The organism is Streptomyces sp. NPDC104367 (assembly GCF_055583825.1).
On sequence record NZ_JBVJND010000006.1, the window covers coordinates 1 to 57,295 of the forward strand.

At 72.6% G+C, this 57,295-nt stretch carries 52 protein-coding genes, 1 rRNA gene and 1 pseudogene; 41 read left to right on the forward strand and 13 right to left on the reverse strand.

Translation table 11 applies throughout. The features are described from left to right. Window positions 1–177: 177 nt before the first annotated feature. The 3 genes from rrf (at window position 178) to ACZ619_RS10625 (ending at window position 2,624) form a co-directional block, all read left to right on the forward strand. Window positions 178–294, forward strand: a 5S ribosomal RNA gene (rrf, locus tag ACZ619_RS10615). A 150-nt stretch (window positions 295–444) separates the two neighbouring features. Then, a complete protein-coding gene (locus ACZ619_RS10620) occupies window positions 445–1,791 on the forward strand; it encodes a hypothetical protein (RefSeq protein ID WP_469597532.1) in 1,347 nt (448 codons plus the stop codon). Then, window positions 1,683–2,624 carry a tetratricopeptide repeat protein gene (locus ACZ619_RS10625; protein ID WP_469597492.1) on the forward strand — a complete coding sequence of 314 codons (942 nt, stop codon included), beginning with the start codon at window positions 1,683–1,685 and terminating at the stop codon, window positions 2,622–2,624. Before ACZ619_RS10620 ends, ACZ619_RS10625 begins: the two co-directional genes overlap by 109 nt. Window positions 2,625–2,707: 83 nt before the next feature. Here the strand turns inward: ACZ619_RS10625 and ACZ619_RS10630 are convergent, their stop codons facing one another. Continuing rightward, window positions 2,708–3,991, reverse strand: coding sequence for a DUF1015 family protein (locus tag ACZ619_RS10630; RefSeq protein WP_469596780.1), 1,284 nt, complete (start codon window positions 3,989–3,991; stop codon window positions 2,708–2,710). A gap of 85 nt (window positions 3,992–4,076) precedes the next feature. Here ACZ619_RS10630 and ACZ619_RS10635 point away from each other — a divergent pair, with 85 nt between their 5' ends. From ACZ619_RS10635 to ACZ619_RS10650, 4 genes are all read left to right on the forward strand, one after another. Beyond that, window positions 4,077–5,105, forward strand: a complete 1,029-nt coding sequence (locus ACZ619_RS10635) for an HAD-IIA family hydrolase (protein ID WP_469596782.1) — start codon at window positions 4,077–4,079, stop codon at window positions 5,103–5,105. A 63-nt stretch (window positions 5,106–5,168) separates the two neighbouring features. Then, window positions 5,169–6,212 carry a FecCD family ABC transporter permease gene (locus ACZ619_RS10640; RefSeq protein ID WP_469596785.1) on the forward strand — a complete coding sequence of 348 codons (1,044 nt, stop codon included), beginning with the start codon at window positions 5,169–5,171 and terminating at the stop codon, window positions 6,210–6,212. Beyond that, window positions 6,209–7,246, forward strand: coding sequence for a FecCD family ABC transporter permease (locus ACZ619_RS10645; RefSeq protein ID WP_469596787.1), 1,038 nt, complete (start codon window positions 6,209–6,211; stop codon window positions 7,244–7,246). Before ACZ619_RS10640 ends, ACZ619_RS10645 begins: the two co-directional genes overlap by 4 nt. Further along, a complete protein-coding gene (locus ACZ619_RS10650; RefSeq protein ID WP_469596789.1) occupies window positions 7,243–8,097 on the forward strand; it encodes an ABC transporter ATP-binding protein in 855 nt (284 codons plus the stop codon). The genes ACZ619_RS10645 and ACZ619_RS10650 overlap by 4 nt, the downstream gene beginning before the upstream one ends. 7 nt (window positions 8,098–8,104) lie before the next feature. On the opposite strand, the gene ACZ619_RS10655 is transcribed toward ACZ619_RS10650, so the two are convergent. Then, the gene (locus ACZ619_RS10655; protein ID WP_469596791.1) at window positions 8,105–8,452 is read right to left on the reverse strand and encodes an SCP2 sterol-binding domain-containing protein; all 348 of its coding nucleotides are present in this window, start codon (window positions 8,450–8,452) and stop codon (window positions 8,105–8,107) included. Window positions 8,453–8,494: 42 nt separating this feature from the next. Here ACZ619_RS10655 and ACZ619_RS10660 point away from each other — a divergent pair, with 42 nt between their 5' ends. The 5 genes from ACZ619_RS10660 (at window position 8,495) to ACZ619_RS10680 (ending at window position 13,742) form a co-directional block, all read left to right on the forward strand. Continuing rightward, window positions 8,495–8,818: a hypothetical protein gene (locus ACZ619_RS10660; protein ID WP_469596794.1), complete on the forward strand. Its 324-nt coding sequence runs from the start codon at window positions 8,495–8,497 to the stop codon at window positions 8,816–8,818. A 7-nt stretch (window positions 8,819–8,825) separates the two neighbouring features. After that, window positions 8,826–9,641, forward strand: a complete 816-nt coding sequence (locus ACZ619_RS10665) for a TlyA family RNA methyltransferase (RefSeq protein ID WP_469596796.1) — start codon at window positions 8,826–8,828, stop codon at window positions 9,639–9,641. Further along, entirely contained in the window at window positions 9,638–10,543 is a 906-nt protein-coding gene (locus ACZ619_RS10670; protein ID WP_469596798.1) for an NAD kinase, read from the forward strand. Before ACZ619_RS10665 ends, ACZ619_RS10670 begins: the two co-directional genes overlap by 4 nt. A 164-nt stretch (window positions 10,544–10,707) precedes the next feature. Beyond that, window positions 10,708–12,426: a DNA repair protein RecN gene (gene recN / locus ACZ619_RS10675; RefSeq protein WP_469597495.1), complete on the forward strand. Its 1,719-nt coding sequence runs from the start codon at window positions 10,708–10,710 to the stop codon at window positions 12,424–12,426. A 179-nt stretch (window positions 12,427–12,605) separates the two neighbouring features. Further along, complete coding sequence (locus tag ACZ619_RS10680) at window positions 12,606–13,742, forward strand: glycosyltransferase family 4 protein (RefSeq protein ID WP_469596801.1); 1,137 nt, start codon at window positions 12,606–12,608, stop codon at window positions 13,740–13,742. A gap of 12 nt (window positions 13,743–13,754) precedes the next feature. Here the strand turns inward: ACZ619_RS10680 and ACZ619_RS10685 are convergent, their stop codons facing one another. From ACZ619_RS10685 to ACZ619_RS10695, 3 genes are all read right to left on the reverse strand, one after another. Beyond that, window positions 13,755–15,395 carry a PucR family transcriptional regulator gene (locus ACZ619_RS10685; RefSeq protein WP_469596804.1) on the reverse strand — a complete coding sequence of 547 codons (1,641 nt, stop codon included), beginning with the start codon at window positions 15,393–15,395 and terminating at the stop codon, window positions 13,755–13,757. Between the two features lie 43 nt (window positions 15,396–15,438). After that, a complete protein-coding gene (locus tag ACZ619_RS10690) occupies window positions 15,439–16,821 on the reverse strand; it encodes an FAD-binding oxidoreductase (protein WP_469596806.1) in 1,383 nt (460 codons plus the stop codon). A 119-nt stretch (window positions 16,822–16,940) separates the two neighbouring features. Continuing rightward, window positions 16,941–18,743, reverse strand: coding sequence for a glycoside hydrolase family 15 protein (locus ACZ619_RS10695; protein ID WP_469597498.1), 1,803 nt, complete (start codon window positions 18,741–18,743; stop codon window positions 16,941–16,943). A 514-nt stretch (window positions 18,744–19,257) separates the two neighbouring features. On the opposite strand from ACZ619_RS10695, the gene ACZ619_RS10700 reads away from it, so the two are divergent. The 12 genes from ACZ619_RS10700 to ACZ619_RS10755 all read left to right on the forward strand — a co-directional run bounded on the left by ACZ619_RS10700 (window position 19,258) and on the right by ACZ619_RS10755 (window position 32,808). Next, window positions 19,258–20,946 (forward strand): CTP synthase, encoded by a 1,689-nt coding sequence (locus ACZ619_RS10700; RefSeq protein ID WP_469597500.1) that lies wholly within the window; start codon window positions 19,258–19,260, stop codon window positions 20,944–20,946. Between the two features lie 118 nt (window positions 20,947–21,064). After that, window positions 21,065–21,691, forward strand: coding sequence for an NUDIX domain-containing protein (locus ACZ619_RS10705; RefSeq protein ID WP_469596808.1), 627 nt, complete (start codon window positions 21,065–21,067; stop codon window positions 21,689–21,691). Window positions 21,692–21,865: 174 nt separating this feature from the next. Next, window positions 21,866–23,932, forward strand: coding sequence for a tetratricopeptide repeat protein (locus ACZ619_RS10710; protein ID WP_469596810.1), 2,067 nt, complete (start codon window positions 21,866–21,868; stop codon window positions 23,930–23,932). Window positions 23,933–24,075: 143 nt separating this feature from the next. Then, window positions 24,076–25,191: an alanine dehydrogenase gene (gene ald, locus ACZ619_RS10715; protein ID WP_469597502.1), complete on the forward strand. Its 1,116-nt coding sequence runs from the start codon at window positions 24,076–24,078 to the stop codon at window positions 25,189–25,191. Between the two features lie 409 nt (window positions 25,192–25,600). Next, the gene (locus tag ACZ619_RS10720) at window positions 25,601–26,728 is read left to right on the forward strand and encodes a ParA family protein (RefSeq protein ID WP_469596812.1); all 1,128 of its coding nucleotides are present in this window, start codon (window positions 25,601–25,603) and stop codon (window positions 26,726–26,728) included. Continuing rightward, window positions 26,713–27,321 carry a hypothetical protein gene (locus ACZ619_RS10725; protein WP_469596815.1) on the forward strand — a complete coding sequence of 203 codons (609 nt, stop codon included), beginning with the start codon at window positions 26,713–26,715 and terminating at the stop codon, window positions 27,319–27,321. The genes ACZ619_RS10720 and ACZ619_RS10725 overlap by 16 nt, the downstream gene beginning before the upstream one ends. An 18-nt stretch (window positions 27,322–27,339) precedes the next feature. After that, window positions 27,340–28,362 (forward strand): segregation and condensation protein A, encoded by a 1,023-nt coding sequence (locus ACZ619_RS10730; RefSeq protein WP_469596817.1) that lies wholly within the window; start codon window positions 27,340–27,342, stop codon window positions 28,360–28,362. Next, window positions 28,359–29,012, forward strand: coding sequence for an SMC-Scp complex subunit ScpB (gene scpB, locus ACZ619_RS10735; RefSeq protein WP_469596820.1), 654 nt, complete (start codon window positions 28,359–28,361; stop codon window positions 29,010–29,012). Before ACZ619_RS10730 ends, scpB begins: the two co-directional genes overlap by 4 nt. Continuing rightward, window positions 29,012–30,133 carry a pseudouridine synthase gene (locus ACZ619_RS10740; protein WP_469596822.1) on the forward strand — a complete coding sequence of 374 codons (1,122 nt, stop codon included), beginning with the start codon at window positions 29,012–29,014 and terminating at the stop codon, window positions 30,131–30,133. Before scpB ends, ACZ619_RS10740 begins: the two co-directional genes overlap by 1 nt. Before the next feature lie 179 nt (window positions 30,134–30,312). Beyond that, window positions 30,313–31,032, forward strand: a complete 720-nt coding sequence (locus ACZ619_RS10745; RefSeq protein ID WP_469597504.1) for an NUDIX hydrolase — start codon at window positions 30,313–30,315, stop codon at window positions 31,030–31,032. Beyond that, window positions 31,029–32,051 carry an ADP-ribosylglycohydrolase family protein gene (locus tag ACZ619_RS10750; protein ID WP_469596824.1) on the forward strand — a complete coding sequence of 341 codons (1,023 nt, stop codon included), beginning with the start codon at window positions 31,029–31,031 and terminating at the stop codon, window positions 32,049–32,051. Before ACZ619_RS10745 ends, ACZ619_RS10750 begins: the two co-directional genes overlap by 4 nt. 4 nt (window positions 32,052–32,055) lie before the next feature. Further along, the gene (locus ACZ619_RS10755; protein ID WP_469596827.1) at window positions 32,056–32,808 is read left to right on the forward strand and encodes a nucleotidyltransferase domain-containing protein; all 753 of its coding nucleotides are present in this window, start codon (window positions 32,056–32,058) and stop codon (window positions 32,806–32,808) included. Here ACZ619_RS10755 and ACZ619_RS10760 read toward each other — a convergent pair. From ACZ619_RS10760 to ACZ619_RS10770, 3 genes and pseudogenes are all read right to left on the reverse strand, one after another. Further along, window positions 32,734–33,477: a nucleotidyltransferase domain-containing protein gene (locus ACZ619_RS10760; protein WP_469596830.1), complete on the reverse strand. Its 744-nt coding sequence runs from the start codon at window positions 33,475–33,477 to the stop codon at window positions 32,734–32,736. The two genes, ACZ619_RS10755 and ACZ619_RS10760, sit on opposite strands and share 75 nt — an antisense overlap. Window positions 33,478–33,499: 22 nt before the next feature. After that, on the reverse strand, window positions 33,500–33,946 hold the full coding sequence (locus tag ACZ619_RS10765) for a Rieske (2Fe-2S) protein (protein WP_469596833.1): 447 nt from the start codon (window positions 33,944–33,946) through the stop codon (window positions 33,500–33,502). Between the two features lie 43 nt (window positions 33,947–33,989). Further along, a pseudogene (locus tag ACZ619_RS10770) lies at window positions 33,990–34,085 on the reverse strand (DUF6529 family protein); the annotation flags it as partial. A gap of 93 nt (window positions 34,086–34,178) precedes the next feature. Here ACZ619_RS10770 and ACZ619_RS10775 point away from each other — a divergent pair. The 6 genes from ACZ619_RS10775 to der all read left to right on the forward strand — a co-directional run bounded on the left by ACZ619_RS10775 (window position 34,179) and on the right by der (window position 39,098). Next, a complete protein-coding gene (locus tag ACZ619_RS10775) occupies window positions 34,179–34,574 on the forward strand; it encodes a YidB family protein (protein ID WP_469596836.1) in 396 nt (131 codons plus the stop codon). Window positions 34,575–34,670: 96 nt separating this feature from the next. Next, window positions 34,671–35,033 (forward strand): chorismate mutase, encoded by a 363-nt coding sequence (aroH, locus tag ACZ619_RS10780; RefSeq protein WP_469596838.1) that lies wholly within the window; start codon window positions 34,671–34,673, stop codon window positions 35,031–35,033. Next, on the forward strand, window positions 35,030–36,115 hold the full coding sequence (locus ACZ619_RS10785) for a prephenate dehydrogenase (RefSeq protein ID WP_469596840.1): 1,086 nt from the start codon (window positions 35,030–35,032) through the stop codon (window positions 36,113–36,115). Before aroH ends, ACZ619_RS10785 begins: the two co-directional genes overlap by 4 nt. A gap of 96 nt (window positions 36,116–36,211) precedes the next feature. Then, a complete protein-coding gene (gene cmk / locus ACZ619_RS10790) occupies window positions 36,212–36,898 on the forward strand; it encodes a (d)CMP kinase (RefSeq protein ID WP_469596841.1) in 687 nt (228 codons plus the stop codon). Beyond that, complete coding sequence (locus ACZ619_RS10795) at window positions 36,856–37,539, forward strand: lysophospholipid acyltransferase family protein (RefSeq protein ID WP_469596843.1); 684 nt, start codon at window positions 36,856–36,858, stop codon at window positions 37,537–37,539. The genes cmk and ACZ619_RS10795 overlap by 43 nt, the downstream gene beginning before the upstream one ends. Window positions 37,540–37,616: 77 nt before the next feature. Then, entirely contained in the window at window positions 37,617–39,098 is a 1,482-nt protein-coding gene (gene der / locus ACZ619_RS10800; RefSeq protein ID WP_469596845.1) for a ribosome biogenesis GTPase Der, read from the forward strand. Window positions 39,099–39,151: 53 nt separating this feature from the next. Here der and ACZ619_RS10805 read toward each other — a convergent pair whose 3' ends face one another. Both ACZ619_RS10805 and ACZ619_RS10810 read right to left on the reverse strand, forming a co-directional pair. Beyond that, window positions 39,152–39,529: a hypothetical protein gene (locus tag ACZ619_RS10805; RefSeq protein WP_469596847.1), complete on the reverse strand. Its 378-nt coding sequence runs from the start codon at window positions 39,527–39,529 to the stop codon at window positions 39,152–39,154. Window positions 39,530–39,690: 161 nt separating this feature from the next. Further along, complete coding sequence (locus ACZ619_RS10810) at window positions 39,691–40,473, reverse strand: hypothetical protein (protein ID WP_469596849.1); 783 nt, start codon at window positions 40,471–40,473, stop codon at window positions 39,691–39,693. Between the two features lie 541 nt (window positions 40,474–41,014). Between ACZ619_RS10810 and ACZ619_RS10815 the strand changes: the two genes are divergently transcribed. Together ACZ619_RS10815 and ACZ619_RS10820 are read left to right on the forward strand one after the other, a co-directional pair. After that, window positions 41,015–41,689: a transglycosylase family protein gene (locus tag ACZ619_RS10815; protein ID WP_469596851.1), complete on the forward strand. Its 675-nt coding sequence runs from the start codon at window positions 41,015–41,017 to the stop codon at window positions 41,687–41,689. A gap of 427 nt (window positions 41,690–42,116) precedes the next feature. Continuing rightward, on the forward strand, window positions 42,117–42,332 hold the full coding sequence (locus ACZ619_RS10820; RefSeq protein WP_469596854.1) for an I78 family peptidase inhibitor: 216 nt from the start codon (window positions 42,117–42,119) through the stop codon (window positions 42,330–42,332). 98 nt (window positions 42,333–42,430) lie between these two features. On the opposite strand, the gene ACZ619_RS10825 is transcribed toward ACZ619_RS10820, so the two are convergent. Then, a complete protein-coding gene (locus tag ACZ619_RS10825) occupies window positions 42,431–43,462 on the reverse strand; it encodes a phosphatase PAP2 family protein (RefSeq protein ID WP_469596856.1) in 1,032 nt (343 codons plus the stop codon). A 238-nt stretch (window positions 43,463–43,700) separates the two neighbouring features. Then, the gene (locus ACZ619_RS10830; protein WP_469596858.1) at window positions 43,701–45,017 is read right to left on the reverse strand and encodes a hypothetical protein; all 1,317 of its coding nucleotides are present in this window, start codon (window positions 45,015–45,017) and stop codon (window positions 43,701–43,703) included. Between the two features lie 261 nt (window positions 45,018–45,278). On the opposite strand from ACZ619_RS10830, the gene ACZ619_RS10835 reads away from it, so the two are divergent. Beyond that, window positions 45,279–46,886 carry an MFS transporter gene (locus ACZ619_RS10835; protein WP_469596859.1) on the forward strand — a complete coding sequence of 536 codons (1,608 nt, stop codon included), beginning with the start codon at window positions 45,279–45,281 and terminating at the stop codon, window positions 46,884–46,886. A gap of 220 nt (window positions 46,887–47,106) precedes the next feature. Further along, complete coding sequence (locus ACZ619_RS10840) at window positions 47,107–48,300, forward strand: acyl-CoA dehydrogenase family protein (protein ID WP_469596861.1); 1,194 nt, start codon at window positions 47,107–47,109, stop codon at window positions 48,298–48,300. 37 nt (window positions 48,301–48,337) lie between these two features. Here the strand turns inward: ACZ619_RS10840 and ACZ619_RS10845 are convergent, their stop codons facing one another. Next, a complete protein-coding gene (locus ACZ619_RS10845) occupies window positions 48,338–48,778 on the reverse strand; it encodes a cell division protein SepF (protein WP_469596863.1) in 441 nt (146 codons plus the stop codon). A gap of 254 nt (window positions 48,779–49,032) precedes the next feature. Between ACZ619_RS10845 and ACZ619_RS10850 the strand changes: the two genes are divergently transcribed. From ACZ619_RS10850 to ACZ619_RS10880, 7 genes are all read left to right on the forward strand, one after another. Next, complete coding sequence (locus tag ACZ619_RS10850) at window positions 49,033–50,139, forward strand: DUF5685 family protein (RefSeq protein ID WP_469596866.1); 1,107 nt, start codon at window positions 49,033–49,035, stop codon at window positions 50,137–50,139. Window positions 50,140–50,388: 249 nt separating this feature from the next. Next, on the forward strand, window positions 50,389–52,647 hold the full coding sequence (locus ACZ619_RS10855) for a sensor histidine kinase (RefSeq protein ID WP_469596869.1): 2,259 nt from the start codon (window positions 50,389–50,391) through the stop codon (window positions 52,645–52,647). Between the two features lie 24 nt (window positions 52,648–52,671). Further along, window positions 52,672–53,100: a roadblock/LC7 domain-containing protein gene (locus ACZ619_RS10860; protein WP_469596871.1), complete on the forward strand. Its 429-nt coding sequence runs from the start codon at window positions 52,672–52,674 to the stop codon at window positions 53,098–53,100. After that, window positions 53,097–53,474 (forward strand): DUF742 domain-containing protein, encoded by a 378-nt coding sequence (locus tag ACZ619_RS10865; RefSeq protein WP_469596873.1) that lies wholly within the window; start codon window positions 53,097–53,099, stop codon window positions 53,472–53,474. The genes ACZ619_RS10860 and ACZ619_RS10865 overlap by 4 nt, the downstream gene beginning before the upstream one ends. Beyond that, window positions 53,458–54,054, forward strand: a complete 597-nt coding sequence (locus tag ACZ619_RS10870; protein WP_469596876.1) for a GTP-binding protein — start codon at window positions 53,458–53,460, stop codon at window positions 54,052–54,054. The genes ACZ619_RS10865 and ACZ619_RS10870 overlap by 17 nt, the downstream gene beginning before the upstream one ends. 573 nt (window positions 54,055–54,627) lie before the next feature. Then, entirely contained in the window at window positions 54,628–56,388 is a 1,761-nt protein-coding gene (locus ACZ619_RS10875; RefSeq protein ID WP_469596879.1) for an FAD/NAD(P)-binding protein, read from the forward strand. 67 nt (window positions 56,389–56,455) lie between these two features. After that, entirely contained in the window at window positions 56,456–57,259 is an 804-nt protein-coding gene (locus ACZ619_RS10880; RefSeq protein ID WP_469596881.1) for an LLM class flavin-dependent oxidoreductase, read from the forward strand. Window positions 57,260–57,295: the final 36 nt, after the last annotated feature.

Here is a 57,295-nt window from a genome sequence, read left to right on the forward strand (position 1 = left end):
GTTGATAGGCCGGATCTGGAAGCCCAGTAATGGGTGGAGGTGACCGGTACTAATAGGCCGAGGGCTTGTCCTCAGTTGCTCGCGTCCACTGTGTTAGTTCTGAGGCAACGACCGTTGCCGGCTTAGAGCTGAACACACAATTGAAGAGTGTGCTTGTTCGCTCGAAACCATTAGGGTTTCGGTGGTCATAGCGTGAGGGAAACGCCCGGTTACATTCCGAACCCGGAAGCTAAGCCTCACAGCGCCGATGGTACTGCAGGGGGGACCCTGTGGGAGAGTAGGACGCCGCCGAACAATCTTTGGAGGACCCCTGGTCCCAGCGTTCAGCTGGGACCAGGGGTCCTTTTGTTTTTACAATGCTTGCGGTACCGAAGACAGGAGTCACCATGTCCACCAACTCGCCCGACGACCGACCGGAGCGCGACCAGCGTCGACGGGACAGTGGTGACCGCGGTGACCGTGGCGGATACCGCGGCGACCGCGACCGCAACGACCGTGGAGACCGCGGCGGTTACGGCCGCCGTGACGACAGCCGCGGCGGTGACAGCCGTGGTGGTGGCGGTGGCTACGGCCGTCGCGACGACAACCGCGGTGGAGGCGGCGGTTACGGTCGCCGTGATGACAACCGTGGCGGCGGCGGTGGCGGCGGTTATGGCCGTCGCGACGACCGGCGTGACGACAACCGCGGCGGTGACAACCGTGGTGGTGGCGGTGGCTACGGTCGCCGTGATGACAACCGTGGTTCCCGTCCGGGCTACCAGCGTGACGACCGCGGTGGTGACCGGGGCGGTTACGGCGGCCGGCGTGACGATCGTGACCGTGGTCCTCGTCGTGATGACCGTGGTGAGCGTCCTCCGTTCCGTCGTGACGACCGCAGGGACGACCGGCGCGATGACCGCCGTGACGATCGCCGTGACGACCGTGGTGGTGACCGTGGTGGTGACCGTCCCGCTTACCGTCGTGACGACCGGGACGACCGTGGTGGCTACCGCCGCGACGACAACCGCGACAACCGCGGCGGTGACAACCGTGGTGGTGACAGCCGTGGTGGCGGCGGTGGCTACGGCCGTCGCGACGACAACCGTGGCTCCCGTCCGGGCTACCAGCGTGACGATCGTGACCGTGGTCCTCGTCGTGATGACCGTGGTGAGCGTCCTCCGTTCCGTCGTGATGACCGTGGTGAGCGTCCTCCGTTCCGTCGTGACGACCGCAGGGACGACCGGCGCGATGACCGCCGTGACGATCGCCGTGACGACCGTGGTGGTGACCGTCCCGCTTACCGTCGTGACGACCGGGACGACCGTGGTGGCTACCGCCGCGACGACAACCGCGACAACCGCGGCGGTGACAACCGTGGTGGTGACAGCCGTGGTGGCGGCGGTGGCTACGGCCGTCGCGACGACAACCGTGGCTCCCGTCCGGGCTACCAGCGTGACGACCGCGGTGGTGACCGGGGCGGTTACGGCGGCCGGCGCGACGACCGCGACCGAGGCCCCCGTCGTGACGACAACCGCGGTGGTGGCGGTGGCTACGGCCGCCGGGACGACAACCGGGGCGGCGGCTACCGTGGCCGCGACGACCGGCGGGACGACCGCGGCGGTTACCGCGACGACCGGCGTGGTGGCGGCTACCGCGGACGCGACGACCGGGAGCGCGACCGTGACCGTGAGCCGATCAAGCGGCTGCCGATCCCGGAGGACGTCACCGGCGACGAGATCGACAAGGACGTACGGCAGGAGCTCCAGAGCCTGCCCAAGACGCTCGCGGAGGACGTCGCCAAGAACCTGGTGATGGTCGCCCGGCTCATCGACGAGGACCCCGAGGGCGCCTACGGCTACTCCAAGGTGGCCCTGCGTCTGGCGTCCCGTGTCGCCGCCGTACGCGAGGCCGGCGGGTTCGCCGCGTACGCGAACCAGAAGTACGCCGAGGCGCTCGCCGAGTTCCGGGCCGCGCGGCGCATGACCGGCAGCGTGGAGCTGTGGCCGGTGATGGCCGACTGCGAGCGTGGGCTCGGTCGGCCGGAGAAGGCGCTGGACATGGCCGGTGCCCCCGAGGTGCACAAGCTCGACAAGGCCGGCCAGGTCGAGATGCGGCTCGTCGCCGCCGGTGCCCGCCGTGACATGGGCCAGCTCGACGCGGCGATCGTGACGCTCCAGAGCCCCGAGCTGGCCTCCAGCTCCGTCCAGCCGTGGACCGCGCGGCTGCGGTACGCGTACGCCGACGCCCTGCTGGCCGCCGGCCGTGCCGACCAGGCCCGTGAGTGGTTCGCGAAGGCCGTCGAGGCCGACCGGGACGGCAGCACTGACGCCTCCGACCGGCTGGCCGAGCTGGACGGCGTCGAGTTCGTCGACGCGCTCGACGAGGACGAGCCGGAGAAGGCCACCGCCGAGGCAGCCGTGGCCGAGCCCACGGACGAGGCCGAGGACGAGGACGACGAGCCGGAAGACGACGAAGACGACGAAGATGTCGAGGACGTCGAGGACGACGAGGCTGACGACGAGGCTGACGACGAGGTCGCCGGTGACCGTGTCGGCGCCGACGTTGATGCCGAAGCCGAAGCCGAAGCCGACGTCGAAGCCGATTCCAAGGGCGAGGCCGGTCCCGAGGCCGGCAAGAAGGACTGACGACTGACGTCGGTCAACGACAGAGGGCGGGCTCCACGCGGAGCCCGCCCTCTGTCGTTCTCGGGGTCTTTCCGAGAGGTGCCTCAGCCGTCCAGCGCCCGCAGCACCAGCCCCGACGCCGGCTTCGGGCCGAAGGACGTCGACTTGCGGGGCATGGTCACGCCCTGGCGGGCCAGGTCCCGGACGACGTCCTCGTGGACCGGGTGCAGCAGGACCGCCGTACCGCCGTCGCGCTCGGCCTTCGCGACGGTCGCCGCGGCGTCGTGGATGTACGCGATGTGCGCGGGCGAGTCCTCGGGGACGCGCCAGACGTGGTCGAGGAGCGCGGCGTGCAGGACCGTGGCGTCCAGGGTGCGCCAGACGGCCGGGCGGTCGGCGGGCACGGTGCGGTCCAGGAGGGCCGGGTCCGGGCGGTCGATGAGGTGGAACGCGCCGTCGCCGGCCAGCAGGAAGGCGTTCCCGGCGCGGGCCGCGTCCGCGAGCGCCTCCTGGGCCCGGGGCAGCGGCAGGTCGAGCCGGCGCACCCGGAAGTGGTCCTTCACGGCGGTCAGGGCGTCCCCCACCGGCAGGCCGTGCAGCAGACGGTGGATGGCGCGGACGCGCAGCGGGTAGCGGGCGGTGTCGACGAGCAGGACCAGACCGTAGTCCCAGGGGCTGGGGGAGGGGTGCTCCGCGCGTAGACACAGGTAGGTGGCCCAGCGGTGGTGGCCGTCGGCGATCAGGGCCTGGCGCTGGGCGAGGTCGGACTGGACGCGGGCCACCTCGGCGGGGTCGGTGACCGCCCAGATGCGGTGCCGGTAGCCGTCCTCCGTGGTGGTGGCCAGGAGCGGTGTCCGGTCGGCCGCCGCCTCGACGACCTCGGCGGCCCCTCCGTTGCCCCGGTAGGTCAGCAGCAGCGGTTCGAGGTTCGCGGAGGTGGCGCGCATCAGGGCCGCGCGGTCGGCGACGACCGGGGGCATGACCTCCTCGTGCGGAAGCACCACGCCCTCCGACGGCTCCGAGAGGCGCAGGGCGCCGATGACGCCGCGCTGGAGCATACTGTTGCCGTCGTGCTGCTCGTACACGTACAGGGCCGGCTCGGGATCCATGGTGAGGATGCCCTCGGCCTGCCAGCGGTGCAGGGTGTCGGCCGCCTGTTCGGTTCCGGCGCTGGTGGAGCCGGCCTGCGGAAGGATCAGCCGGACGATGTTGTACGGGTCGGCGGACTGGAGGTGGTGTACGCCGTCGGGGCGTACGACGACGTCGTACGGCGGTGAGGTGACGGCTGCGAGGCTGCCGACCCGGTCGGGGTCGTAGCGAAGGCCGCGGAACGGGGTGAGTTCCAGGCCTCGGCGCTCCGTTGCTTCCGAGTGACCTGCAGTGTTCATCCCGGCATCGTACGTGTGTCAGTGGCGTGCGGGATGATCGATGGAGAAAGGCCGGACAACGCGAGTCGACGAGGAGCGAGAGCGAATGAGCCAGAGCGTCAGGACTGGTCCAGAGGGCAGCGGACAGGCCCTGAGCGAGGCGTACGACACGGCACTGCTCGATCTGGACGGTGTGGTGTACGCGGGAGGCAGTGCCATCGCGCACGCCGTCGAGTCGCTGGCGGTGGCCCGCGCGGGCGGGATGCACCTGGCGTACGTCACCAACAACGCGCTGCGGACGCCGGACACGGTGGCCGGGCATCTCACCGAGCTGGGCATCCCCACGGGCGCCGACGACGTCATCACCTCGGCGCAGGCGGTGGCGCGGCTGATCAGCGAGCAGGTGCCGGCGGGCGCGCGGGTGCTGGTGATCGGCGGCGAGGGGCTGCGGGTCGCGCTGCGGGAGCGGGGGCTGGAGCCGGTCGAGTCGGCCGACGACGACCCGGCGGCCGTCGTACAGGGGTACGGCGGGCCGGATCTGACCTGGGGACGGTTCGCCGAGGCGTCGTACGCCGTCGCGCGCGGGGTGCCGTGGTTCGCGTCCAACACCGACCTGACGATCCCGAGCGGGCGCGGGATCGCGCCGGGCAACGGCGCGGCGGTGGAGGTCGTACGGATCGCGACGGGTGCCGAGCCGCAGGTGGCCGGCAAGCCGCTGCCGCCGATGCACAAGGAGACGATCCTGCGGACGGGCGCGCAGCGGCCGTTGGTGGTCGGGGACCGGCTGGACACCGACATCGAGGGCGCGTTCAACGGCGGGGTCGACTCGCTGCTCGTGCTGACCGGGGTGACCGACGGGCCGCAGCTGCTGGCCGCGCCGCCGCAGCACCGGCCGACGTACGTGGACGCGGATCTGCGCGGGCTGCTCACCGGGCAGCCCGAGGTCGCGGCGGACGGCGACGGGTTCCGGTGCGGTGGCTGGACGGCCGTGGCGGGCGCCGACCGGCTGGAGCTGGACGGGGACGGCGAGCCGCTCGACGGGCTGCGGGCGCTGTGCGCGGCGGCCTGGACGGCGGCCGGGGAGGGCTCCTGCGAGCTGGACGGGGGCAAGGCGCTGGCGCGGCTGGGGTTCTGAGCCCGGCTGTTCGCGGGGGACAGGGCATCGAGACCGAATGCGAGGGTAGGCTAACCTAACCACGTGTTGGTCGACAGTCCCCCAGAACAGCGCGCGGAGACCGCTCCCGCGCCCCCGAGCCGTCGGGCGATACGGGCCTTCGGGCTCCTCGTCTCCGTCGTGATCCTGATGCTCGTCGCTCTGGCGAGCATCGCCATCGGGGCGAAAGAACTGCCGCTGGACCAGGTGTGGCACGGCCTGTTCCACGACACGGGGACGTACGGCGACGTCGTCGTCGACGAGCGCTTGTCGCGGACCGCGCTGGGCCTGCTGGCCGGCGCGGCCCTCGGCCTGTCCGGGGCGGTGCTCCAGGCGCTCACCCGCAACCCGCTCGCCGACCCCGGGCTGCTCGGCATCAACGCGGGCGCGTCGGCCGCCGTCGTCACCGCGATCACCTTCTTCGGTGTCACCAGCCTCGACGGCTATGTGTGGTTCGCCTTCTTCGGGGCGGCCGCGGTGGGCGCGCTGGTGTGGTTCCTGGGCGGCAGCCGGGGCGCCACACCGGTGCGGCTCGCGCTCGCCGGTACGGCGATCAGCGCCGCGCTCTACGGCTACCTCCAGGCCGTGATGATCACGGACGACGCGGCGCTCAACAAGCTGCGGTTCTGGACGGTGGGTTCGCTGGCCTCGGCGAGCGACGCGACGATCGCGCAGGTGCTGCCGTTCATCGCGGCCGGCACCCTGCTCGCGCTCGGCCTCGCCCGGCCGCTGAACGCGGTGGCGATGGGCGACGACACCGCCCGCGCGCTGGGCGCCGACCTGGGCCGTACCCGGGCGCTGGCCATGCTGGCCGCCACCGTGCTGTGCGGCGCGGCCACCGCGGCCTGCGGCCCGATCGTCTTCGTCGGCCTGATGGTGCCGCACGTGGTGCGCTCCTTCACCGGCCCCGACCTGCGCTGGATCCTGCCGTACGCGACGGTTCTGTCGCCCGTGCTGCTGCTCGGCGCCGATGTCGTCGGCCGGATCGTGGCCCGCCCCTCGGAGCTCCAGGTCGGCATCGTCACCGCGATCATCGGCGGGCCGGTCTTCATTCTTCTGGTACGACGGCGGAGGACGGCCCAGCTGTGAGGAACACCCGTATCCTGCGCACCCCCGGCGGGCTCTCCCTGCGGGCGGACGTGCGCGCGCTGACCGTGGTGGGCGCGCTGCTGCTGGCCGCGTCCGCCGCGAGCGTCGTGCTGATCGGCACCGGCGACTTCCCGATCTCCTTCGGGGACGTGGTCAGGACGCTGTTCGGCGGCGGCACCGCCGGGCAGGACTTCGTCGTCAACGAGCTGCGGCTGCCGCGGGTCCTGGTCGGGCTGCTGGTCGGGGCCTCGCTGGGCCTCGGCGGCGCGCTGTTCCAGGCCATCTCCCGCAACCCGCTGGGCAGTCCGGACGTCCTGGGCCTCTCCCAGGGCGCCACGTCCGGCGCGCTCGTCGTGATCGTGCTGATGTCGGGCAGCGCCGCCCAGGTCACCCTCGGCGCCCTGGCCGGCGGCCTGGTGACCGGCCTCGCCATCTATCTGCTCGCCTGGAAGCGGGGCGTGCACGGCTACCGGCTGGTCCTGGTCGGCATCGGCGTCTCCGCGATCGTCACCGCGGTCAACGGCTACCTGCTCACCAAGGCCGACATCGTGGACGCGACCCGCGCGGTTGTGTGGATGACCGGCTCCCTCAACGGCCGGGACTGGAGCCAGGTCCGGCCGCTGCTCGCGCTGTGCGCCGTCCTCGTCCCGCTGGTCCTCGCCAACGCGCGCGGCCTGCGCATGATGGAGATGGGCGACGACGTGTCGTACGCCCTCGGGGTGCGGGTCGAGCGGGTGCGGCTGCTGTTGCTGGTGGCCGCCGTGCTGCTGACCGCGGCTGCCACCGCCGCCGCCGGACCCGTCAGCTTCGTGGCGCTCACCGCGCCCCAGCTCGCCCGCCGCCTCACCCGCTCGCCCGGCCCCAACCTGGTGGCCTCCCTGTGCATGGGCGCCACCCTGCTGGTCGCCGCCGACTGGGCCTCCCAGCGCGCCTTCGGCGCCGACCAGCTGCCGGTGGGCGTGGTCACCGGTGTCCTCGGCGGTGTCTACCTGCTGTGGCTTCTCGTCACCGAGCGCAAGGCGGGCCGGATATGAGCGCGACCCCCCAGCCGCACCGCGAGTCAGACAGCAAGAGGAGCACTGTGAACCGCCTGTCCGCCGAGAACGTCACCCTCGCCTACGACCAGCGGGTCATCGCCGAGCAGCTGTCGGTGGAGATCCCCGACAACTCGTTCACGGTGATCGTCGGTCCCAACGCCTGCGGCAAGTCGACGCTCCTGCGGGCGCTGTCCCGGATGCTCAGGCCCAGCGAGGGCCGGGTGCTGCTCGACGGGCAGGTCATCCAGTCGATGCCCGCGAAGAAGGTCGCCCGCACCCTCGGCCTGCTCCCGCAGTCGTCCGTCGCGCCCGACGGCATCACCGTCGGCGACCTGGTCGGCCGCGGCCGCTACCCGCACCAGGGCATCCTGCGCCAGTGGTCGGCGCAGGACGAGCGGGTGGTCCAGGAGTCGATGGCGCGGACCGGGGTCGCCGAACTCGCCGACCGGTACGTCGACGAACTCTCCGGCGGCCAGCGCCAGCGCGTCTGGATCGCGATGGCGCTCGCTCAGCAGACCCCGCTGCTGCTCCTCGACGAGCCGACCACCTATCTGGACATCCAGCACCAGATCGACGTCCTGGACCTGTGCGCCGAACTCCACGAGGAGCAGGGGCGGACGCTGGTGGCCGTGCTGCACGACCTCAACCACGCGGCCCGCTACGCCACCCACCTCGTCGCCCTGCGCGGCGGCGAGGTGATCGCCGAGGGCGCCCCCGCCGACATCGTCACCGCCGAGCTGGTCGAGAAGGTGTTCGGGCTGAGCTGCCAGGTCATCGACGACCCGGAGACGGGGACCCCGCTGGTGGTGCCGGCGGCCCGCAAGGCGCGGCTGCGGGCGGCCTCCTGAAGGCCCGCTAGAGCAGCTTCCTGAGCCGGAACAGGTCCAGCAGGTTCGCCTCCAGCTTCACCCGGCCCGAGCCCCAGGCCCCGGCGAAGTTCAGCTCGCCGTCCACCAGGGCCACCAGGTCGTCGCCGGCCATGGCCAGTCTGATCTGCGCCTTCTCCGGCGGTGGCCCGGGCAGGGTGTCCGTCACCTCGATCCGGCCGCCGGTGAGACGGCCGGCGAAGGTGACGTCCAGGTCGGTGATGTGACAGCTCACCGAGCGGTCCATCGCTGCGGCCGCGCGGACGTCCCCCTCGGCGCTGCCCATGGTGTGCGAGAGCTTGTCGAGTGCGGCGCGGCACTCCTCGATCGTGGCCATCGCGATCGACGGTACCCCAGCGGTTCGGGGTAGCGTCGGGGCATGACCGACTCTGTGCCCGGGGCCCCGGTGCCGGAGGCGGAGGAGAACACCGAGGTCGAACCCGAGTACGACCCGGCTGCCCCCGCCCCGCTCGCCGTCCCCCGCACCCCCACCGGCAACGCCGAGGTCGACGCCCGGCTCGACCGGCTGGGCGACGCCGACCACCTCGCCACCGACGGGCATCTGGAGGTGTACGAGGATGTACACGGGGGGCTGCGCGACGCGCTCACCGCGCTCGACGTCCGCCCCGGACCTCCGGCACCCGCACCGCCGTCGTACGGCGACCGGGCGCCGTCACCGTCGTACCACCAGAGCAGGAGCTGAACCCACCGTGGCAGGAGTCGCACGTCGCCGTCTGGACGCGGAGCTGGTCCGCCGGAAGCTGGCGCGCTCGCGCGAGCACGCCAGCCAGCTGATCGCCGCCGGGCGGGTCAGCGTCGGCAAGACCGTCGCGACCAAGCCGGCCACGCAGGTGGAGACCGCCGCGGCCATCGTCGTCCAGTCCGACGAGGGCGATCCCGAGTACGTCTCCCGGGGCGGCCACAAGCTCGCGGGCGCGCTGGCGGCCTTCGTGCCGCGGGGGCTGACGGTCCGGGGACGGCGGGCGCTGGACGCCGGGGCGTCCACGGGCGGGTTCACCGATGTGCTGCTGCGGGAGGGGGCCGCGCACGTCGTCGCGGTCGACGTCGGATACGGACAACTCGCCTGGTCTCTTCAGAGCGATGAACGCGTCACCGTCAAGGACCGTACGAACGTACGCGAGTTGACGCTTGAAGCGATCGATGGGGAGCCTGTGGATCTTGTCGTGGGTGATCTGTCCTTCATCCCGCTCGGGTTGGTGCTGCCGGCCCTGGCGCGGTGCGTGAAGCCGGACGCCGACCTGGTCATGATGGTCAAGCCGCAGTTCGAGGTGGGCAAGGAGCGACTGGGCAGCGGGGGAGTCGTACGGAGTCCGCAGCTGCGGGCGGAGGCCGTGCGGGGGGTTGCCGAGAGGGCGTGGGAGCTGGGACTCGGGGTGAACGGTGTCACCGCCAGTCCGCTGCCCGGGCCGTCCGGCAATGTCGAGTACTTTCTGTGGCTGCGGGCCGGGGCACCGGAACTGGACCCGGCCGATGTTGACCGTGCAGTGGCGGAGGGGCCGCGTTGACACAGAACCGAGGTCGTACTGTTTTCCTGCTCGCCCACACCGGGCGGCCCGCTGCGATCCGCAGCGCCGAACTGGTGGTCAAGGGGCTGCTGGCGGCCGGGGTCGGGGTGCGGGTGCTGGAGTACGAGGCGCACGACCTGCCACTGCCCGACGAGGTCGAACTCGTCGAGGAGGCCTCGCCGCACAGCCTCGACGGCTGCGAGCTGCTGATCGTGCTCGGCGGCGACGGCACGCTGCTGCGCGGCGCCGAGTTCGCGCGGGCGTCCGGGGTGCCGATGCTCGGCGTCAACCTGGGGAGCGTCGGGTTCCTCGCCGAGGCCGAGCGCGACGACCTCGACAAGGTCGTCGACCGGGTGGTGAGCAAGGCGTACGAGGTCGAGGAGCGGATGACCGTCGACGTCGTCGTGCACCGCAACGGGGACATCGTGCACACGGACTGGGCGCTGAACGAGGCGGCGGTGCAGAAGGCGGGCGCCGAGAAGCTGCTGGAAGTCGTGCTGGAGATCGACGGGCGGCCGGTGACGGGGTTCGGGTGCGACGGCATCGTGCTGTCGACGCCGACCGGGTCCACGGCGTACGCGTTCTCGGCCGGCGGGCCGGTGGTGTGGCCGGAGGTGGAGGCGCTGCTGATGGTGCCGATCTCCGCGCACGCGCTGTTCGCGAAGCCGCTGGTCACGTCGCCGGACTCGGTGCTCGCGGTGGAGGTGCTGCCGCACATCCAGCCCGGGGTGCTGTGGTGCGACGGGCGCCGGACCGTCGAGCTGCCGCCGGGGGCGCGGGTCGAGGTGCGGCGGGGAGCCGTGCCGGTGCGGCTGGCCCGGCTGCACCACGCGTCGTTCACGGACCGGCTGGTCGCGAAGTTCGCGCTGCCGGTCTCCGGGTGGCGGGGGGCGCCGCACTAGCGGTGCGTGGGGGCCGGCCGCGGTGCGTCGGCGGCTGCGGTGCGTGGGGGGCCGCTCGGGCGGTTCCCCGCGCCCCCGTGGGGCGCAGCTCCACTCGGGTGGGTGACAGGGTGCCTCGCGCTTCGCCCGCCCCACCTCGTAAGGTCTTCCCCGTGCTGGAAGAAATGCGGATACGGTCGCTCGGGGTCATCGACGACGCCGTCGTCGAGTTGTCGCCGGGGTTCACCGCCGTCACCGGTGAGACCGGTGCGGGCAAGACCATGGTGGTCACCAGCCTGGGGCTGCTGCTCGGCGGGCGGGCTGATCCCGCGCTCGTGCGGATCGGCGCCGAGAAGGCGGTCGTCGAGGGGCGGCTCACCGTCCCCGAGGGCGCCTCGGCGGGCGTACGGGCCGAGGAGGCCGGTGCCGAACTGGACGACGGGGCGCTGCTGATCAGCCGTACCGTTTCCGCCGAGGGGCGCTCCCGGGCGCACCTGGGCGGGCGGAGCGTGCCCGTCGGGCTGCTCGCCGAACTCGCCGACGACCTGGTGGCCGTGCACGGGCAGACCGACCAGCAGGGGCTGCTGAAGCTGTCCCGGCAGCGGCAGGCCCTCGACCGGTACGCGGGCGACGGGGTGGCCGTACCGCTCGACAAGTACGGCGAGGCCTACCGGCGGCTGCGGGCCGTCGCGGTCGAGCTGGAGGAGATCGTCACCCGCGCGCGTGAACGGGCCCAGGAGGCCGACCTGCTGCGCTACGGGCTCGACGAGATCGCGGGTGTGGAGCCGAGGGCCGGCGAGGACGTCGAACTCGCCGAGGAGGCCGAGCGGCTCGGGCACGCCGAGGCGCTGTCGTCGGCCGCGACCGCCGCGCACTCCGCGCTCGCCGGCAACCCCGAGGACCCCGAGGGCATCGACGCGGCCACCCTGGTCGCGGGCGCCCACCGGGCCCTGGAGACCGTCCGGTCGCACGACCCGGCGCTGGCCGCGCTCGCCGACCGGATCGGCGAGGTCGGCATCCTGCTGGGCGACGTGGCGGGCGAACTGGCCGGGTACGCCGACGACCTGGACGCCGATCCGCTGCGGCTGGCGGCCGTGGAGGAGCGGCGCGCCGCGCTCACCGCGCTCACCCGCAAGTACGGCGAGGACATCGGCGCCGTGCTGGCCTGGGCCGAGCAGAGCGCCGTCCGGCTGACCCAGCTCGACGGCGACGACGAGCGGATCGAGGAGCTGACCGCCGAGCGGGACGCCCTCCGCGCGGAACTGGGCGGACTCGCCCAGGCGTTGACGGACGCGCGCGCCGAGGCCGCCGAGCGGTTCGCGGCCGCCGTCACCGCGGAGCTGGGCTCCCTGGCGATGCCGCACGCGCGCGTGTCCTTCGCGATCCGGCAGACCGAGGACCCGGAGGGCGTGGAGGTCGGCGGCCGGGCGGTGGCGTACGGGCCGTCCGGTGCCGACGAGGTCGAGCTGCTGCTGGCGCCGCACCCCGGTGCCCCGCCGCGGCCGATCGCCAAGGGTGCGTCGGGCGGTGAGCTGTCCCGCGTGATGCTGGCCGTGGAGGTCGTCTTCGCGGGCACCGACCCGGTCCCGACCTACCTCTTCGACGAGGTCGACGCGGGCGTGGGCGGCAAGGCGGCGGTGGAGATCGGCCGACGCCTCGCGAAGCTCGCCAGGTCGGCCCAGGTGGTGGTGGTCACCCACCTTCCGCAGGTCGCCGCCTTCGCCGACCGGCAGCTGCTGGTGGAGAAGACCAACGACGGCACGGTGACACGGTCGGGCGTGAAGGTCCTGGAGGGCGAGGAGAGGGTCCGCGAGCTGTCGCGGATGCTGGCAGGACAGGAGGACTCGGAGACGGCGCGGGCACACGCGGAGGAGCTGCTGGCGGCGGCCCGGGCCGACGGCTGACGGCGGGGGCCCGGCGCCCGTCCGGGGAGATTCATCACCCTCACGAGTGACATGCTCCGGCGCATGCCCCGCCCCGCCCCGGTATGCCCCACCCCGGAGCCGCACACCGTGCCCCTCGGCCCGATACCTTCTGTAGGTACCCTCGTTACCGCCCGACGCCGAACCAGGAGCACGGCCGCGTGAGCCCCGTGAGCAGCAACGCACCGCTCGGTCAGTCGCCCCTGCGCACCGTACAGGTGCTCGGCGGCGGCAACGCCGGAAGCAGCGCGCACGTGCGTTCGCTGGCCGCCGGCCTCGTCGCACGGGGCGTACGCGTCACCGTGTGCGCCCCCACCGAGGCCGACCACGTCTACGACTTCTCCGGTGCCGGCGCCGGCCATGTGCACGTACCGCGCAGCAGCGACCCGGGGTCGGTCGCCGCGCTCCGCGCCGCCTGCACGGACGCCGACCTGGTGCACGCGCACGGCCTGCACGCCTCCTTCCGCGCGGCGCTGGCGCTGAGCGGCCGCAGCACCCCGCTCGTCGTCACCTGGCACAGCCGGGCCCATGCCGAGGGCGCGCGGGCCCATCTGCTGAGGATGCTGGAGCGGCGGGTGGTGAAGGCCGCCTCGGTGGTGCTGGGCACGACCTCCGACCTCGTCGACCGCGCCCGCCGCACCGGCGCCCGGGACGCCCGGCTGGCCGCGGTCGCGCTGCCCGGCCCGCGGCCCCCGGCGGACCAGGACGAGCCGGACGGGCTGCGGTCCAAGGTGCGGGCCGAACTCGGCGTCATGGGAAGGCCGTTGCTCATGGCCGTCGGCTCCCTGGACCGGCACCGCGGCTACGACGTCCTGCTGGACGCGGCGCACGCCTGGTGCCGCCTCGACCCGGTGCCGCTGCTCGTCATCGCGGGGGAGGGGCCGCTGCGCCCCGAGTTGCAGCGGCGGATCGAGCACGAGGAACTGCCCGCCCGGCTCATCGGCAGCCGCGACGACGTCCCGGAACTGCTCGCCGCCGCCGATCTGGCGCTGCTGCCCAGCCGTTGGGAGTCCCGCTCCGTCCTCGCCCAGGAGGCCCTGCACGCGCGTGTGCCGCTGGTCGCGACCGCCGTCGGCGGGATCCCCGACCTGGTCGGCGACGCGGCCGAACTCGTCCCGTACGGCGACGCGCCGGCCCTCGCCGACGCCGTCGTGCGGCTGCTCGACGATCCCGGGCGCTGCGAGGAACTGCGGGACAGGGGCACCCGGCAGGCGGCGAGCTGGCCCACCGAGGACGAGACCGTGGCCCAGGTCCTGAGCGTCTACGACGAGTTGACCCAGCCCCGGCCGCTTCCCTAGCGGCTCGGGGGGCTAGGGGGTGTGCCGGCGGGCTCGCAGGGCCAGGCTCAACGCCAGTACCACCTGCGGGTCGTCGAGGTCCGTGCCCAGCAACTCCCCGATGCGGGCGAGGCGGTTGTAGAGGGTCTGCCGGTTGAGGTGGAGTTCGCGGGCCGTCTCCGCCTTGCGGCCCGCGTGCGCCAGGTAGGTCTCCAGGGTGGGCAGCAGCGGCGGCCTGGAGCGGTTGTCGTGGTCGCGGAGCGGGCCGATCGCCCGGTCCACGAAGGCCGCCAGGTCGGGATGGTCGCGCAGCCGCCACAGCAGCAGGTCGATGTCGAGGCGGCGGGCGTCGTACCAGGGGCGGTCGGACAGGCCCTGGGCCGCCGTCGCCGTCTCCGCGGCGTGCCGCAGGCCCGCCGAGGCCGCCGCCCAGCCGCCCGCCACTCCGACCACCACGACGGGCGGTGCCGCTCCCGGGCGCTGCATCCCGGCGCGTTCCACCCCGGCCCGCAGCGCCGCCGCGACCCGGTCCGCGACCGACGTGCGCTCCGCCTCCGAGCGCAGGCCCAGCAGCAGCGGCACCCGGCCCTCGACGGGCCGCACACCCAGCAGCACCGGCACCCCCACGGCCGCCAGCTCCTCACCGACCGCGCGGGCCAGCACCGCCCAACCCCCGCCCGGGGAAAGGGAGTCGCCGACCCGCATGACCACCGGCAGCAGCGGGCTGGTGCCGGGCTTGAAGCCGAGGACGCGTGCCTGGGCCGGGGCGTCCTCCGCGGTGATGCGGCCCTCGGCGAGGTCGGTCAGGAAGTCGCCGCGTCCGCGCGCCGCCAGCTCCTCCTCCTGGCGGGCCTGCATCAGCACGACGGCCAGGATGCCCGCGGCGCGCTCGGTGGCGATCCGGTGGACGGGCGCGAGGGGGCCGCGCACGGGCAGCAGCACCAGCCGGGCGCGCACCGCCCCCGTCCCCGGCCCGCCGCCCGGCACGTCCACCAGGACCGCCCCGGTCGGCGGCGCGTCCTTGTGCTGGCCGCGCAGCCCCTCCCACACCTGGAGCGGGTCCGCGCCCTCGGGCCCCGACCCGGCGGCGTACAGGAGCTGGCCGTCGGCCGTCTCCAGGAAGACCGGGTTGCCGCTGAAGTCGGCCAGGATGGCCAGCACCTGGGGCACCCCGCCGCCGCCCAGCAGGGCCTCGGTACATCGGCGGTGCACCTCCTCCGCCCGCTGGAGCAGCGTGTAGTGGTGGTTGACGATCTCGGTGTGGATCTCCTCGGTCACCGCCACGAAGGGCACCTCGCGGTGCAGCGCGACGAGCGGCAGCCCGGTCGCCCGGGCGGTGTCGACGAGGGTGGCGGGCAGCCGGGCGAAGCGCGGGCCCAGCTCCACCACCAGGGCGGCGATGCCCCGCTCGGCGAGGGTGCGGACGAAGGCCCGCTGGTCGCCCGGCCGGGTGCCCAGGCCGTAGCCGGTGGTGAGCAGCAGCTCGCCGCCCTTCAGCAGCGAGGCGATGTTCGGCACCTCGCCCGCGTGCACCCAGCGCACGGTGCGGCCCAGCCGGTCGGAGCCCGCGAGGATCTCCGGGAGTCCGCTGCGCAGCCCGGGCAGCTCCAGCGCCCGCTGCACGGTGATCCCGGCGCCCTGGGTGTCGTATCCGCTGCCCGTACCGCTGTCCATGGAGCGGACGCTACCTGGGAGAACGCCCTCACGGCACCTTCGGTCACACCGGTTCGACGTTGTGGTTGAAGCGGAACACGTTGTCCGGGTCCCAGCGCCGCTTCACCTTGGCGAGCCGCAGCGCGTTGCCCACGCCGAGCCCGGCCCGCACCCGCCCGGGGCCCTCGTCGCCGATGAGGCTGAGGCAGACCGCGCCGGTGGACCACGGCCGGACCGCGGCGCGGACGTTCCCCACCCAGGCGGTCCCCCGCTCGTCCCCGGCCGGGTCCGCCCAGCTGCCGAAGGGGTGCACCACCCAGGCCGCGTCGCGGTGCGCCACCGGGTACCGCGCCGGCCCCGAGGCGATCGCCCCGCCCTGCGGGTACAGCAGGAGCCGGGTGCCGCCCGGCCCCGGCATGCCGTCCGCGGCGGCGCACCAGGCGTCCACCGCCGCGTCGGGCAGTGCGGCCAGGCACTCGGCCGACGAGTGGATCCTGAGCCCGGCCGGCGGGTCGAGCAGGCGCTGTGCCTCGGTGTACGGCAGCGGGCCGACGACCGCCGCCGCGTGCGGCAGCGCGAGCACCGGCGCGGCGAGCCCGCGCAGGTCCTGCTCGCCGCCCACGCAGGTGACCAGCGCGGCGCACAGCGGCCTGCCCACCAGGTGCCCGGGTACGAAATCCGCGGGCGGGCCGGTCATGTACAGGACCGCGCCGCCGATCTCGTCGGGGCCGGTGCCGATCACCTCACGGAAGGCGCGGACGACGTCGGGGCCGAGGGACGGCGGGTACAGCAGCAGCGCGGCACAGAACAGCGGCAGCTCGTGCAGCGCGAGGGTGAGCGCGGTGGCCACGCCGAAGTTCCCGCCGCCGCCGTGCAGGGCCCAGAACAGCTCGGGGTTCTCGTCGGCACCGGCGTGCACACGCTCGCCGTCGGCGGTGACCAGCTCGACGCCGGCCAGGTCGTCGACGGCCGGCCCGAAGGCCCGGTCCAGCCAGCCGGAGCCGCCGCCGAGCACGAACCCGCCGACCCCGGTGGTGGAGACCCGGCCCCCGGCGCAGGCCAGTTTGTACGGCCGGGTCGCCCGGTCCAGCCGGCCGACGGTCGCCCCGCCCCGTACCCGGACGACCTCCGCCGCCGGGTCGACGGCCACCCCCTGCATCCGGCGCAGATCCACCACGAGCGCGCCGTCGGCGACCGCGGAGCCCGCGAGGCCGTGGCCGCCGCCGCGCACCGCGATCCGCAGGTCCAGCTCCCGCCCGAACCGCACGGCACGCACCACGTCGGCGTCGTCCACGCACTGGGCGATCACGGCGGGCCGCCGGTCGACCGTGCCGTCGAAGACGGCGCGGGCTCCGTCGTACCCCGGGTCTCCCGGGGCGAACACATCGCCGACCAGGTCCTCACGGAGCACGGCGAGGGCCGCGTGCGCCTTGGAGGGGGCACCCATGACCACGAGCCTAGGCCGCAGCGCGCTCCGACGGGGTGCGGGGCCGTGCCGGATGCGCGGCTGTTGCCGCGTGGGCGCGACCAGCCCCCACGCACCCGCGGACGACCGACGCGCGGCCTCTACCCGCCGTACGCGCCCGACGCGGTCAGCCGCAGCGCCGTGTCGATCAACGGCACATGGCTGAACGCCTGCGGGAAGTTGCCCACCTGCCGCTTCAGCCGCGGGTCCCACTCCTCCGCCAGCAGCCCCAGGTCGTTCCGCAGGGCGAGCAGCTTCTCGAACAGCTTGCGCGCCTCGTCGACGCGGCCGATCATCGCGAGGTCGTCGGCCATCCAGAACGAGCACGCCAGGAAGGCGCCCTCGTCGCCGGGGAGGCCGTCCACGCCCTCGTCGCCGCCCGAGGTCGGGTAGCGCAGGATGAAGCCGTCCGACGTGGACAGCTCCCGCTGGATCGCCTCGATGGTGCCGATGACCCGCTTGTCGTCCGGCGGCAGGAACCCCATCTGGGGGATCAGCAGCAGCGACGCGTCCAGCTCCTGCGAGCCGTAGGACTGCGTGAACGTGTTGCGTTCCTTGTCGTAGCCCTTCTCGCAGACGTCCCGGTGGATGTCGTCGCGCAGTTCCTTCCAGCGCTCCAGCGGGCCGTCCGCGTCCCCGGACTCGATCAGCTTGATGGTGCGGTCCACGGCGACCCAGGCCATCACCTTGGAGTGCACGAAGTGCCGCCGCGGGCCGCGGACCTCCCAGATGCCCTCGTCGGGCTCGTCCCAGTGGTCCTCCAGGTAGCGGATGAGCTTGAGCTGGAGCAGGGAGGCGTAGTCGTTGCGGGCGAGGCCGGTCATGTGGGCCAGGTGCAGGGCCTCGGTGACCTCGCCGTAGACGTCCAGCTGGAGCTGGTGGGCGGCGCCGTTGCCGACCCGGACCGGGGCTGAGTTCTCGTAGCCGGGCAGCCAGTCCAGCTCGGCCTCGCCCAGCTCGCGCTCGCCCGCGATGCCGTACATGATCTGAAGGTTCTCGGGGTCGCCGGCGACCGCCCGCAGCAGCCACTCGCGCCAGGCGCGGGCCTCCTCGCGGTAGCCGGTGCGCAGCAGCGAGGACAGGGTGATGGCCGCGTCGCGCAGCCAGGTGTAGCGGTAGTCCCAGTTGCGGACGCCGCCGATGTCCTCGGGGAGCGAGGTGGTGGGCGCGGCGACGATGCCGCCCGTGGGGGCGTAGGTCAGGGCCTTCAGCGTGATCAGGGAGCGGACCACCGCCTCACGGTAGGGGCCGTGGTACGTACAGTGCTCGACCCACTCGCGCCAGAACTCCTCGGTCGCCTCCAGCGACTGCTCGGGCTCCGGCAGCGGCGGCGGCTCCTTGTGCGAGGGCTGCCACGAGACGGTGAACGCGATCCGGTCGCCGGGGGCCACGGTGAAGTCCGCGTAGGTGGTCAGCGACTTGCCGTAGGTCTCCGCCGAGGTGTCGAACCACACCGAGTCGGGGCCCGCGACGGCGACCGTACGGCCGTCGTGCTTGTGCACCCAGGGCACGACCCGGCCGTAGGAGAAGCGCATGCGCAGGACCGAGCGCATCGGGACGCGGCCGGTGACGCCCTCGACGATGCGGATCAGCTGGGGGGCGCCGTCACGCGGCGGCATGAAGTCGGTCACCCGGACCGTGCCGCGCGGGGTGTCCCACTCGGACTCCAGGATCAGTGAGTCGCCCCGGTAGCTGCGGCGGGCCGCGGTCGGGGGCGGGGAGTCGGCCGCGTGCGCCGGGCCGAGCCGCCAGAAGCCGTGTTCCTCGGTGCCGAGCAGACCGGCGAAGATGGCGTGCGAGTCGAAGCGGGGCAGGCACAGCCAGTCCACTGTGCCGTCCCGGCAGACCAGGGCGGCGGTCTGCATGTCTCCGATGAGTGCGTAATCTTCGATGCGCCCGGCCACGTGCAACTCCAGTCGAACGGCCACGTCACCCCCCAGGCAGAGGGGGGCTGTCGCTAGTGCGGTCAAGGGGGTTGTTGTTGTGCTGCGTTGAGCGGTGAAGCAAAGCAGTCCGTCGCGCCCTGAGGCAAAACGGCGGTCATAGCTCAACGAACTGCCGAGCTCTCGTTGTTCCGGGAGTGACGGGCGGGGGTGTGCCGTGTTCTCCGGCCTGGCTCGGCAGCGAGTGTCCGAGCAGGATACGACGCACGTAGATGATCTGCGTGCCGCTCCGGGCAACCCGTGTGGGCCGAACGAGTGAGCCGCGGGTGAGATGTACGTAAACGTGAGCGTCCGCGTGTCGACGTGCGTGCGGAGCGTGGCCGGAAGCCATCTCTCCGAGGCGCTGATACCCTGGTAGCCCGTGGACCGGTGGGCACGAAACCCCCGAACCGCAGCGACGGCACGACCCCCGGAAACGCCCGGACGGCAGCCGTACCGCACGACAGATCGCGACCACGGGAGCCCCCTCTTGGCCATGCCGCCGCATGCTTTTAAGAACAGCGCAGCCACGACGACCAAGCACATCTTCGTCACCGGGGGTGTCGCCTCCTCGCTCGGCAAGGGCCTGACGGCCTCCAGCCTGGGCATGCTGCTCAAGGCCCGGGGTCTGCGCGTCGTGATGCAGAAGCTCGACCCGTACCTGAACGTCGACCCGGGCACGATGAACCCCTTCCAGCACGGTGAGGTGTTCGTCACCAACGACGGCGCCGAGACCGACCTGGACATCGGTCACTACGAGCGCTTCCTCGACCGCGACCTGGACGGCTCCGCCAACGTCACCACCGGTCAGGTCTACTCGACGGTGATCGCCAAGGAGCGGCGCGGCGAGTACCTGGGCGACACGGTCCAGGTCATCCCGCACATCACCAACGAGATCAAGCACCGCATCCGGCGCATGGCGACCGACGAGGTCGACGTCGTCATCACCGAGGTCGGCGGCACGGTCGGCGACATCGAGTCGCTGCCGTTCCTGGAGACGGTCCGCCAGGTCCGGCACGAGGTCGGCCGGGACAACGTGTTCGTGGTGCACATCTCTCTCCTGCCCTACATCGGTCCGTCGGGCGAGCTGAAGACCAAGCCCACCCAGCACTCCGTGGCCGCCCTGCGGAACATCGGCATCCAGCCCGACGCGATCGTGCTGCGCTGCGACCGCGAGGTCCCCACCGCCATCAAGCGCAAGATCTCGCTGATGTGCGACGTCGACGAGGCCGCCGTGGTGGCCTGCCCGGACGCCCGTTCGATCTACGACATCCCGAAGACCGTGCACGGCGAGGGCCTGGACGCCTATGTCGTCCGCAAGCTGGACCTGCCGTTCCGCGACGTGGACTGGCGGACCTGGGACGACCTGCTCGACCGCGTCCACAACCCCGACCACGAGATCACCCTGGCCCTGGTCGGCAAGTACATCGACCTGCCCGACGCCTACCTCTCGGTCACCGAGGCGCTGCGCGCCGGCGGCTTCGCCAACAAGGCCCGCGTGAAGATCAAGTGGGTCACCTCGGACGACTGCAGGACCCCGGCCGGCGCCGCCGCCCAGCTCGGTGACGTCGACGGCATCTGCATCCCCGGCGGCTTCGGCGACCGCGGTGTGCTCGGCAAGGTCGGCGCCATCCGCTACGCCCGCGAGAACCGGATCCCGCTGCTCGGCCTCTGCCTGGGCCTGCAGTGCATCGTGATCGAGGCCGCGCGCAACCTGGCCGGCATCCCGGACGCCAACTCCACCGAGTTCGACTCCGCCACCGGCCACCCGGTCATCTCCACCATGGCCGAGCAGCTCGACATCGTCGCCGGCGAGGGCGACATGGGCGGCACCATGCGCCTGGGCATGTACCCGGCGAAGCTGGCCGAGGGCTCCATCGTGCGCGAGGTCTACGACGGCAAGGAGTACGTCGAGGAGCGGCACCGCCACCGCTACGAGGTCAACAACGCCTACCGCTCGGAGCTGGAGAAGAAGGCGGGCATCCTGTTCTCCGGCACCTCCCCGGACGGCAAGCTCGTCGAGTACGTCGAGTACCCGCGCGACGTCCACCCCTACCTGGTCGCCACCCAGGCGCACCCGGAGCTGCGCTCCCGCCCGACCCGCCCGCACCCGCTGTTCGCGGGCCTGGTGAAGGCGGCCGTCGCGCGTCAGCAGGCCGTGGCCGAGCAGCCGGATTCGAAGTAACACACCAGTTGTACGGTGGCCGGGGTGCATACCTTCAAAGGTGGGCGCCCCGGTTTTGCCGTGGACCGGTTTTTCCCGTCTGCGTCTGTTTTCCCGTGTACGTCTGGAAGGGCTTGGCATGACGATCAAGGACACCGCCGAGGAATGGGAGATCCGGGCGACGGAGACCCCCTTCGTGGGCAACAAGACCTCCGTCCGCACGGACGAGGTGGTCATGCCCGACGGCTCGGTGGCCCGCCGCGACTACCAGGTCCACCCCGGCTCGGTCGCCGTCCTCGCCCTCGACGAGGAGGACCGGGTGCTGCTCATCCGCCAGTACCGGCACCCGGTCCGGCAGAGGCTCTGGGAGATCCCGGCCGGCCTGCTCGACGTCCCCGGCGAGAACCCGCTGCACGCCGCCCAGCGCGAGCTCTACGAGGAGGCGCACGTCAAGGCCGGGGAGTGGCGGGTGCTGACCGACCTGTACACCACCCCCGGCGGCTGCGACGAGGCCGTGCGGATCTTCCTCGCCCGCGATCTGGCCGAGGCCGAGGGCGAGCGCTTCGAGACCGAGCACGAGGAGACCGAGCTGGAGTACGCGCGCGTGCCGGTCGACGAGCTGGTGCGCCTGGTGCTCGCCGGGGACGTGCACAACAACTGCCTCGTGACGGGTGTCCTCTCGCTGGTCGCGGCCCGCGCCGGCGACGGTCTGGACGCGCTGCGCCCGGCCGACGCGCCCTGGCCGGCCCGCCCCTTCGAGGCCTGATCCCACCTCCGGGGTACGCCGATGTGACCATCGGCTGATCCGATCGGGCGATGTGCCCGCCGTGCTCCGCCGGGAACGTCCTCGCACGTGAACTAGGCTCGACACGATTGAGCCGAAACGCCCGAACCGGAGTCCCGGCGGGCACGCGTGCGCGGTGGGACGGGAGTGTGGCCCGTGACGGATCAGGCGGTGGACACAGGCGGTGCACGACTCGCGGCGCCCGCGGCCCCGGACGACCAATTCCTGGGCCGCACAAGAGAGTTGAAGGAACTGCGGGCCGACATCGAGCGCGCGGGCCTGGACACCATCGCCGGCCGCAAGGCCCCCCGCGCCCGGGTCCTGCTGATCGCGGGCAGACCCGGATCCGGACGCACCGCGCTCGCCGGGGAACTGGTCCGGCGGGTCGCCGCCGACTACCCCGACGGGGTGCTGCGCGCCCGCCTCGCCGAGCCCGACGGCACCCCCGTCCCGGTCGAGCGCACCGCCCGCGAACTCCTCACCGCCCTGCGCCTGCCCACCCCGGCCGGCGCCGCCGAGGACGACCTCACCCACGCGCTGCGCACCGCCCTCGCCGAGCGCCGGATGCTGCTCCTGCTGGACGACGCGCCGGGCGCCGAAGAGGTCGACGCACTGCTCCCGGACACCCCCGACTGCCTCGTCGTCGCCGTCTCCGGCGGACCGCTCACCGGCATCCCGGACGTCCGCCCCTGCACCCTGGGCGGCCTCGACACCAAGTCGGCCGTCGAACTGCTCACCCGCTACACCGGCGCGGTCCGCATCACGGTCGACCCGCGCTCCGCCGAGTCCCTGGTCGAGGTCTGCCAGGCGCACCCCGCCGCGCTCACCCTGGCCGGCGGCTGGCTCGCCGCCCGTCCCCAGGCGGCCGTCTCCGACCTCGCCAAGCGCCTGCACGCGGACGCCGACGACAGCGCGGCCCTGTCCCGGGTCCTCCGGTTCGTCCACGACCAGCTGCCCGGCCAGGCCGCCCGGATGCTGCGGCTCCTGAGCCTGGCCCCGGCCGGGCTGGCCGACCCGCACACCGCCTCCGCGCTGGCCGGCTGCTCGGTCGACTCCGCCCGCACCACCCTGGACCAGCTGGTCCGGCTGGGCCTGCTGCGCACCGTGGCCTCCCCGCTGCCCCAGTACGAGGTCCCCGGCTGCCTCCACCCGCTGCTGCGCTCCTTCGCGGAGTCCCGGGAGCGGTCCGGGGAGCTCCAGCTGGCCCGGGCCCGGATGCTGGAGCGCACGGTACGGCTGCTGCAGTCCTGCCGGGCGATCACCGAGACCGACAACCCGCAGGCCCGCGAGAAGCTCCAGGCGCTGCCCCGCGAGCTGCGCTTCCCCACCCCGCGGGCCGCCGCCGAGTGGCTCGCCATCCGGCGTCCGGCCCTGCTGGCCGCCGCCCGCACCGCGGTCGCCGACGGCGAGCTCGACACACTGGCCCGCCGGCTGATGTCCCAGCTGGTACGAGCCATGGTGGCGCACTTCGGCACCCAGGCCGCGGCCGCCGACCTGTACGGCATCCACGGACTCGTGCTCGATGTCGCCGAGCGCCGCGACCTGCCGCGCGAGCAGGCCGCCGCGTTGCTGAACCTGGGCGACCTGGACGCGCAGACCGGACGCACGGCGGACGCACTGGTGCGATATCGGTTGGCTCTGGACGCTGCGCGCAGTGCAAATGATCCGTATGCAACCGGCCGCGCAATGGAATCCGTAGGTGGCGCGTACCAGGAGCTGGGGGACTACGACCGGGCCGCCGACTGGTTCGGTCGTGCCCTCGCCCAGCGGCTGGCCCGCGACGAGCGCGCCGAGGCCGCCCGGCTCTACGGCCGTATCGCCGGCGCGCACACCTACGCGGGCCGTTACGGCGAGGCGCTCAGGGGCTGGCGGGCGGCCTTTTCCGGCCATCGCAAGAACGGCGATGTGGCAGCACAGGCAAGGGCGTTGAGCGAGCTGGCCCGGGTCCAGGAGTACGCCGGACGGCCCGAGGAATCGCTGCACACCTGCCAGGAGGCGGTGGAGTGGGCGCGCCGCGCCGACGACGTACGACTGCAGGCCGCGCTCCAGTTGCGGCTCGCCGACACGCTGGAGCACCTGGGCGACTCCACCGCCGCGGGCCTGCACCGCTCGGCCGCCGAGCGCATGCTGAGTGAGGAGCCTCAGGGGTCCCCGGACCCCGACTCCTACCTGGAACACGGGGCTAACACCTGCGAAATCCGTAGTACCTCCGCCGAAGATTGATGCAATGAAAGGCTAGACAGCCGGAACGCCTTCATTAAACTGGCTCTGCCGCCGGTTCTCCTGCGGTGTCTCCTGGTGTGCGTCGCATGCCTGATATGTGCTGTTACGCCCCCACACCCTCTGAGCCAAGGACCGTGATCGACGTGAAGGTCGGCATCCCCCGCGAGGTCAAGAACAACGAGTTCCGGGTGGCCATCACCCCCGCCGGCGTGCACGAGCTGGTGCGCCACGGCCACCAGGTCGTCATCGAGCGCGGCGCCGGTGTCGGCTCGTCGATCCCCGACGACGAGTACACCGCCGCCGGTGCCACGATCCTGGACACCGCCGACGAGGTGTGGGCCACCGCCGACCTGCTGCTGAAGGTCAAGGAGCCCGTCGCGGAGGAGTACCACCGGCTCCGCAAGGACCAGACGCTCTTCACCTACCTGCACCTGGCCGCCTCCAAGGAGTGCACCGACGCCCTGCTGGAGTCCGGCACCACGGCGATCGCCTACGAGACGGTCGAGCTGCCCGGCCGCGCGCTCCCGCTGCTCGCCCCCATGTCCGAGGTCGCGGGCCGGCTCGCCCCGCAGGTCGGCGCCTACCACCTGATGCGCGCCAACGGCGGCCGCGGTGTGCTGCCCGGCGGCGTCCCCGGCGTGCTGGCCGCCAAGGCCGTCGTCATCGGCGGTGGCGTCTCCGGCTGGAACGCCGCCCAGATCGCCATCGGCATGGGCTTCCAGGTGACCCTGCTCGACAAGGACATCAACAAGCTCAAGGAGGCGGACAAGATCTTCGGCACGAAGATCCAGACCGTCGTCTCCAACGCCTTCGAGCTGGAGAAGGCCTGCCTGGAGGCCGACCTCGTGATCGGCGCGGTGCTCATCCCGGGCGCCAAGGCCCCCAAGCTCGTCACCAACGAGCTGGTCTCCCGGATGAAGGCGGGAAGTGTCCTTGTCGACATCGCGATCGACCAGGGCGGCTGCTTCGAGGACTCCCGCGCCACCACGCACGCCGAGCCGACCTTCAAGGTCCACGACTCGGTCTTCTACTGCGTCGCCAACATGCCCGGCGCGGTCCCCAACACCTCGACCTACGCGCTCACCAACGCCACCCTGCCGTACATCGTGTCGCTGGCCGACAACGGCTGGGCGGAGGCGCTGCGCCGCGACGCCGCGCTCGCCAAGGGCCTCAACACGCATGACGGCAAGGTCGTTTACAAGGAGGTCGCCGAGGCCCACGGGCTGGAGCACCTGGATCTCGACACGCTGCTCGGCTGACCCGAAACGGACAGGTGACTAAGTCACCTTTTCGTAAAGGCGATACGTCAACAAGGCGCGTCAACCACGAACATCCGGCCGGACCTTGCCCGAGAAGGTCCGGCCGGATGTGTGTATGGTCACTTTGCTACGCTCGGCCAACTCGCCTCGAACGTAACCCTTCGCCCGATTCGTACACCGGTGAAACCTGCTGTGCGACGGCCGTACGCCCTTGACAGCGAGATGTTTCATTGCCGACACATCCTGCCGGGTCCGGCGGATTGTGTTGCTGCGGACGCCCGACACGCCATAGAGTCGCCAACCGTCGGCATGGTGCCACGCTGACCTGTCTAGAAGTTTCCTGGTCACCAAGGAGGTAAGACGACTTGTGAATGAGTCGACATTTTCTCCCGGGGGTGGTCAACCAGGAATGCCGGTACGGGACCAGGGTCCCGCGGGGTTCGAGGCTGTCGGCTCCGTCGCGGTGCGCACCTTCACAGCAGCCCGGAGTCCGCTGACCACGCGGACAGCACACCAGAGCATGGATGGCCATCACGTGAACGCCATGGCCGGCGACGGAAGTGGCGCGCCCCACAACCACTTCGCCGACTACGACGAACTGCCCGAGGGGCACTTCTACGACCCCGACGCCGAGTACGAGCCCGATCCGGAGTACGCGGCCACGCTCGCGCCCGACGCGGCCCGCCAGCGCCGTGAGCGCGTCGGTCCGACCGGTCGCCCGCTGCCGTACTTCCCGATCCCGGGCCCGCTGACCGATCACGGCCCCGCGAAGATCATCGCGATGTGCAACCAGAAGGGCGGCGTCGGCAAGACGACGTCGACCATCAACCTGGGTGCCGCGCTCGCGGAGTACGGCCGGCGCGTGCTGCTCGTGGACTTCGACCCGCAGGGCGCGCTGTCGGTGGGTCTCGGTGTCAACCCGATGGAGCTCGACCTCACCGTCTACAACCTGCTCATGGAGCGGGGCATGTCGGCCGACGAGGTGCTCCTGAAGACGGCGGTCCCCAACATGGACCTGCTGCCCTCCAACATCGACCTGTCGGCCGCCGAGGTCCAACTGGTCTCCGAGGTCGCCCGCGAGTCGACGCTCCAGCGGGCGCTCAAGCCGCTGATGGACGACTACGACTACATCGTGATCGACTGCCAGCCCTCGCTCGGCCTGCTCACGGTCAACGCGCTGACGGCCGCCCACAAGGTGATCGTGCCGCTGGAGTGCGAGTTCTTCGCGCTGCGCGGTGTCGCCCTGCTCACCGAGACCATCGAGAAGGTCCAGGAGCGGCTCAACCCGGAGCTGGAGCTCGACGGCATCCTCGCCACCATGTACGACTCCCGCACCGTGCACAGCCGTGAGGTGCTCGCGCGGGTCGTCGAGGCGTTCGACGACCACGTCTACCACACGGTCATCGGCCGCACGGTCCGCTTCCCGGAGACCACGGTCGCCGGTGAGCCGATCACCACGTACGCCTCCAACTCCGTCGGTGCCGCCGCCTACCGCCAGCTCGCCAGGGAGGTGCTCGCCCGGTGTCACGCCGAGTGAGTCTGCCCGGGGCCGACGAACTGTTCCGTACGACAGGGGGGATGGCGCTCCAGCCGTCCAGCCCCAGGCGCCCGGCCAACGGCGAGGCCCGGGTGCCGGCTCCGGCGGGGGAGAGCGACGAGACGGCGGCCGCGGCCGCCGACGACGTACCGCAGTCGGTGCCCGTGCAGGGCGGCGACGGCGAGGGCGCGGAGCACGTGGCGGCGGAGCCCGGTCCGGCCGACGCCGGGGAGTCCCGCAACCACGCGGCGCAGTCCGTGACGGTCGCGCCGTCGGCCGAGCGGCTCGCGCGGCAGCAGGGGGCGCAGGAAGGTTCTGCCGGATCCGCCGCGCAGGGCCAGCCCCGCAAGCGCGGTGGCAGGGCGCCCGCCCGGCGGCCCAGCGGGCGTGAACGGCACGACGAGAAGATCACCGTGTACGTCTCCGCCGAGGAGCTGATGGACCTGGAGCACGCGCGTCTCGTGCTCCGCGGCGAACACGGACTGGCCGTCGACCGCGGCCGGATCGTCCGCGAGGCGGTCGCCGTCGTCCTGGCCGACCTGGAGTCCCGCGGAGACGCGAGCATTCTCGTCCGACGGCTGCGCGGTCGGTAGGGGTAGCCTGCGAGGGCCATGACCTCGACCAACGCTCCCGCTTCCGGCGCCTTCGGCGGTCGGCGCCGCGCGTTGGGGCGGGGGCCGGGTGCGGAGCCGGAGCCTGCGGCGCCCCCCGCGGAAGCAGGGCCCGGGGCCGTCGTGGCGGAAGCAGCGCCCGAGGTACCCGAAGCCGGGCCCGAGCCCGGCGGGGGTGTGGAGCCCGAGGCCGTCCCCGACGGTGTCTTCAAGGTCAGGCTCGCCAATTTCGAGGGCCCCTTCGACCTCCTCCTCCAGCTGATCTCCAAGCACAAGCTGGACGTCACCGAGGTCGCCCTCTCCAAGGTCACCGACGAGTTCATGGCGCACATCCGGGCCATGGGGCCGGACTGGGACCTGGACCAGACGACCGAGTTCCTCGTCGTCGCCGCCACCCTGCTCGACCTGAAGGCCGCCCGCCTGCTGCCCGCCGCCGAGGTCGAGGACGAGGCCGACCTGGCCTTGCTGGAGGCTCGTGACCTGCTGTTCGCGCGGCTGCTCCAGTACCGCGCGTACAAGCAGATCGCCGACATCTTCAACCGGCGCCTGGACGACGAGGCCCGCCGCCGGCCCCGTACCGTCGGCCTGGAGCCGCACCTCGCCGAGCTGCTGCCCGAGGTCGTCATCAGCATCGGACCGGAGGGCTTCGCCAGGCTCGCGGTCAAGGCGATGCAGCCGAGGGCCAAGCCGCAGGTGTACGTCGACCACATCCACGCCCCGCTGGTCAGCGTGCGGGAACAGGCCGGGATCGTGGTGGCGCGGCTGCGCGAGCTGGGCGAGGCGAGCTTCCGCGCGCTCGTCCGGGACACCGACGACACGCTCACCGTCGTGGCCCGCTTCCTGGCCCTGCTGGAGCTGTACCGCGAGAAGGCGGTCGCCCTGGACCAGGAGGTCGCGCTCGGCGACCTGATCGTGCGCTGGACCGGCGGGGACGGGGAGGCCCGGCCGATGGTGACCGACGAGTTCGACCGACCGCCCGAGCCGCCCGAGCCGCCCGAGCCGTCCAAGGAGGACAAGGCATGAGCGAGCAGCCCGCGGAGCCGCCGGCCGGGCCGCGGTCCGTCGCCGACCTCGACCTCGGGCCGGCCCTGGAGGCGGTCCTCATGGTCGTCGACGAGCCCGCGACCGCCGAGCACCTGGCCAAGATCCTGGAACGGCCGAAGCAGACGGTCACCAGGGCGCTGCGCGCGCTCGCCGACGAGTACACCGCCCAGGGGCGCGGCTTCGAGCTGCGGTTCGTCGCCGGCGGCTGGCGCTTCTACACCCGGGGCGAGTACGCGCCCGCCGTCGAGCGGCTCGTCCTGGACGGCCAGACCGCCCGGCTGACCCAGGCGGCGCTGGAGACCCTCGCGGTCGTCGCGTACCGCCAGCCGGTGAGCCGCAGCCGCGTCTCGGCCGTGCGCGGGGTCAACTGCGACGGTGTGATGCGCACCCTGCTCCAGCGCGGTCTGGTCGAGGAGGCGGGCGCGGAACCCGAAACAGGTGCGATCCTGTACGGGACGACGAACTACTTCCTGGAGCGGATGGGCCTGCGCGGCCTGGACGAGCTCCCGGAGCTCGCGCCCTTCCTCCCGGAGGCCGAGGCGATCGAGGCCGAGACCCAGGAGGGTGTGCCGTCGTTCGATCCGGACGCTCCGGATTCCGAGGACGCAGACGACAAGACGGAACTTTGATGCGAAGCAGCAGCGGCAGGAACAGCAGCGGAAACAACGGCGGGAGCCGTGGTGGCAACAGCGGCGGCCGCGGCGGGAGCAGCGGTGGCCGCGGTAACCACCGCGGTGCCGGGAACGCCCGCGACGACAAGCAGGGCGGCCGGCCCAAGAAGCCGCGCCCGGAGGAGCGGCGCTACGACGTGGGCCCCGGCGCCACCCAGGACGGCCCGAAGTCGGGCCGTGGCGCCTCGGCGCGCGGCGGCGCCAAGGGCGGACCCCGGCAGGGGCAGGGCACCGGGCGCGGCCGTTCGGCTCCGGCGAGCTCCCGTGAGTACGACGCCCGCGCCGAGGAGCGCAACCGGGAGCGGTACGCCGGCAAGAAGGACGTCAAGCTGCCCAAGACCTTCCCGGGCGCCGAGCAGGAGGGCGAACGGCTGCAGAAGGTGCTCGCCCGCGCGGGCTACGGCTCCCGGCGCGCCTGCGAGGAGCTGGTCGAGCAGGCCCGGGTCGAGATCAACGGCGAGATCGTCACCGAGCAGGGCAGGCGGGTCGACCCGGAGAAGGACGAGGTCAAGGTCGACGGGCTGACCGTGGCCACGCAGTCGTACCAGTTCTTCTCGCTGAACAAGCCGGCCGGTGTCGTCTCCACGATGGAGGACCCGGACGGCCGGCAGTGCCTCGGCGACTACGTCACCAACCGGGAGACCCGGCTCTTCCACGTGGGGCGGCTGGACACCGAGACCGAGGGTGTCATCCTGCTCACCAACCACGGCGAGCTGGCGCACCGGCTGACCCACCCCAAGTACGGCGTGAAGAAGACCTATCTCGCGCACATCGTGGGCCCGATCCCGCGCGACCTCGGCAAGAAGCTCAAGGACGGCATCCAGCTGGAGGACGGGTACGCGCGCGCGGACCACTTCCGGGTCGTGGAGCAGACCGGCAAGAACTACCTGGTCGAGGTCACCCTGCACGAGGGCCGCAAGCACATCGTGCGCCGCATGCTGGCCGAGGCCGGTTTCCCGGTCGACAAGCTGGTGCGGGTCGCCTTCGGGCCGATCACCCTCGGCGACCAGAAGTCGGGCTGGCTGCGCCGCCTGTCCAACACCGAGGTCGGGATGCTCATGAAGGAAGTCGACCTCTAGACCCCTGAAGGGGCCTGTACGGCTCTGTGACGGCCGGTTCCGGGTACTCCGGGACCGGCCGTCGCCGTTCCCGGGAACGGGGCTCCAGCGGCCGCCGACGGCTTGCGTGATCACCCGCCCGCTCTTTATAGTCGTAGCGACTATTAGTCGGATCGATCACCAAGGGGGTGGACGGACGCATGCAGGGCTACGACAAGTACGCCTACGAACCCTTCGCCGTCACCGTCGACCTCGCCGTCCTCACCCTCCGCGCGGACGCGCTGCACGTGCTGCTCGTCGAGCGCGGACAGGAGCCGTTCGCCGGCCGGTGGGCGCTGCCGGGCGGCTTCGTGCTGCCCAGGGAGTCGGCCGAGACGGCGGCCCGGCGGGAACTCGCCGAGGAGACCGGCCTGTCGGACGTGTCGGGGCTGCGCCTGGAGCAGCTGCGCACCTACAGCGACCCGGAGCGCGACCCGAGGATGCGGGTCGTCTCCGTCGCCTTCACCGCCCTGCTGCCCGACCCGCCCGAACCGCGCGGCGGCGGCGACGCGGCACAGGCGCGCTGGCTGCCGTACGAGTCGGCGGGGCCGCTCGCCTTCGACCACGACCGGATCCTCGCCGACGCGCACGAGCGCGTGGGCGCGCGGCTGGAGTACAGCTGCCTCGCCACCGCCTTCTGCCCCCCCGAGTTCACGCTCGGCGAGCTGCAGAACGTCTACGAGACCGTCTGGGGCGTCGAGCTGGACCGCCCCAACTTCCGCCGCAAGGTGCTCGCCACCCCCGGCTTCGTCGAACCGGTGCCGGGCGCCGCCCGGCTGACCGGCGGCCGCGGCAAACCCGCCGCGCTCTACCGCGCGGGCACCGCCACCGCCCTCCACCCGCCGCTGCTGCGCCCGTCCCGGGAAGGACGCCCCGCATGACCACGACCACCGTGCGCAAGCGCGCCGCCACCGGCTCCCTGATCGGACTCGCCCTCGGGGACGCGCTCGGCTTCCCGACCGAGTTCGACGACGTGCCCTCGATCCTCGCCAAGTGCGGTCCCTGGCGCGGGATGGAACTGCCCGGGCGCGCCTTCGTCTCCGACGACACACAGATGACCCTCGCGGTCGGGCGCGCCCTGCGCACCGCCATGGACCGCGGGGCGCTCGCGCCCAGGCGGCTGGCACGGCCGCTGCGCGAGGAGTTCGTCGACTGGTACCGGTCGCCGGAGAACAACCGCGCGCCGGGCCGGACCTGCCTGCGCGCCTGCCACCTGCTGGAGGACGAGGGACGGCTCTGGCCGGACGCCAGCCAGATCGACTCCAAGGGCTGCGGGGCCAACATGCGGGTCGCGCCCATCGGACTCGCCCCCGGGCTCAGCGACGAACAGCGCGCCGGAGCAGCCCAGTTGCAGTCCGCCCTCACCCACGGCCACCCCACCGCCCTGGCCGCCTCCGACCTCACCGCGCACGCCGTACGGCTGCTCGCCCAGGGCACCGGTCCCGACGCGCTCGTCGGCCGGCTGAGGGCGTACGCCGAGGAGAACCGCACCCGCTACCACCACAGCTGGCTCGGCGACCTGTGGACCCGTGGCCAGGACCCGGACGCCGAGCACTTCATCGCCCGCGGCTGGGACGACTGCCTGGCGGTCCTCGACCGCCTCCAGGACGCCCTTTGCACCGCCTCGCCCGAGGCCGACCCCTGCCTGGCCACCGGTGCCGGCTGGATCGCCGAGGAGGCCCTCGCGACCGGACTGCTCTGCTTCCTGCTCTTCCCCGACGAGCCGCTGCTCGCCCTGCGCCGCGCCGCCTGCTCCTCCGGCGACTCGGACTCCGTCGCCTGCCTCGCCGGAGCCTTCGCGGGAGCCCGGCTGGGCGCGGACGCCTGGCCGGCGGAGTGGGCCGACCGCATCGAGTACCGGGGTGACCTGCTGGTCCTGGGCGCCCTCTGGGACGCTTGACCACGTGATCGACGACCTGCACATAGACCTGGCGCCCGTCATCGCGGACCAGCCCGACCCGCTCCTCTTCGCCACCGTCTCCGGGGCGCACCTGTACGGCTTCCCGTCCCGGGACTCCGACGTGGATCTGCGGGGCGTCCACCTGCTGCCCGCCGCCGACCTGGTGGGGCTGCGCGAGCCGGAGGAGACCCGCTCGCGGATCTGGGTGCACTACGGCGTCGAGATGGACCTCGTCACCCACGACCTGCGCAAGTTCGTCCGGCTGATGCTGCGCCGCAACGGCTACGTGCTGGAGCAGCTGCTCTCCCCGCTCGTCGCGCACACCGGCGACACCCACCGCGAGCTGGCCGCGCTCGCCCCGGGCGTGCTCACCGCCCACCACGCCCACCACTACCGAGGGTTCGCCGTCACCCAGTGGCGGCTGTTCGAGAAGACCGGCGAGCTGAAACCGCTGCTCTACACGTTCCGGGTGCTGCTCACCGGCATCCACCTGATGCGCAGCGGCGAGGTGCAGGCCCATCTGCCCACCCTGCTCGGCGAGGTGCCCGAGGCCCCCGCCCTGCTGCCCGGACTGATCGCGGCCAAGGCCGAACAGGAGCACGGCAGGGCCGATGTCGGGCACGCGCGCGTGGAGGCCGACGTGGAGCGGCTGCACACCGTGCTCGACGAGGCGCAGAACACCTCAGCGCTCCCCGACGCGCCCACCGCGCACGACGCCCTGCACGACCTCGTCGTCCGGGTACGCCTGGCGGGCTGAGGCGCGGCGGACCCGGAACAGGAAGTCGGCCACGCGCGCGTGGTCCGGCTCCGCCGGCAGCGGGCTGCCGCGCAGCGCCCGCTCCGTCTCCCCGGCGAGCCGCGCCATCCGGGCCTCCACCTCCGCCCAGGAGACCTCGCCGCGCTTCACCGCCAGCAGCCCCGCGCGCCGGTCGCCGACGTCGACCGTCAGCTCGCCGGTGCGCAGCAGGTCACGGGCGGAGGTCAGCAGCCGCAGCAGGTGCATCGCGTGCTTCCAGCGCGGCGCGCCGTGCGTACGGACGTCCGCGTCGAGCTTGCGGCGCTGGCCGAGGGCGTAGCGGGTGAAGGTGTCGTGGGCCCGCCGGGACAGGAAGGCGCCGCGCAGTGCCAGCAGCTCGCGGCCCGTGCCGTCGACGTGCTCGACCAGGGGCGAGTGCAGGCACTCCAGGATGTTCGGGTTGGCCCGCAGCGCCAGCTCGCAGAACCGCTCCAGCTCCCAGGAGAACCGCTCCTCCTCCGGGCCCTCGACATGCGTCGGCGGCTTCTCGAAGCGCCAGAACAGGGGAGTGGGGGCGAGGAACACGCCCCGCCGGTCGGTGTCGCTGCCCTCCGTGGCCAGGCCGAAGGCGCGCGAGCCCATGACACAGGCGTAGATCGTGTGGTCGCGTACCAGGTCCTCGGGCTGCATGCCGGGGAGCGTACGCGGCACCTCACGCCAGGATGATCGAATTTCCGTTCACGCTGATGGCCTTGGCCGGCAGCGGCTTCGTCGCCGGACCGTGGGCGACCGCGCCGTCGGTGATGTCGAACCTGCTGCCGTGGCAGGGGCAGTCGATGGTGCCGTCCGCCACCTGGTTCACCGTGCAGCCCTGGTGGGTGCAGATCGCCGAGAAGGCCTTGAACTCGCCCGACTTCGGCTGCGTCACCACGATCTTCTGTTCCTTGAAGATCTTCCCGCCGCCCTCCGGGATCTCGGTGGTCTTCGCCAGCGCCTGCCCGGCGGAGGCCCCCGCCGACGCGGAGGACGCGGAGGACGCGGAGGACGCGGAAGGCTCCGAGGAGCCGCCGCCGCTGTTGTTGCCGCATCCCGCACAGCCCACGGCGAGCGCGGCCGCGCCCGTCGCGAGAACCGTGCGCCGAGTGGAGCCGTCGGTCATGTCGTCACCCCGAACGTGTGGAGGTACCGGAAGGCGAAGGTCAGCCAGGCAGTCGCTCCGAGCGGAGCAGCAGCATCCTGGCATCGAAAGCACCGAAGAAGAAGCAACTCAGGAGAGAGTGCCGCAAAACGCCCCTTTCCTACGCCTGACAGCCCAACGCGCACGGACGGCGGACCGGGTCCGTCCGGCGCCCCGAGTAGCGGAACGGGGTGACGCACGTGACATTGGGCCCATGGCAGGCAACGACCTCGAAAGCATGCTCGGCAGCCTCATGGGCGGCGACGGCAAGGGCGCCGGGCTCCTGACCGCGCTGATCGCCGCGATGAGCCACGGCCAGGGCGGCGGCTCGCTCGGCGGTCTCCTGGACACGCTCGCCGGGTCCGGCCTCGCCCGGCAGAAGGACTCCTGGGTGGGCACTGGCGCGAACCAGCCCGTCACCGGCGACCAGCTCCAGCAGGCCCTGCCCGACGACACCCTCCGTCAGGTCGCCGAGGAGACCGGGACGACCCCAAAGAAGGCCGCCGACCAGCTCGCCCGGGTACTGCCCGACGCCGTCGACCGGCTCACCCCAGGGGGCGAGGTGTCACCGGCCTCCATCGAGGACCTGATCCGGCAGCAGTCCCCGTGAGGTGCCGTCTCAGCGGGCGGGCGTCGCGCACCGGCCCGGACGGGTCTGACTAGGCTGGACGGACCAGGAGGCCGACATCAGAACAGGAGCTGCGCCGTGGCGGTACGAGCGGTCCGGGGGGCCGTCCAGCTGGAGCGGGACGAGGCCAGTCACATGGACGAGCAGGTCGGGGCACTCCTCACCGCCGTCCTGGAACGGAACGGGCTCACCGCCGACGACCTGATCAGCATCTGGTTCACGGCCACCCCCGACCTGCACAGCGACTTCCCGGCGGCCGCCGCGCGCAAGCTCGGCATCATCGACGTCCCCTTGATCTGCGCCCAGGAACTCGACATCGAGGGCGCGCTGCCCCGGGTCGTACGGATCATGGCGCACATCGAGTCCGACCGGTCGCGCGCCGAGATCAGCCATGTCTACCTCGGTGCCGCGGCCGCCCTGCGCAAGGACATCGCCCAGTGAGGACCGCGCTCGTCATCGGTACCGGACTCATCGGTACGTCCGCCGCGCTCGCCCTCGCCCAGCGGGGCGTCGTCGTCCACCTCGCCGACCACGACCCTGAGCAGGCCCGCACGGCCGCCGCGCTCGGCGCCGGCACCGACCAGGCCCCGGAGGGCCCCGTCGACCTGGCGCTGGTCGCCGCCCCGCCCGCCCACGTGGCCGCCGTCCTCGCCGACGCGATGGACCGGGGCCTGGCCCGCGGCTACGCGGACGTCGCCAGCGTCAAGGGCGGTCCGCGCCGCGAGCTGGAGGCGCTGGGACTCGACCTGTCGGCGTACCTCGGCACGCACCCCATGGCCGGCCGGGAGAAGTCCGGGCCGCTGGCCGCCACCGCCGACCTCTTCGAGGGCCGCCCCTGGGTGCTCACCCCGACCCGGGACACCGACACCGAGGTGCTGAACCTCGCCCTGGAACTGGTCTCGCACTGCCGGGCCGTCCCGGTGGTCATGGACGCCGACGCCCACGACCGCGCGGTCGCCCTGGTCTCCCACATGCCCCACCTCGTCTCCAGCATGGTCGCCGCCCGCCTGGAGCACGCCGAGGAGTCGGCCGTACGGCTCTGCGGGCAGGGCATCCGGGACGTGACCCGGATCGCCGCCTCCGACCCCCGGATGTGGATCGACATCCTCTCCGCGAACCCCGGGCCGGTCGCCGACCTGCTCGCGGACGTCTCCGCCGACCTCGACGAGACGGTCGGCGCGCTGCGCGCCCTGCAGTCCTCCGACGGGGAGAAGCGGCGCGAGGGCGGGGCCGGTATCGCGGACATGCTGCGGCGCGGCAACGCGGGCCAGGTGCGGGTGCCGGGCAAGCACGGCTCGGCGCCGCGGGCGTACGAGGTCGTCGCGGTGCTCATCGACGACCAGCCCGGCCAGCTGGCCAGGATCTTCGCCGACGCCGGCGCGGTCGGGGTCAACATCGAGGACGTGCGCATCGAGCACGCGACGGGCCAGCAGGCCGGTCTGGTGCAGCTGTGGGTGGAACCGAAGGCGGTGCCGGTACTGACGTCGGCGCTGCGGGACCGGGGCTGGGCGCTGCGGCAGTAGCGCTGGAACCGGCGGTCCCGGGGGCCGGTAACCTTGTGCGGGGCGCTCTGGCGTCCCCACACCACCCACCACCCCGCACCCGGAAGGTGTCCCCCCGTGGAAAACGGCGCCGTGAAGCCCGTGATTGTCGCCATAGACGGCCCCTCGGGCACCGGCAAGTCGAGCACCTCCAAGGCCGTGGCCGGGCAGCTCGGCCTGAGCTACCTGGACACCGGCGCCCAGTACCGGGCGATCACCTGGTGGATGGTGAACAACGGCATCGACCTCACCGACCCGACCGCGATCGCCGCGGTGGCCGGCAAGCCGGAGATCGTCTCCGGGACCGACCCGGTCAACCCGACGATCACCGTCGACGGCGTCGACGTGGCCGGCCCGATCCGCACCCAGGACGTCACCTCCAAGGTCAGCGCGGTGAGCGCGGTGCCGGAGGTGCGGACGCGGATCACCGAGCTCCAGCGGTCGCTGGCCTCCGCCGCCGAGGTCGGGATCGTGGTCGAGGGCCGGGACATCGGTACGACCGTGCTGCCCGACGCCGACCTGAAGATCTTCCTCACCGCGTCGCCGGAGGCCCGTGCCGCCCGCCGCAGCGGTGAGCTCAAGGGCGCCGACGTCAACGCCACCCGCGAGGCCCTGATCAAGCGGGACGCGGCCGACTCGACCCGCAAGACCTCGCCGCTCGCCAAGGCGGACGACGCGGTCGAGGTGGACACCACCGAGCTGACGCTGACCCAGGTCATCGAGTGCGTCGTCACCCTCGTCGAGGAGAAGCGGGCCGGGAAGTGAGCGTTCCGTCGCAGCGGGGCGCCGAGACCGGACGGCGCATCGGGGTCGGCCTGATGTACGGGCTGTGGAAGCCGCGCGTGCTCGGCGCCTGGAAGGTGCCCGCGCACGGCCCGGCGATCCTCGCCGTGAACCACTCCCACAACATCGACGGCCCGATGGTCATGGGCGTGGCTCCCCGGCCGACGCACTTCCTGATCAAGAAGGAGGCGTTCGTCGGACCGCTGGATCCCTTCCTGACCCGGATCGGGCAGCTGAAGGTGGACCGGCAGTCCGCCGACCGCACGGCGATCACCCGGGCCCTCGGCGTCCTGGACGCCGGGGGAGTGCTCGGCATCTTCCCGGAGGGCAGCCGGGGCGACGGCGACTTCGCCGCGCTGCGCGCCGGGCTCGCCTACTTCGCGGTGCGCTCCGGCGCGCCGATCGTTCCGGTGGCCGTGCTGGGAAGCACCGAGCGGCAGGGACGGCTGATCAAGGGGCTGCCCCCGCTGCGCTCCCGCGTCGACGTCGTCTTCGGCGACCCCTTCGAGGCGGGCGACGGCAGCGGCCGGCGCACCCGCAAGGCCCTGGACGAGGCCACCGAGCGCATCCAGACGCAGCTCGCCGGCCACCTGGAAAACGCCAGGCGCCTGACCGGGCGCTAGGCGACACTGAGTAGTGGTTCGACCCGAAATGCGGCCGGTCCACCGATCACCACGATGAACGACGAGGTACGGACTTCATGAACGACCACATCCAGCCCGGCGACTCGGCTGAGCACGAGTACGACCACGGGGCGCTCGGCGACGCCGAGTACGCGGAGTTCATGGAGCTCGCCGCGGAAGAGGGCTTCGACATCGAGGACGTCGAGGGCGCGATCGAGGCGGCGGGCCACGGCCCGCTGCCCGTCCTCGCCGTCGTCGGCCGCCCGAACGTCGGCAAGTCGACCCTGGTCAACCGCATCATCGGGCGCCGCGAGGCGGTCGTCGAGGACAAGCCCGGCGTCACCCGCGACCGCGTGACCTACGAGGCCGAGTGGGCGGGCCGCCGCTTCAAGGTCGTCGACACCGGCGGCTGGGAGCAGGACGTCCTCGGCATCGACGCCTCCGTGGCCGCGCAGGCCGAGTACGCGATCGAGGCGGCCGACGCGGTCGTCTTCGTCGTCGACGCCAAGGTCGGCGCGACCGACACCGACGAGGCGGTCGTACGACTGCTGCGCAAGGCCGGCAAGCCCGTCGTGCTCGCCGCCAACAAGGTCGACGGACCCAGCGGCGAGGCCGACGCGTCCTACCTCTGGTCCCTCGGCCTCGGTGAGCCGCACCCCGTCTCCGCCCTGCACGGCCGCGGCACCGGCGACATGCTGGACGCCGTCCTGGAGGCGCTCCCCGAGGCCCCCGAGCAGACCTTCGGCGGCCCCGGCGTCGGCGGCCCCCGCCGTATCGCCCTCATCGGCCGCCCGAACGTCGGCAAGTCCTCCCTCCTCAACAAGGTGGCGGGCGAGGAGCGCGTCGTCGTCAACGAGATCGCCGGCACCACCCGCGACCCGGTCGACGAACTGATCGAGCTGGGCGGCGTCACCTGGAAGTTCGTCGACACCGCCGGTATCCGCAAGCGCGTCCACCTCCAGCAGGGCGCCGACTACTACGCCTCGCTGCGCACCGCCGCCGCCGTCGAGAAGGCCGAGGTGGCGGTCATCCTGATCGACGCCGCCGAGTCCATCTCGGTGCAGGACCAGCGGATCGTGTCGATGGCCGTCGACGCCGGGCGCGCGATGGTCATCGCCTACAACAAGTGGGACACCCTCGACGAGGAGCGCCGCTACTACCTGGAGCGGGAGATCGAGACCGAGTTCGGCCAGGTGGCGTGGGCGCCGCGGGTGAACATCTCGGCCTACACCGGCCGCCACATGGAGAAGCTGGTCCCCGCCATCGAGACCGCCCTCGCCGGCTGGGAGACCCGGGTGCCCACCGGCCGCCTCAACGCCTTCCTCGGCGAGCTGGTCTCGGCCCACCCGCACCCGGTCCGGGGCGGCAAGCAGCCCCGCATCCTGTTCGGCACCCAGGCCGGCACCAAGCCGCCGCGGTTCGTCCTCTTCGCCTCCGGCTTCATCGAGGCGGGCTACCGGCGCTTCATCGAGCGCCGCCTGCGCGAGGAGTTCGGCTTCGAGGGCACCCCGATCCACATCTCGGTCCGGGTGCGCGAGAAGCGCGGCAAGAAGAAGTAGCCCCATGCGTGAGGGGTGGCCACCGGAACCGGTGGCCACCCCTCACACATGTGTCACACACTGCGGCGCGGGCCCGGCGGGAGCGCCGCCGGCACGGGGAGCGTCCCGACCCGCTGCCACTGCGGAGGCTGCGGCTGCCCGCCGCCGGTGCGGGCGCTGTACGCCCCGGCGCTGTACGCGCTGTATGAGCTGCCCCCGTACGACCCCAGGCCGATGCCGGTGCCGTGCGGGGCGATCCCGAACGCGGTGAACCCCAGCGCCTCCTCACCGCTGCGGTCACCCGGCAGCGTGCGGAAGGCCTTGACCCACTCCGCGTAGAGCGTGTCGTAGATGGGCGTGGCCGACGGCCCGCCCTGGGCTTCCTGAGCCGCCCGGGCGGGCGGAATCGCGGAGAAGGACGGCCGGTGCGGAGAAAGGTCGTATGCGTGCACGTATGTCCAAACGACCGGGTCGGTGAAGGGATGCGGCCGGGCACCGCCCCGTTGGGGGCGGTGCGCGGTACCGGAGGCGCGGCCGTGGCCGCGCGGGCGCGACGGGCCGCCCCTCCGTACGGCACTCGCCGGCGCCGCGGGCCCGCCCCGGCAGGTGCTCCTCAGACCCCCGCGAGGGGCAGCGCCGCCGCCACCAGCTTGCCGTTCGCCGCGGCCTTGTCGAGCGCGTCCCGCAGCAGGTCCTCCCGCGGCTGCCGCCCGATCGACCCCACCGGGGCCGCGAACATCAGCACCTGCTGGTGCTTGTTGGCGGCCGCCCGCCAGCCGTCGGTCACCTGGAGCGGCTGGTGCGCCTGCCACCAGGCCACCGGCTGGCCCCCGTTGGCGCTCGGCTGGAGCACCGCGTGCAGCTGGCCCACCGCCAGCAGCACCGACCAGCCGTGCAGCACCGGCGGCACCGCGGCGAGCTGGGTGACCGGCATGAAGCCCTGCTCGATGAGGAGCGGCAGGAAGTCGTCGCCGATCCCGTCCGTGCCGGGCCGCACGATCGGCGAGGTCGGCTCGACCACCAGCGCGGGGTGCAACTCCCCGGCGATCAGCACGAGTCCGCTGGTCACGCCGAGCACCGCCTGCTCGGGCACGGACTTCTGCGGGCCGCCCGGCGCGCTGTCGCCGCTGATCGAGCGGACCGCGCCCTGCAACTGCTCCTCGGTGACCTGGACGACCTGCGAGGGCAGGCAGGTGGCGTGGGCGAAGGCGAGGACTGCGGTCTCGTCGCCGATGAACAGGACGGTGCTGGTCCGTTCCTGTTCGGAGTCGCCCGGGGTGCGGCAGGAGGTGCAGTCGTAGCTGCCGGGGGCGTTGTCTCCGGCGAGCAGCCGGTCGGCTTCTTCGTCGCCGATCTCGGCGCGTACCTCGTTGCTGACGTCGAGCATGCGCGGCACGGTGGCTCCCTCGGGGTGCGGTGCGTGAAGGCCCGGGTGGCTCCCGGTCCGTGAGCCCCTCGGGGTTGCGGGCTCATGAAGAAGACAACGGGCGATCTGTGGTGGGGGTCACGCATCGGGGCGGTCGGGATCGAACCATCCGCTGCGCAGGGTGACCCGATGTGCGGAATCCGGCACTCAACGTCAACTCTTTGCAAGTCAAAGGATTTTGACGCGGTGAAGTGAATCACAGATCCGTCGAACCCGTGGTCGACAAATCGCGAAATCAGGGAATGAAGTGGGTGGCCGAAAATGACTGCTACCGTCGGTAACGCCGAACTGGCCTGGCCGGAAGGCGAGTTGGTTGATTCCGGGCGTTCCCGGTCCCTAGATTCCTCCGCCGTGTGCAGCGAGCACCGCTCGGGTACGTCCGCCGGCCGGCACAGGCAGAGCACCACCGCCACACCGGCCGCGGCGGACGGGGCGAGCACGGGGAACCGCGTCCATCGCGCGGGGACCCTGCCTCGCCCGGGGGAGCCCGGGTACGTGGAGAGGGAAATACATGTCCGAGTGTGCCGATACCACCCGTGAGACCGCCGCGCGCAACGGCTCCCGCAAGGGCCGTACGACGGCCGCCCTGGCCGGAGCGGCGCTGCTCGCCCCGCTGGGCCTGCTGGCGGCCACCGGCAACGCCGTGGCGGCGGACAACGGGGTGTGGGACCGCATCGCCCAGTGCGAGAGCGGCGGCAACTGGCACATCAACACCGGCAACGGCTACTACGGCGGACTCCAGTTCTCCGCCTCCACCTGGCGCGCGTACGGCGGCACCGCCTACGCGGCGACCGCCGACCAGGCCTCCAGGGAAGCGCAGATCGCCGTCGCCACCAGGGTCCAGAACGCCCAGGGCTGGGGCGCGTGGCCGGTCTGCTCCGCGCGGGCCGGGGCGTCCGGTTCGGCGCCCGAGAGCGCCTCCGCGACCACCAGGAGCACCACGGAGTCGGCGACCAGGCCGACGACCACCACGAAGTCGACCCCCGCGGCGAAGGCCCCGCGGCGCTCGACGGCCGGCACCGGCCACACCTCCGCCAAGGGTGACTACACCGTCCGCGCGGGCGACACCCTGAGCGCGATCGCCGAACGCCACGGCACCACCTGGCAGCGCGTGTACGCCGCCAACAGGGCCGTCATCGGCGCCGACCCGAACCTGATCGTGCCCGGACAGCGCCTCGCGCTCTGACGCGAACCCCTGCCACGCGGCACCCCGCCCCGCCCGGTCCGACCGGGCGGGGCGGGACGCGTTTCCACGGCATGTACATGTGGCACACCGGAGGGCGCGGGTCCCGACGTGACGCCGATTCACGCGCGGAGGGCGGGCGGCGCAGGGGGGTTCTGTGCCGAAGCGGTGAAATTCTTATGCGGTGTCAGGTTCCGTGAAGGCCTGCGGATTCGCGGGGGAATGGGGTGCCGCGGCCGCACCGAACCCCGCTTCCACCGCTTTCCGGCGGGCTTTTCGGAAGACCCGACCGGCACCGGGGAATTGCGTTCGAATGCGTCAGGAAGGCGTACGGAACCGCTCGTACGTGTGACCCGGTCCGACCGAAACGCGTGTCGTGATTCTGTGACAGAAGTGTGACCGGGGCCGGAACTCGGGATAGCGTGGCCGCATGGCACCGATTCCCACTCCGCCGGCGGAGCCCCAGGACAGCCCGGAAGGGTACGTAGGCCGCGACGCGAGCGGCGCGGAGCGGCTCGCCAGGGAGCGGGGGTGGTCGACGGTGCGCTCGCTGCCGCCGGGCGCGATCATCACCATGGAGTACCGGGCGGGGCGGCTCAACTTCGAGGTCCGGGACGGCGTCGTGACCCGCGCCTGGAAGGGCTGACCGTACGACGGCGAAGGCCCCGGTCCCGCACCGCGGGACCGGGGCCTTCGTGACGTGCGGGCGACTGTGCGTACCGCTCCCGCCGCCGTGCCGTGCCGTCAGCCGCCGGACAGGGGCCGGGCGGCCGGGGCGGCGGTGCCGCGCGGCAGGCGGTCGGAGTGCGGCGGGCGGCGGCTGCCCACCGGGGTCACCGGGGTGCGCTCCGAGCGGGCCGTGTGCGGGCCCGGCGCGAGGTGGATCGGGGCTCTCTGCGCGCGGACCGAGGCGACCGGTTCGCGCTCCGGCTCCGGGGCCGGCGACTCCTCCGCGGGCGCGGTGCGCGGCTTGAGGACCACCGGAGTGACCGGGACGGGCGCGGGCGCCAGGCCGCCGCGGCGGCTGCGCCAGCGGTCGCGCAGGTCGAACAGCGCGGACTCGGCGCGGGCGATGAACGGCTCGCACCACGGCAGCGCCAGCAGGATCAGCAGTCCGGCGGCCCACCCCAGCAACACGTCGCTCAGCCAGTGCGTACCGAGGTAGACGGTGGACATGCCGACCCCGAGCGAGGTGACCGCCGAGGCCGCGGACAGCCAGCGGCGGGCTCTCGGGGTGGAGGCCAGATACGCCAGAATTCCCCAGGTGACCACCGCGTTGGCGGTGTGGCCACTGGGAAATATATCGCCGCCCAGGCCCATCTCGTTCGAGCCGATCATGGTCGCGTAGTGCGGTCCGAGACGTCCCATGCCGAGCTTGGCGGCACCGACCGTGATGTTGAGCAGCAGCAGGGAGGCACCGAGCGTGAGCAGCGGGCGCAGGGTGTGCTGCCGCCAGGAGCGCCAGCCCAGCCAGGCCGCGACCATCACCGCGGTCGGGCCGCGCTGGCCGAGGACCACGTAGTAGTCGACGAACCAGTGGATCTCCGACCACTGCTGGTACGGCCGGAAGAACATGACCTGCCAGTCGAGCCGGACCAGCCACGACGTGATCACGACGGCCCACACGATCGCCAGGTAGAAGGCGAGGGTCGCGGTGAACAACACGACCCGGTGCCGGCTCATCCTCGGCACATCAATGTGGGCCGGTCGTTCCGGCTCACGGTCCAGCCTGGCGAACACCCGGTCCAGACGGGTGAGGTTTCGTTCGGTACGCACCCAATGGACGTTACAGCGAGTGAGCTCTGTTCCCGGTCGAAACTGCGGCTTTGTGATGACGATGTGATGTGGGAAACCTCTCAGGAGGCCTCCGAATTCTAAGGATTCCGTAATCCTCGGCGGGTCTGTCCTTCAATTCCTTTGATCATGCCGGGTCGCCGTTTTATGCCGCTTATGAATTCGTTAACCAAAGCATGGGGTGGAATTATCCGGCTGCTCATCGGTCCGACCGAAATGATCAAGGAGGCCCGGAGCCGTTCAGCCAGAACGCGCCATACGCCGCCGAGAGCACCGCCACATCCGCCGTGACCAGCACCGATCGTCGGGTGGGCAGCCGCGCGAGGGCCCGGGCGAGCGGCAGCAGCACCGGGAAGGCCGGCATCAGCAGGCGCGGCTTGGAGCCGAAGTAGCTCGACGCGCAGAGCGCGAGCGCGAGGACGACCCCCGTGTAGACCAGCAGCGGAAGCGGCTGGCGCTGCCGGACGCCGGTCACGTAGAGCCACAGCAGCAGGCCGACCCCCACGACCAGACCCGCACCGGCCGCGGCGGACGGAAATGACGTGAACTTGTCGGCCACGAAGCGTGCGAACGCGTAGCCGCCGTCGAAGCCGTTGCGCCAGCCGGCCTGGACGTCCAGATAGCCGAGCGGGCCCCGGCCGGTGTGATGGCCGACCCACAGCACATAGGCGGCGGTACCGAGGGGGGCGAGGAGCATGCCGAGGGCGCGACGCCGGACGGACGCGCCCTCGGCGTGGTGGGGTGCGCCGGTGGTGCGGGGGGCGCGAGCTGGATCCGGCGCGCCGGTTGCCCGTGGAACGAGCCCGGCGCGGGCGGCGCCGGCCCCCTCGGGGGCGTGTCCGCCCTCGTGCGCGCCGGGTGGGTCGTACGCGCTACGGTCCCGCGCGCCCCCGCTCCGATCCCGCACGAACGAGACCGCCCCCGCCGTCCACACCGCGGCCACCACGGCCAGCCCCACCGGCCGGGTCAGCCCCGCCAGCGCGGCCAGCAGACCCGCGGTCACCCAGCGCCCGGTCAGCACCGCGTACAGCCCCCACGCGGCCAGCGCCGTGAACAGCGACTCGCTGTACGCCATCGACTGCACGACCCCGACCGGCAGCACGGCCCACAGCAGCACCCCGCAGACCCCCGCCCGCCGGCCGTAGACGAAGTCGGCGACCGCGAAGATCCCCCAGGCCGCGCCGAGCGAGGAGCACAGACCGACCGCCAGGCCCGCGCCGGCGTACGACAGGGGCGTGAGCGCGTGCAGCAGGCGCTCCAGCCAGGGCAGCAGCGGGAAGAACGCCAGATCGGAGTGGACGTCGCCGTTGGGCAGCCGCACCCGGTAGCCGTAGCCCAGCGAGGCGACCCGCGCGTACCACAGCGAGTCCCAGCGCGCCGTCAACAAGGTGTACGCGCTCTTGCCGCGCGCCGCGCTCCACCCGGTCAGCACAACCAGGCCCAGGGCGCGCACGGCGGCGTACCCGAGCAGGGCCGGCGCCGCCCGGCGCGGGCCCGGGGCGCACGGCGCCGCCGCGGGCGTCTCAAGATCGGTCACGGGCTCGATTATCGACCGGCCGCGGAACCGGAGTGTGCGCCGCGACGTCAGCGGATACAGGTGGCAGTGGTGTACGCCACACGGGTTCCGCAGCAAGTGTGAGAGGTCCGCCACGTGTCCGTGGAACGAACTCGCGTACGCTGACGAGTCACTCGCGTTCGTATGCGCAGGCCGGAGACCCCGCTCCTCTCCGGCCGTACGACGGGGAGTCCCCACCCCGCCGATCCGCCGCACGCGAGGGATCATCTGGGAGGTACGTAGATGTCCGGGACGACCACGGCTGCCGTACACAAGCACCGTCGGACGCCCGGGGCCGGTGCCGGTGCCAACCGCTGGGTCGTCCTCGTCGTCCTCTGTGTCAGCCTGCTGCTGGTCGCCCTCGACGCGACCGTGCTGCACGTCGCGGTACCCGCCGTCACCGAGGACCTCAAGCCCGGTGCCATGCAGCTGCTCTGGATCGTCGACGTCTATCCGCTGGTCTGCGCCTCGCTGCTGATCCTCTTCGGCACGCTGGGCGACCGCGTGGGCCGGCGGCGTGTGCTGCTCCTCGGCTACACCCTGTTCGGCGTCGCCTCCGCGGCTGCGGCCCTCGCGCCGAGCGCCGAGGCGCTGATCCTGGCCCGGGCGCTGCTCGGCGTCGGCGGCGCGATGATCATGCCGGCGACGCTGTCGATCCTCCGCCAGGTCTTCCCCGACCGCCGGGAGCGGGCGCTTGCCATCGGCATCTGGAGCGCGGTGGCCGCGGTCGGCGCGGCCGTCGGCCCGCTCCTCGGCGGCTTCCTCCTCGAACACTTCTGGTGGGGCTCGGTCTTCCTGGTCAACATCCCGCTGATGCTCGTCAGCCTCCCGGTCGGCCGGCTGCTCCTGCCCGAGTCGCGCGGCGACCGCGACGGCCCCTGGGACGTCGTCGGCGCGCTGATGGCGGCGGCCGGGCTGTTCGGCGTGATCTTCGCCGTGAAGCGGCTGGGCGGCGGCGAACCCGCGGGCAGCGTGCTCACGGTCGCGCCGCTGGTGCTCGGCGCGCTGCTGCTGATGCTCTTCGGGCGGCGGCAGCGGCGGCGGGCGTTCCCGCTGGTCGACCTGAGGATGTTCGCGCGGCCCGCGTTCAGTACGGCGGTGTGCTGCATCGTGCTGGCGATGCTCGCGCTGGTGGGGCTCGAACTGATCGCCGCGCAGTACCTGCAACTGGTCCTCGGCCTGTCCCCGCTGGAGACGGGGCTGCGACTGCTGCCGCTGACGCTGGCCGCGATGGCGGCGGGGCTGGCCGGGGCGCGGATGCTCCGGCGCTTCGGGCCGCGCCGGATGGTGTGCTTCGGGTTCTGCCTCACCGCGGCGGCGGTGCTGACGCTGACGGGGATGGGCGGGGTCGACAACGCGGGGCTGCTGCTGTTCGGGTTCCTGCTGCTGGGCTTCGGCCTGGAGACCACGCTCTTCGGCGCGTACGAGTCGATGCTGAGCGAGGCGCCGGCGGCGCAGGCCGGAGGGGCGGCGGCGATCGGCGAGACGTCGTACCAGCTGGGCGCCGGGATCGGGATCGCGCTGCTCGGCAGTGTGATGAACGCGGCGTACGCGCCCGGGCTGGACGGGGTGGCGGGGGTGCCGGAGTCGTCGTCGGCCGCGGCGGCGCATTCGCTGGGCGAGGCGTACGAGGTCGCCGGGCGGCTGGGCGGGGCGGCGGGGGCGGCGCTGCGCCGTGCGGCGCGGGACTCCTTCGTGCACGGTCTGCATGTCACGCTGCTGGTGAGTGCGGGGCTGCTGTTGCTGGGGGCGGTGATGGCGCTGCGGTTGCCGCGGGTCATGCAGTGCGAGGGGGTGCCGCTGGAGGTTCCGGCCCCCAGGGAACCGACCCGCTCCCGCGTCTCGGCCTGACCGCCCTCCTCACCCACCCACGCACCGCCCGTTCCGGATTCTCGGAAGCGGGCCGACAGGTGGGGGTGCTTCGCCGTCGGCGGGTGCGGGTCAGGACCTTCTCCCACGCGCGCGCCGTTCGTTCGGGGTGGTTGAGGGGTGGGGGGCGGGCGTGGGGCCGGATGTGGGGGAGTGCGCTTAGCCTGGGGTAACTAGCGGTGGTAGTTACAGGGAGGGTGCCATGTCCGTGTCCGGGAAGTTGCCTCCGTTCGATGCCGGTGATCCGCTCGGGATCGACGAGCTGCTGGAGCCGGAGGACCTCGCCGTGCGGGAGACCGTGCGCAGGTGGGCGGCGGACCGGGTGCTGCCGTATGTCGCCGAGTGGTACGAGAGCGGCGAGCTGCCGGGTGTCCGGGAACTCGCCAGGGAGCTCGGCTCGATCGGCGCGCTCGGGATGTCGCTCAGCGGGTACGGCTGCGCCGGTGCCTCCGCCGTGCAGTACGGCCTGGCCTGTCTGGAGCTGGAGGCCGCCGACTCGGGCATCCGCTCGCTCGTGTCGGTGCAGGGCTCGCTCGCGATGTACGCCGTCCACCGGTTCGGGAGCGAGGAGCAGAAGCAGCGCTGGCTGCCCGCCATGGCCGCCGGTGACGTCATCGGGTGCTTCGGGCTCACCGAGCCCGACCACGGCTCCGACCCGGCCGCCATGCGGACGTACGCCAAGCGCGACGCCGGCGGCGACTGGGTGCTCGGCGGACGCAAGATGTGGATCACCAACGGCTCGGTCGCGGGCGTCGCCGTCGTGTGGGCGCAGACCGACAACGGCATCCGCGGCTTCGTCGTCCCCACCGACACCCCCGGGTTCTCCGCGCCGGAGATCAAGCACAAGTGGTCGCTGCGCGCGAGCGTCACCAGCGAGCTGGTGATGGACGACGTACGGCTGCCCGCCGACGCCGTGCTGCCGGAGGTCACCGGGCTCAAGGGGCCGCTCAGCTGTCTGTCGCACGCCCGGTACGGGATCGTGTGGGGCGCCATGGGCGCCGCGCGCAGCTGCTTCGAGACCGCCCTCGACTACGCGAAGTCGCGGGAGCAGTTCGGTCGGCCCATCGGCGGCTTCCAGCTCACCCAGGCCAAACTCGCCGACATGGCGGTCGAACTGCACAAGGGGATCCTGCTCGCCCACCATCTGGGGCGGCGGATGGACGCCGGCCGCCTGCGTCCCGAGCAGGTCAGCTTCGGCAAGCTCAACAACGTACGGGAGGCGATCGAGATCTGCCGTACGGCGCGGACGATCCTGGGGGCGAACGGGATCTCGCTGGAGTATCCCGTGATGCGGCACGCGACCAACCTCGAGTCGGTGCTCACCTACGAGGGCACCGTCGAGATGCACCAGCTCGTGCTGGGCAAGGCGCTCACCGGACTCGACGCCTTCCGGTGACACCCTGCGCGGGGCAGGGCCGGTGAGCGGCCCTGCCTCAGCTCTGGTTGAAGAACCCGTCCTCCCGGCGCCGGGCCGGTTCACCGTTGATGATCTCGGTGTTGGCGGGGGTCAGCAGGAAGACACGGTTGGACACGCGCTCGATGGAGCCGCGCAGGCCGAAGATCAGGCCGGCCGCGAAGTCGACGACCCGCTTGGCGTCGCCGGACTCCATGGCCGTGAGGTTCACGATGACCGGCACACCCTCGCGGAACAGCTCACCGATCGCGCGGGCGTCCCGGAAGCTGTCCGGGGTGACCGTGCCGATCCGGCGGCCCTTCTCCTCGGCGGTGTCCGAGGCCACCTTGACCCGAGGGTCGGTGACCCAGGCATCCCCGGGCTGCTCGGTCCCTTCGGAGTAGTCGTCGTCGTAGTAGCGCTCGTCATCGTTGTCGTCGACGAGGCCAAGCCAGGCACTCGCCTTGCGTACCGATCCCATGGACGCCTCCTCTCACAGCGGTCTTTCTTGCTTCCGCATCCCTATGGTCGTCCATGATGCGGATGGCGCGCCAAGTGGATAGACGCCGCGCGGGGGGTTTGTGACGGTACTGGTGCAGAGCGAATACGTCGAGAGCCCAGTCGTGCCAAGGGCCTTAGCTCACACGGCTGCTGACTGAGAGTGAAATATGATTGTTCCGGGCGTATGGGTGACGGGCAGTGCGTCCGGGTGAATGAGTTGGGGGGATTTCGGGCGTGTTCGGGATGGTCAGACCTTGTGCTCATCGGCTCGGTGAGCGGTTCAAGGACCAGTGGATGGCGCACTTGTGCGGGCTCTGCCTCGCGCTGCGCGGCGACCACGGTCAGCTCGCGCGGATCGTGACGAACTATGACGGGCTTCTCATATCGGTTCTGACGGAGGCTCAGGCGCGGCGGCCCGGGGCGGGGCGGCGCACTGCGGGGCCGTGCCCCCTGCGCGGGATGCGGACCGCGTCCGTCGCGCAGGGCGAGGGCGCACGGCTCGCCGCCGCCGTCTCCCTGGTGCTCGCCGCCGCCAAGGTGCGTGACCATGTCGCCGACGGGGACGGCCTGCTGGCGCGCGGGCCGGTCGCGACGGCCGCCCGCCGGGTCGCCACCGGCTGGGGGCGGGCGGGCGCCCGCGGCGGCGCGGCGGTCGGGTTCGACACCGGGATCCTCGTGGACGCCGTCGACCGGCAGTTCGGCATCGAGGCCATCGCCGGGCCGGGGACGCCCCTGCTGACGGTCACCGAACCGACCGAGACCGCCACCGCGGCCGCCTTCGCGCACACCGCAGTGCTGGCCGGACGGCCGGACAACGCCGTACCGCTCGCCGAGGCGGGGCGGCTCTTCGGCCGGCTCGCGCATCTCCTGGACGCCGTGGAGGACAGGGCGGCCGACGCCGCGGCGGGCGCCTGGAACCCGCTCGACGCCACCGGGACCGCCACGGCCGAGGCCCGCCGGCTCGCCGACGACGCGCTGCACGGCATCCGGCTGGCCCTGCGGGACACGGAGTTCACCGACGGCGGGCTGGCCCATCTGCTGCTCGTGCACGAACTGGGGCGCTCGGTGGACCGCGCGTTCGGGACCTCGCCGGCCTGCTCGGCCCATCTGCCGGGACCGCAGGCCCCGCCGGAGAAACGGGGTTTGTTGGCGGGGTGCGGGATGTTCGCGCTGCTGTGCTGCGGCTGCCGGATGTGCTGTGCGCAGGAGTACGAGGGCCCCTGGTCGCGGAAGCGGCGCGAGGGCTGCTGCCAGAACTGCGACTGCGACTGCGACTGCCCGTGCGACGGCTGCGACGGGTGCGACGGCTGCGACTGCTGCTGTCCGTGCGACGGCTGCTGAACCGGCGGCCGTCGTACCGACGACCGGCGGGCCTGCGGTCGCGTCAACACGGGGCGGGTGGTGCCCGTATACGGGGTGACGGTGGTGAGGAGGTTCACCTCGGGGTTCTCCCGGATCGTGTTTCCGGGACGTAAAACAAAAACATGATCGGGTGACCGCTGCCCCGTGAGGTTCGTTGGCCGGGGCGCAGAACCATTTCTGCCTCGGTTCTGCGCATCCACCGAACCGCCTCCTGATTAAGGCACTTCCGTGCAAGCAGCCACCATTCGAACTAGGCTCCTGAGGATCCTGGTCCTCGCCCTCGCCGTCCTGCTGACGCTGCTGGGCGTCGCGGCGGTCGAGCAGGTCTCGGCCTACAGCAACGCCTCCGCCACCGCGGACAACGCCCGCCTGGAGATCACCCTCCAGGGCCTCATCCACGAACTCCAGAAGGAACGCGGCCTCACCACCGGATACGTCGGCGGCGTCGCGGAGTTCGGCGGCAAGCTGCCCGCACAGCGCAAGGCCACCGACACCGCCAGGGACCTGCTGGACAAGGCCCTCCAGGGGCGCGGCGACCCGGCCGCCGACTCGGTGCGCGAGTCCCTCGGGCGGCTCGACGGGCTCGCCGGGATCCGCAAGCACGCCGACGACCGCACCGGAGTGGTGAAGGACACCTTCGACTACTTCACCACCACCATCACCGTCCTGGACCGGCTCGACCTCGGCCTGAGCGACGTCCACGACGGCACCCTGCGCGACGCCTACCAGGCGCTCCAGGTCCTCGGCAACGCCAAGGAGTTCACCGGTGAGGAGCGGGCCATCGTGCTCGGCTCGGTGCGCGCCGGGAAGTTCCAGGGCGACGACTACAGCCGCTTCATGGAGATCAGGGCCGGCCGCCTCGCCGCCCTGGACGCCTTCCCCCGCTCGGCCACCGACACCCAGCAGCGCCGCCTGGACGCGGCCCTGACCACCTCGGACGCGGAACGCGCGCTGGCGTACGAGGACACCGCGGTCAAGGGCAGCGGCCGGCTCAAGTGGAGCGACATCCCGCCCATGCGGTGGTGGGACGCGATGACCGCCACCATCAACGGGCTGCGCGACGTGCAGGTCTCGCTCGGCGCCGACGTCGAGAACCGCGCCGCGGCCCTGGAGGACACCGCCCGGCGCGACCTGCTCCTCTTCCTGCTGCTCGCCCTCGGCACCGTCGCCGCGCTCGGCGCGCTCGCCCTGGACTGTGTACGGTCCGTCTCCGCGCCGCTCGCCGAACTGGCCCGGCAGGCCAGGGAGACGGCCGGGACACGGCTGCCCGAGGCCGTCGCCGCCGTCCAGGACGGCACCGCGGGCCGCAGCCCCGCCCCGCCCGCCCCGCTCGCCGTCCCCGGCCGGGCGGGCGCCGAGGTCAAGGAGGTCGCCGAGGCCTTCGACCGGGTGCAGCGCGCCGCCTTCGACCTCGCCACCGAGCAGGCCGTGCTGCGCCGCAACGCCACCGACTCGCTGGTCAGCCTCGGCCGCCGCAACCAGAACCTGGTGCGCCGCCAGATCGGCTTCATCAACAGGCTGGAGCACGAGGACGCCGACCCCGCGACCCTCGCCAACCTCTTCGAACTGGACCACCTCGCCACCCGTATGCGCCGCAACGCCGAGAGCCTCCTCGTCCTCGCCGGGGAGTCCAGCCCCCGCCCCTGGTCCACCCCGCTGACCATCACGGACGTCCTGCGCGCCTCGCTCGCCGAGGTCGAGGAGTACCGCCGGGTGACCCTGCGCCGGGTCGAGCCCGTCCACCTCAGCGGCTCGGTCGTCGTCGAGATCGCCCACCTCCTCGCCGAGCTGATCGAGAACGCGCTCAGCTTCTCGCCGCCTGACTCGGACGTGGAGATCGAGGGCTGCCGCACCAGCGCCGGCTACCTGGTCGCCATCGTCGACCACGGCCTCGGCATGGACGCCCAGGCGATCGCCGAGGCCAACGTACGGCTCTCCGGCACCGCCAGCTTCATGGCCGAACCCACCCGGTTCCTCGGCCACTTCGTGGTCGGCGCGCTCGCCCGCAAGTGCGGGATCGAGGTGCGGCTGGGCGAGGCGCCGGCCGCCGGTGTGGTGGCCCGGGTGCTGATCCCCGTCAGCCTGCTCACGGAGCCGACGGCGACCCCCCCAGCAGGCCGCCGCGGCCACCAGGGCCACCGCGACCGCCGCCGGGCCGGCCGCCGTACCGGCACCGCGCAAGGAGCCCGACACGGCTCAGCTCGCCGCCGTCACCGCCGGGCCGGCCCGGTCCGGGCAACCGCAGAAGAAGGGGACCTCGGCCGCCCGCACCCGCAACGGGCTCGTCAAGCGCCCCCAGCGCAGCGCGATCGCGGAGGCCGTCAGCGAGACCGGCCGGCCCGGCCGGCCCGCGCCCGAGGAGCCCACGCCCCAGCGCAGCCCCGAGGAGATCTCCGGGATGCTGTCCACGCTGCGCAGCGCGCACATGCGGGGCGGGATCAGCGTGGAGAAGGAGAAGCGGGAGAAGAAGGCGGACCACGAGGGTGACGTGAAGGGAAAGGGTGACGCCAAGTGACCACGGTCGAGACCCCCAGCGACTCGCGGACCTTCAACTGGCTGCTCGCGAACTTCGTCAAGTCCACCGACGGGGTACGGGACGCCGTGGCCGTCTCCTCGGACGGACTGCTCATCGCCGTGTCGGACGGGCTCGGGCGCACCGAGGCCGACCATCTCGCGGCGATCGTGTCCGGCCTGTCGTCGCTCGCCCGCAGCGCGTCCAAGCGGTACGGCTTCGACGGGGTCAAGCTCATCATGATCGAGATGGGGCGCGGCTTCCTGCTGGTCTCCGCGATCCGGGACGGCAGCTGCCTCGGCGTCCTCGCCGACTCCAGCGGCGAACTCGGCCTCGTCGGCTACGAGATGGCGGTGCTCGCCGAACGGGCCGGGGACCTGCTGACGCCGGCGCTCATCGCCGATCTGCGGCAGGCGTTGCCACGATGAGTGCGCAGGAGCCCAACGGCCCCGCCGGCCCCGCCGGACCCGCCGACTCCGCCGACGACACGTCCTTCGTGCGGCCGTTCATCATCACCGGCGGGCGGGCCGAGCCGCTCCAGGCGGATCTGCGGCTGGAGACCCTGGTCGTGGCCGTCGGCACGCCGGACGATTCGCTCGCGTTCGAACGGCGGCACATCGTGGCGGTGTGCGCACAGCCGACGACGGTCGCCGAGGTGGCGCACCGGGTCGGCGTCCCCCTCGGAGTCGCCAAGGTGCTGATCTCCGATCTCGTCGTCGCCGGACAGCTCGCCTGCCGGCAACCCGCGGAGCTTCCGCTCCAGACGCTCGAAAGGATCAGGGACCATGTCCGGGCGCTCTGACAAGATCGTGCCGCTCGCCGTGAAGATCGTGGTGAGCGGAGGGCTCGGGGTCGGCAAGACGACGTTCATCGGAGCGATCTCGGAGATCGAACCGCTGGACACGGAGGCCGCGATCACCCAGGTGTCGGTGGGCGTGGACTCGCTCGCCGGGGTCGAGTCCAAGACGACGACCACCGTGGCCCTCGACTTCGGGCGGATCACGCTGGATCCGTCCATCGCGCTGTACCTGTTCGGGACGCCCGGACAGGACCGCTTCTCGTTCCTGTGGGACGACCTGGTGGAGGGCGCGCTCGGCACGGTGGTCCTCGCGGACACCCGCCGGATCGAGGAGTGCTTCCCCGCGGTCGACTACTTCGAGGCGCACGGTGCGCCCTTCGTCCTCGCCGTGAACCGCTTCGACGGCGCCGAGCGGTTCGAACTGGAGGAGGTACGGGAGGCGTTGGGGCTCGGGACCGACGTTCCGGTGCTGGAGTGCGACGCACGCGAGCGCGGGTCGGTGCGGGACGTGCTGGGCGCGCTGATGGACCGGGTGATCGGGGTGAGGTCCGGGCCGAGGAAGCGGGCGATGGCCGTGCGCTAGGTGCCGTGGGGGCGCGGGTCGTGCGGCGAGTGCCGGGGCGTGTGCGGTTGCTCGCGCAGTTCCCCGCGCCCCTCGGGGCGCGTGAATCCGGCGTCTGTTCTCGGGTGCGGGGCGCGAGGGGAGGGGTGCGCGTGTGAAGGCGAAGGGTGGAGCGCGAGGAAGAACGCGAAGAGCCCCCGCCGTCGGCGGGGCGCGCAGTGGGTCAGCTCAACAGGAACAGGACCACACGCGACCGAAGTCGATGTGGGAGCGGGTGACCAGCCACTGCTGCGGATGCATGGGCCAAGTGGAACAGGTCTCCGGTTTTCCGTCAACCGAGGTGAGACGCATCGCTCACACTCTGGACAGCCTTGACAGTGAGGGGAAAAGGCGCCGTAGAGTCGACGGACGGCCCTGCTGAGGGGCTCGGCCGTAGGAGCGCCGCTTCGGTGCTCCGTGTGAAGGCACTCCGCACGCGGTACCGCGTGCGCGTCCACCGTGCCCGACTCTTCCGTCACGGAGCCTTCACATGTCTTCCGACTTCCCTGCCGCAGCACCCGCCACCCCCGGCGCCGGTACGACGGGGGCCGCCCGATGAGACGGCCCAGTCTGGTGATCGTGGGGGCCGGGCCGCGGGGGACCGGTCTCCTGGAACGGATCACCGCCAACGCGCCCGAGCTGTACGCCGGTTCGGGCCTCGACATCCATCTGGTCGACCCGCATCCGCCGGGCGCCGGGCGGATATGGAGAGCCGCCCAGTCGCCGCTGCTGTGGATGAACTCGCACGCCGAGGACGTCACCATGTTCACGGACGAGACCGTGAACATGACGGGCCCGGTCCGGGAGGGCCCCACCCTGCACGAGTGGGCGGGCCTGGACGGCCGTACCTTCGCCGACCGGCAGATCCAGGGCCGCTACCTGCGCCATGTCTACGACACCGCCGTCGCCGGCCTGCCGGACGGCGTCGCCGTCCACCACCACCCGCGCCGCGCCCTGCGGGTCGACGGGCCGCGCGAGGGGCGCCAGCAGGTCTGGCTGGAGGGCCGGCCGCGCCCGCTCCTCGCCGACCTCGTCGTGCTCGCCCTCGGTCACCTGGACGCCGAACTCGATCCGGAACAAGCCGAGTTGGCGGCCCATGCCGACGAGCACGGCCTGGTCCACCTGCCGCCCGACTTCACCGCCGACAGCGACCTGTCCGCACTGCGGCCCGGCGAACCGGTGCTCGTCCGGGGCTTCGGACTCGCCTTCGTCGACCTGATGGTCCTCCTCACCGAGGGCCGCGGCGGACGGTACGACGGCGACGCGTACGTGCCCTCGGGACGGGAGCCGGTGCTGTACGTCGGATCGCGGCGCGGAGTGCCGTACCACTCGAAGATCGGGTACGACTGGACCGGCGACCGGCCGCCGCTGCCGCGCTTCTTCGGGCCCGCCGAGGTCGACGAACTCCTCGCCCGGCCGGACGGGTTCGACTTCCGGTGTGACATATGGCCGCTGGTGGCGAAGGAGCTGGGATTCGCGCACTACCACCGGCTGTTCACCGTCCATCCCGAGCGGACGACGGCCGCCTGGCCGGACTTCGAGGAGAAGTACGCGGCGGCCGAGGGCGACGCCGAGGTGGCGGCGCTGGTGGCGGCCGCCGTACCGGACCCCGCCGACCGGCTCGACCTCACGGCGCTGGACCGTCCGCTGGAGGGGGTGCGGTACGGATCGCACGAGGAGTTCCAGGACGGGCTGCGCGCCTACGTGGAGGCGGACCTGACCCGCCGTCACGACCAGGACCACAGCCCCGACCTCGCGGTGTTCCTCGGACTGCTCTCCGTGTACGGGCAGTTGGTGCGGCTGGGCGGCATCGGGTCCTGGTGGCACGGGTTCTTCAGCTACCTGGCCTCCGGCCCGCCCGGACCCCGGCTGCGGCAGATGCTCGCGCTGTCCCGGGCGGGCGTGCTGAGGTTCGTCGGCGCCGGGATGAACGTGGCGGCCGAGGACGGGGTCTTCCGGGCGTCGGCCGACACCGTGCCGGGGTTCTCCGTCCGGGCACGGGCGCTGGTCGAGGCGCGGCTGCCCGAACCGACCCTCGGGCGCGCCCTGGACCCGCTGCTGCGTGAACTGCACGCCGACGGGGCCGCCGAGACGCCCGACGGGCTGCTCCGGGTGGATCCCGCCGACGGGCGGATCCTCGACCCGGCCGGGCGGCCCCATCCCCGGCGGTTCGCGCTCGGGCCGTTCACGGACGGCCGTACGCCCGGCGCGTTCACCCGGCCGCGCACCGGAGGGCCGGCGTTCCGGCAGAACGACGCCACGGCGCGGACGGTGCTGGCCTTCCTGCGCGACCTGGCGGGCCGGGCCGCCGCGTAGCCCGCCGGGCCGGCCGCGCCGCGGCGGTCCGGGCGAAGTGCGTGTCCTACAAGGGGAGGTTCGTGTGATGACCGGCTCGTACGGCCGGGGGCTGCTGCATCTGGCCGCTGCCGTGGATCAGGTCGGGGTGTCCGACGCGGAGGCGTATGTCGAACTGGTGCGGCTGGCCGAGAGCGGCGGACTGGACTTCGTGACGCTCGACGGCCGGTTCGGGGAGGCGGGGCCCGACGCGCTCGCCGTGCTGGCGCGGGTCGCCGGGGACACCCGGCGGATCGGTCTGGTGCCCGCGATGACCTCGGTGCACCCGCACCCGGGCGTCGCCCCCGACCGGTGCGGCTGGTGGAGCGACGCGCCGGAGCCCTCGCCGGGGCCGGCGGTCCGGGTGGCCGACGCCACCGAGGGGCCCGCCCGGCGGACCGCCGCCCGGTACGCCGACGTCGCTCTGGTGCGGGCCGCGAGCTCCGCGCAGGCCGCCGTCGTACGGGACGAACTGCTGGCGGAGGCCGTGGCGTTCGGGCGGGAGCCGGACGCGTTGCGGGTGCTGGTCAGTCTGGTGGTGGACCTCGGGGACGGGGAGCGCGCGGCCGAGCCGGGGCACGGCGGCGGCGGGCCCCGGCAGACGCTGCGGGGGCCGCTGTACCGGGGCGGTCCGGTGGATCTGGCGGAGCTGATCGCCGGCTGGCACGGCGAGGGGGCCGCCGACGGCTTCCACCTCGTCCCCGCCGAGCCGCGCCGTGATCTGGAGCGACTGGTCAACGGGACCGTGGCACTGCTCCAGCACCGCGGCCTGTTCCGCACCTTCTACCCGGGCGGCACCCTGCGCGAACACCTGGGTCTGGCCCGGCCCGCAGGCCAGTTCGCGGCGCCGTGAAACACCCACCGAGCACCCGGGTCAGACCCGAGGAGA

Bases quoted from the DNA above. Each gene is read 5' to 3' on its own strand.
- ACZ619_RS10705 (WP_469596808.1), top strand. From the start codon at position 21,065: ATGACGATCAAGGACACCGCCGAGGAATGGGAGATCCGGGCGACGGAG.
- recN (WP_469597495.1), top strand. From the start codon at position 10,708: ATGCGGATACGGTCGCTCGGGGTCATCGACGACGCCGTCGTCGAGTTG.
- ACZ619_RS10650 (WP_469596789.1), top strand. From the start codon at position 7,243: ATGAGCGCGACCCCCCAGCCGCACCGCGAGTCAGACAGCAAGAGGAGC.
- ACZ619_RS10740 (WP_469596822.1), top strand. From the start codon at position 29,012: ATGCGAAGCAGCAGCGGCAGGAACAGCAGCGGAAACAACGGCGGGAGC.
- scpB (WP_469596820.1), top strand. From the start codon at position 28,359: ATGAGCGAGCAGCCCGCGGAGCCGCCGGCCGGGCCGCGGTCCGTCGCC.
- ACZ619_RS10880 (WP_469596881.1), top strand. From the start codon at position 56,456: ATGACCGGCTCGTACGGCCGGGGGCTGCTGCATCTGGCCGCTGCCGTG.
- ACZ619_RS10865 (WP_469596873.1), top strand. From the start codon at position 53,097: ATGAGTGCGCAGGAGCCCAACGGCCCCGCCGGCCCCGCCGGACCCGCC.
- ACZ619_RS10820 (WP_469596854.1), top strand. From the start codon at position 42,117: ATGGCACCGATTCCCACTCCGCCGGCGGAGCCCCAGGACAGCCCGGAA.
- ACZ619_RS10720 (WP_469596812.1), top strand. From the start codon at position 25,601: ATGCCGGTACGGGACCAGGGTCCCGCGGGGTTCGAGGCTGTCGGCTCC.
- ACZ619_RS10630 (WP_469596780.1), bottom strand. From the start codon at position 3,991: ATGAACACTGCAGGTCACTCGGAAGCAACGGAGCGCCGAGGCCTGGAA.
- der (WP_469596845.1), top strand. From the start codon at position 37,617: ATGAACGACCACATCCAGCCCGGCGACTCGGCTGAGCACGAGTACGAC.
- ACZ619_RS10875 (WP_469596879.1), top strand. From the start codon at position 54,628: ATGAGACGGCCCAGTCTGGTGATCGTGGGGGCCGGGCCGCGGGGGACC.
- ACZ619_RS10750 (WP_469596824.1), top strand. From the start codon at position 31,029: ATGACCACGACCACCGTGCGCAAGCGCGCCGCCACCGGCTCCCTGATC.
- ACZ619_RS10845 (WP_469596863.1), bottom strand. From the start codon at position 48,778: ATGGGATCGGTACGCAAGGCGAGTGCCTGGCTTGGCCTCGTCGACGAC.
- ACZ619_RS10635 (WP_469596782.1), top strand. From the start codon at position 4,077: ATGAGCCAGAGCGTCAGGACTGGTCCAGAGGGCAGCGGACAGGCCCTG.
- ACZ619_RS10700 (WP_469597500.1), top strand. From the start codon at position 19,258: ATGCCGCCGCATGCTTTTAAGAACAGCGCAGCCACGACGACCAAGCAC.
- ACZ619_RS10870 (WP_469596876.1), top strand. From the start codon at position 53,458: ATGTCCGGGCGCTCTGACAAGATCGTGCCGCTCGCCGTGAAGATCGTG.
- ACZ619_RS10660 (WP_469596794.1), top strand. From the start codon at position 8,495: ATGACCGACTCTGTGCCCGGGGCCCCGGTGCCGGAGGCGGAGGAGAAC.
- ACZ619_RS10835 (WP_469596859.1), top strand. From the start codon at position 45,279: ATGTCCGGGACGACCACGGCTGCCGTACACAAGCACCGTCGGACGCCC.
- ACZ619_RS10685 (WP_469596804.1), bottom strand. From the start codon at position 15,395: ATGGACAGCGGTACGGGCAGCGGATACGACACCCAGGGCGCCGGGATC.
- ACZ619_RS10690 (WP_469596806.1), bottom strand. From the start codon at position 16,821: ATGGGTGCCCCCTCCAAGGCGCACGCGGCCCTCGCCGTGCTCCGTGAG.
- ACZ619_RS10840 (WP_469596861.1), top strand. From the start codon at position 47,107: ATGTCCGTGTCCGGGAAGTTGCCTCCGTTCGATGCCGGTGATCCGCTC.
- ACZ619_RS10730 (WP_469596817.1), top strand. From the start codon at position 27,340: ATGACCTCGACCAACGCTCCCGCTTCCGGCGCCTTCGGCGGTCGGCGC.
- ACZ619_RS10655 (WP_469596791.1), bottom strand. From the start codon at position 8,452: ATGGCCACGATCGAGGAGTGCCGCGCCGCACTCGACAAGCTCTCGCAC.
- ACZ619_RS10815 (WP_469596851.1), top strand. From the start codon at position 41,015: ATGTCCGAGTGTGCCGATACCACCCGTGAGACCGCCGCGCGCAACGGC.
- ACZ619_RS10765 (WP_469596833.1), bottom strand. From the start codon at position 33,946: ATGACCGACGGCTCCACTCGGCGCACGGTTCTCGCGACGGGCGCGGCC.
- ACZ619_RS10775 (WP_469596836.1), top strand. From the start codon at position 34,179: ATGGCAGGCAACGACCTCGAAAGCATGCTCGGCAGCCTCATGGGCGGC.
- ACZ619_RS10745 (WP_469597504.1), top strand. From the start codon at position 30,313: ATGCAGGGCTACGACAAGTACGCCTACGAACCCTTCGCCGTCACCGTC.
- ACZ619_RS10760 (WP_469596830.1), bottom strand. From the start codon at position 33,477: ATGCAGCCCGAGGACCTGGTACGCGACCACACGATCTACGCCTGTGTC.